Annotated in this window: 67 protein-coding genes and 1 pseudogene (2 of these 68 running past the window's edge); 17 read left to right on the top strand and 51 right to left on the bottom strand. The window is 34.0% G+C overall.

From position 1 onward, the window contains the following. A pseudogene (locus tag AC1DMU_RS06005) lies at window positions 1-349 on the bottom strand (DUF4085 family protein); it reaches 273 nt to the left of the window's first position. A gap of 219 nt (window positions 350-568) precedes the next feature. On the opposite strand from AC1DMU_RS06005, the gene AC1DMU_RS06000 reads away from it, so the two are divergent. Further along, window positions 569-1,165, top strand: coding sequence for a hypothetical protein (locus AC1DMU_RS06000; RefSeq protein WP_088063671.1), 597 nt, complete (start codon window positions 569-571; stop codon window positions 1,163-1,165). An 82-nt stretch (window positions 1,166-1,247) separates the two neighbouring features. Here AC1DMU_RS06000 and lpdA read toward each other — a convergent pair whose 3' ends face one another. From lpdA to AC1DMU_RS05975, 5 genes are all read right to left on the bottom strand, one after another. After that, window positions 1,248-2,627, bottom strand: coding sequence for a dihydrolipoyl dehydrogenase (gene lpdA / locus AC1DMU_RS05995; protein ID WP_088063672.1), 1,380 nt, complete (start codon window positions 2,625-2,627; stop codon window positions 1,248-1,250). 15 nt (window positions 2,628-2,642) lie between these two features. Beyond that, window positions 2,643-3,839: a dihydrolipoamide acetyltransferase family protein gene (locus AC1DMU_RS05990; protein ID WP_088063673.1), complete on the bottom strand. Its 1,197-nt coding sequence runs from the start codon at window positions 3,837-3,839 to the stop codon at window positions 2,643-2,645. A 27-nt stretch (window positions 3,840-3,866) separates the two neighbouring features. Next, a complete protein-coding gene (gene acoB / locus AC1DMU_RS05985) occupies window positions 3,867-4,901 on the bottom strand; it encodes an acetoin:2,6-dichlorophenolindophenol oxidoreductase subunit beta (protein WP_088063674.1) in 1,035 nt (344 codons plus the stop codon). 17 nt (window positions 4,902-4,918) lie between these two features. Continuing rightward, window positions 4,919-5,917 carry an acetoin:2,6-dichlorophenolindophenol oxidoreductase subunit alpha gene (gene acoA, locus AC1DMU_RS05980; RefSeq protein ID WP_088063675.1) on the bottom strand — a complete coding sequence of 333 codons (999 nt, stop codon included), beginning with the start codon at window positions 5,915-5,917 and terminating at the stop codon, window positions 4,919-4,921. Between the two features lie 169 nt (window positions 5,918-6,086). Beyond that, the gene (locus AC1DMU_RS05975) at window positions 6,087-6,566 is read right to left on the bottom strand and encodes a DinB family protein (protein ID WP_060486729.1); all 480 of its coding nucleotides are present in this window, start codon (window positions 6,564-6,566) and stop codon (window positions 6,087-6,089) included. 187 nt (window positions 6,567-6,753) lie between these two features. Between AC1DMU_RS05975 and AC1DMU_RS05970 the strand changes: the two genes are divergently transcribed. Continuing rightward, a complete protein-coding gene (locus AC1DMU_RS05970; protein WP_218824977.1) occupies window positions 6,754-7,599 on the top strand; it encodes an oxidoreductase in 846 nt (281 codons plus the stop codon). Between the two features lie 41 nt (window positions 7,600-7,640). Further along, window positions 7,641-8,159 (top strand): GrpB family protein, encoded by a 519-nt coding sequence (locus AC1DMU_RS05965; RefSeq protein ID WP_088063677.1) that lies wholly within the window; start codon window positions 7,641-7,643, stop codon window positions 8,157-8,159. Window positions 8,160-8,231: 72 nt separating this feature from the next. Here AC1DMU_RS05965 and AC1DMU_RS05960 read toward each other — a convergent pair whose 3' ends face one another. From AC1DMU_RS05960 to AC1DMU_RS05935, 6 genes are all read right to left on the bottom strand, one after another. Next, a complete protein-coding gene (locus AC1DMU_RS05960; protein ID WP_060486726.1) occupies window positions 8,232-8,612 on the bottom strand; it encodes a DUF4181 domain-containing protein in 381 nt (126 codons plus the stop codon). Between the two features lie 23 nt (window positions 8,613-8,635). Beyond that, window positions 8,636-9,076, bottom strand: a complete 441-nt coding sequence (locus AC1DMU_RS05955; protein ID WP_088063678.1) for an NUDIX domain-containing protein — start codon at window positions 9,074-9,076, stop codon at window positions 8,636-8,638. A 61-nt stretch (window positions 9,077-9,137) separates the two neighbouring features. After that, a complete protein-coding gene (locus tag AC1DMU_RS05950) occupies window positions 9,138-9,500 on the bottom strand; it encodes a DUF4181 domain-containing protein (RefSeq protein ID WP_000558206.1) in 363 nt (120 codons plus the stop codon). Between the two features lie 17 nt (window positions 9,501-9,517). Continuing rightward, the gene (locus AC1DMU_RS05945; RefSeq protein ID WP_137035753.1) at window positions 9,518-10,360 is read right to left on the bottom strand and encodes a PP2C family serine/threonine-protein phosphatase; all 843 of its coding nucleotides are present in this window, start codon (window positions 10,358-10,360) and stop codon (window positions 9,518-9,520) included. Beyond that, entirely contained in the window at window positions 10,338-10,889 is a 552-nt protein-coding gene (locus tag AC1DMU_RS05940) for an HIT family protein (RefSeq protein ID WP_142291774.1), read from the bottom strand. Before AC1DMU_RS05940 ends, AC1DMU_RS05945 begins: the two co-directional genes overlap by 23 nt. 40 nt (window positions 10,890-10,929) lie before the next feature. Beyond that, window positions 10,930-11,097, bottom strand: coding sequence for a septum formation initiator (locus AC1DMU_RS05935; RefSeq protein WP_142291755.1), 168 nt, complete (start codon window positions 11,095-11,097; stop codon window positions 10,930-10,932). Window positions 11,098-11,313: 216 nt separating this feature from the next. Between AC1DMU_RS05935 and AC1DMU_RS05930 the strand changes: the two genes are divergently transcribed. After that, window positions 11,314-11,550: a hypothetical protein gene (locus AC1DMU_RS05930; protein WP_137013974.1), complete on the top strand. Its 237-nt coding sequence runs from the start codon at window positions 11,314-11,316 to the stop codon at window positions 11,548-11,550. A 47-nt stretch (window positions 11,551-11,597) separates the two neighbouring features. On the opposite strand, the gene AC1DMU_RS05925 is transcribed toward AC1DMU_RS05930, so the two are convergent. Both AC1DMU_RS05925 and AC1DMU_RS05920 read right to left on the bottom strand, forming a co-directional pair. Continuing rightward, window positions 11,598-12,434: an ABC transporter permease gene (locus AC1DMU_RS05925; protein WP_000095064.1), complete on the bottom strand. Its 837-nt coding sequence runs from the start codon at window positions 12,432-12,434 to the stop codon at window positions 11,598-11,600. Then, entirely contained in the window at window positions 12,427-13,632 is a 1,206-nt protein-coding gene (locus AC1DMU_RS05920) for a quaternary amine ABC transporter ATP-binding protein (protein ID WP_000370614.1), read from the bottom strand. The genes AC1DMU_RS05925 and AC1DMU_RS05920 overlap by 8 nt, the downstream gene beginning before the upstream one ends. 171 nt (window positions 13,633-13,803) lie before the next feature. Here AC1DMU_RS05920 and AC1DMU_RS05915 point away from each other — a divergent pair, with 171 nt between their 5' ends. Next, window positions 13,804-14,661, top strand: coding sequence for a glycine betaine ABC transporter substrate-binding protein (locus AC1DMU_RS05915; RefSeq protein ID WP_048547352.1), 858 nt, complete (start codon window positions 13,804-13,806; stop codon window positions 14,659-14,661). A 44-nt stretch (window positions 14,662-14,705) separates the two neighbouring features. Here the strand turns inward: AC1DMU_RS05915 and clpP are convergent, their stop codons facing one another. Together clpP and AC1DMU_RS05905 are read right to left on the bottom strand one after the other, a co-directional pair. Further along, window positions 14,706-15,287, bottom strand: coding sequence for an ATP-dependent Clp endopeptidase proteolytic subunit ClpP (clpP, locus tag AC1DMU_RS05910; protein ID WP_000991621.1), 582 nt, complete (start codon window positions 15,285-15,287; stop codon window positions 14,706-14,708). Window positions 15,288-15,308: 21 nt separating this feature from the next. After that, window positions 15,309-15,995 carry an RNA polymerase subunit sigma-70 gene (locus AC1DMU_RS05905; protein ID WP_060486724.1) on the bottom strand — a complete coding sequence of 229 codons (687 nt, stop codon included), beginning with the start codon at window positions 15,993-15,995 and terminating at the stop codon, window positions 15,309-15,311. A gap of 143 nt (window positions 15,996-16,138) precedes the next feature. On the opposite strand from AC1DMU_RS05905, the gene AC1DMU_RS05900 reads away from it, so the two are divergent. From AC1DMU_RS05900 to AC1DMU_RS05890, 3 genes are all read left to right on the top strand, one after another. Continuing rightward, the gene (locus tag AC1DMU_RS05900) at window positions 16,139-16,459 is read left to right on the top strand and encodes a 2Fe-2S iron-sulfur cluster-binding protein (RefSeq protein WP_001125375.1); all 321 of its coding nucleotides are present in this window, start codon (window positions 16,139-16,141) and stop codon (window positions 16,457-16,459) included. Window positions 16,460-16,463: 4 nt separating this feature from the next. Continuing rightward, window positions 16,464-17,126: a ribose-5-phosphate isomerase RpiA gene (gene rpiA / locus AC1DMU_RS05895; protein ID WP_088063930.1), complete on the top strand. Its 663-nt coding sequence runs from the start codon at window positions 16,464-16,466 to the stop codon at window positions 17,124-17,126. A gap of 515 nt (window positions 17,127-17,641) precedes the next feature. Beyond that, window positions 17,642-18,076 carry a GNAT family N-acetyltransferase gene (locus AC1DMU_RS05890; RefSeq protein WP_088063681.1) on the top strand — a complete coding sequence of 145 codons (435 nt, stop codon included), beginning with the start codon at window positions 17,642-17,644 and terminating at the stop codon, window positions 18,074-18,076. Between the two features lie 117 nt (window positions 18,077-18,193). On the opposite strand, the gene AC1DMU_RS05885 is transcribed toward AC1DMU_RS05890, so the two are convergent. The 8 genes from AC1DMU_RS05885 to AC1DMU_RS05850 all read right to left on the bottom strand — a co-directional run bounded on the left by AC1DMU_RS05885 (window position 18,194) and on the right by AC1DMU_RS05850 (window position 24,386). After that, window positions 18,194-19,561 carry a lytic polysaccharide monooxygenase gene (locus AC1DMU_RS05885; RefSeq protein ID WP_088063682.1) on the bottom strand — a complete coding sequence of 456 codons (1,368 nt, stop codon included), beginning with the start codon at window positions 19,559-19,561 and terminating at the stop codon, window positions 18,194-18,196. Window positions 19,562-19,918: 357 nt separating this feature from the next. Beyond that, complete coding sequence (locus AC1DMU_RS05880; protein WP_088063683.1) at window positions 19,919-21,112, bottom strand: macrolide family glycosyltransferase; 1,194 nt, start codon at window positions 21,110-21,112, stop codon at window positions 19,919-19,921. Window positions 21,113-21,181: 69 nt separating this feature from the next. Then, the gene (locus AC1DMU_RS05875; RefSeq protein WP_087983915.1) at window positions 21,182-21,826 is read right to left on the bottom strand and encodes a formylglycine-generating enzyme family protein; all 645 of its coding nucleotides are present in this window, start codon (window positions 21,824-21,826) and stop codon (window positions 21,182-21,184) included. Between the two features lie 65 nt (window positions 21,827-21,891). After that, window positions 21,892-22,410, bottom strand: coding sequence for a DNA topology modulation protein (locus AC1DMU_RS05870; protein WP_088063684.1), 519 nt, complete (start codon window positions 22,408-22,410; stop codon window positions 21,892-21,894). A gap of 21 nt (window positions 22,411-22,431) precedes the next feature. After that, complete coding sequence (locus tag AC1DMU_RS05865) at window positions 22,432-22,818, bottom strand: ribosomal maturation YjgA family protein (RefSeq protein WP_088063685.1); 387 nt, start codon at window positions 22,816-22,818, stop codon at window positions 22,432-22,434. A gap of 65 nt (window positions 22,819-22,883) precedes the next feature. Then, the gene (locus tag AC1DMU_RS05860; protein ID WP_088063686.1) at window positions 22,884-23,591 is read right to left on the bottom strand and encodes a class I SAM-dependent methyltransferase; all 708 of its coding nucleotides are present in this window, start codon (window positions 23,589-23,591) and stop codon (window positions 22,884-22,886) included. Between the two features lie 21 nt (window positions 23,592-23,612). Continuing rightward, window positions 23,613-23,966 (bottom strand): MmcQ/YjbR family DNA-binding protein, encoded by a 354-nt coding sequence (locus AC1DMU_RS05855; RefSeq protein ID WP_088063687.1) that lies wholly within the window; start codon window positions 23,964-23,966, stop codon window positions 23,613-23,615. Window positions 23,967-23,981: 15 nt separating this feature from the next. After that, window positions 23,982-24,386, bottom strand: a complete 405-nt coding sequence (locus tag AC1DMU_RS05850) for a GNAT family N-acetyltransferase (protein ID WP_000288955.1) — start codon at window positions 24,384-24,386, stop codon at window positions 23,982-23,984. 307 nt (window positions 24,387-24,693) lie between these two features. On the opposite strand from AC1DMU_RS05850, the gene AC1DMU_RS05845 reads away from it, so the two are divergent. Together AC1DMU_RS05845 and AC1DMU_RS05840 are read left to right on the top strand one after the other, a co-directional pair. Further along, window positions 24,694-26,079 (top strand): S-layer homology domain-containing protein, encoded by a 1,386-nt coding sequence (locus AC1DMU_RS05845; RefSeq protein WP_088063688.1) that lies wholly within the window; start codon window positions 24,694-24,696, stop codon window positions 26,077-26,079. 2 nt (window positions 26,080-26,081) lie between these two features. Next, complete coding sequence (locus tag AC1DMU_RS05840; protein ID WP_088063689.1) at window positions 26,082-26,294, top strand: DUF3006 domain-containing protein; 213 nt, start codon at window positions 26,082-26,084, stop codon at window positions 26,292-26,294. Between the two features lie 66 nt (window positions 26,295-26,360). Here the strand turns inward: AC1DMU_RS05840 and AC1DMU_RS05835 are convergent, their stop codons facing one another. The 11 genes from AC1DMU_RS05835 to recQ form a co-directional block, all read right to left on the bottom strand. Further along, the gene (locus tag AC1DMU_RS05835; RefSeq protein ID WP_476941482.1) at window positions 26,361-27,167 is read right to left on the bottom strand and encodes a GH25 family lysozyme; all 807 of its coding nucleotides are present in this window, start codon (window positions 27,165-27,167) and stop codon (window positions 26,361-26,363) included. 280 nt (window positions 27,168-27,447) lie between these two features. Continuing rightward, entirely contained in the window at window positions 27,448-27,864 is a 417-nt protein-coding gene (locus AC1DMU_RS05830; protein WP_088063691.1) for a GNAT family N-acetyltransferase, read from the bottom strand. A 32-nt stretch (window positions 27,865-27,896) separates the two neighbouring features. Next, window positions 27,897-28,268, bottom strand: coding sequence for a hypothetical protein (locus AC1DMU_RS05825; protein WP_088063692.1), 372 nt, complete (start codon window positions 28,266-28,268; stop codon window positions 27,897-27,899). Window positions 28,269-28,431: 163 nt separating this feature from the next. Next, entirely contained in the window at window positions 28,432-28,944 is a 513-nt protein-coding gene (locus AC1DMU_RS05820; RefSeq protein ID WP_088063693.1) for a GNAT family N-acetyltransferase, read from the bottom strand. 29 nt (window positions 28,945-28,973) lie between these two features. Continuing rightward, on the bottom strand, window positions 28,974-29,975 hold the full coding sequence (locus AC1DMU_RS05815; RefSeq protein WP_088063694.1) for an HAAS signaling domain-containing protein: 1,002 nt from the start codon (window positions 29,973-29,975) through the stop codon (window positions 28,974-28,976). Continuing rightward, window positions 29,962-30,309: a PadR family transcriptional regulator gene (locus AC1DMU_RS05810; RefSeq protein ID WP_048547374.1), complete on the bottom strand. Its 348-nt coding sequence runs from the start codon at window positions 30,307-30,309 to the stop codon at window positions 29,962-29,964. The genes AC1DMU_RS05815 and AC1DMU_RS05810 overlap by 14 nt, the downstream gene beginning before the upstream one ends. 169 nt (window positions 30,310-30,478) lie before the next feature. After that, on the bottom strand, window positions 30,479-30,811 hold the full coding sequence (locus AC1DMU_RS05805; RefSeq protein WP_088063695.1) for a DUF952 domain-containing protein: 333 nt from the start codon (window positions 30,809-30,811) through the stop codon (window positions 30,479-30,481). 82 nt (window positions 30,812-30,893) lie between these two features. Continuing rightward, window positions 30,894-32,969 (bottom strand): HelD family protein, encoded by a 2,076-nt coding sequence (locus AC1DMU_RS05800; RefSeq protein WP_088063696.1) that lies wholly within the window; start codon window positions 32,967-32,969, stop codon window positions 30,894-30,896. A 116-nt stretch (window positions 32,970-33,085) separates the two neighbouring features. Then, complete coding sequence (locus tag AC1DMU_RS05795; RefSeq protein ID WP_088063697.1) at window positions 33,086-33,829, bottom strand: class I SAM-dependent methyltransferase; 744 nt, start codon at window positions 33,827-33,829, stop codon at window positions 33,086-33,088. Window positions 33,830-34,008: 179 nt separating this feature from the next. After that, entirely contained in the window at window positions 34,009-34,392 is a 384-nt protein-coding gene (locus AC1DMU_RS05790) for a gamma-glutamylcyclotransferase family protein (protein WP_088063698.1), read from the bottom strand. A 26-nt stretch (window positions 34,393-34,418) separates the two neighbouring features. Then, on the bottom strand, window positions 34,419-36,536 hold the full coding sequence (recQ, locus tag AC1DMU_RS05785; RefSeq protein WP_087983852.1) for a DNA helicase RecQ: 2,118 nt from the start codon (window positions 36,534-36,536) through the stop codon (window positions 34,419-34,421). 1,127 nt (window positions 36,537-37,663) lie between these two features. On the opposite strand from recQ, the gene AC1DMU_RS05780 reads away from it, so the two are divergent. The 3 genes from AC1DMU_RS05780 to AC1DMU_RS05770 all read left to right on the top strand — a co-directional run bounded on the left by AC1DMU_RS05780 (window position 37,664) and on the right by AC1DMU_RS05770 (window position 39,364). Continuing rightward, window positions 37,664-38,287: an acetylglutamate kinase gene (locus AC1DMU_RS05780; protein ID WP_142291756.1), complete on the top strand. Its 624-nt coding sequence runs from the start codon at window positions 37,664-37,666 to the stop codon at window positions 38,285-38,287. Window positions 38,288-38,416: 129 nt separating this feature from the next. Continuing rightward, entirely contained in the window at window positions 38,417-38,773 is a 357-nt protein-coding gene (locus AC1DMU_RS05775; RefSeq protein WP_000606238.1) for a hypothetical protein, read from the top strand. A gap of 138 nt (window positions 38,774-38,911) precedes the next feature. Continuing rightward, the gene (locus AC1DMU_RS05770; protein WP_000877594.1) at window positions 38,912-39,364 is read left to right on the top strand and encodes a hypothetical protein; all 453 of its coding nucleotides are present in this window, start codon (window positions 38,912-38,914) and stop codon (window positions 39,362-39,364) included. Between the two features lie 2 nt (window positions 39,365-39,366). Here the strand turns inward: AC1DMU_RS05770 and AC1DMU_RS05765 are convergent, their stop codons facing one another. After that, window positions 39,367-39,564, bottom strand: coding sequence for a hypothetical protein (locus tag AC1DMU_RS05765; protein ID WP_002007763.1), 198 nt, complete (start codon window positions 39,562-39,564; stop codon window positions 39,367-39,369). A 153-nt stretch (window positions 39,565-39,717) separates the two neighbouring features. Then, window positions 39,718-40,830 (bottom strand): RNA-guided endonuclease TnpB family protein, encoded by a 1,113-nt coding sequence (locus AC1DMU_RS05760; RefSeq protein ID WP_088063700.1) that lies wholly within the window; start codon window positions 40,828-40,830, stop codon window positions 39,718-39,720. A 152-nt stretch (window positions 40,831-40,982) separates the two neighbouring features. Between AC1DMU_RS05760 and AC1DMU_RS05755 the strand changes: the two genes are divergently transcribed. After that, window positions 40,983-41,303: a hypothetical protein gene (locus tag AC1DMU_RS05755; protein WP_252196011.1), complete on the top strand. Its 321-nt coding sequence runs from the start codon at window positions 40,983-40,985 to the stop codon at window positions 41,301-41,303. Window positions 41,304-41,370: 67 nt separating this feature from the next. On the opposite strand, the gene AC1DMU_RS05750 is transcribed toward AC1DMU_RS05755, so the two are convergent. Together AC1DMU_RS05750 and AC1DMU_RS05745 are read right to left on the bottom strand one after the other, a co-directional pair. Continuing rightward, entirely contained in the window at window positions 41,371-41,820 is a 450-nt protein-coding gene (locus AC1DMU_RS05750) for a DUF6884 domain-containing protein (protein ID WP_088063701.1), read from the bottom strand. 20 nt (window positions 41,821-41,840) lie between these two features. Then, complete coding sequence (locus tag AC1DMU_RS05745; protein WP_088063702.1) at window positions 41,841-43,046, bottom strand: peptide ABC transporter permease; 1,206 nt, start codon at window positions 43,044-43,046, stop codon at window positions 41,841-41,843. A 161-nt stretch (window positions 43,047-43,207) separates the two neighbouring features. Here AC1DMU_RS05745 and AC1DMU_RS05740 point away from each other — a divergent pair, with 161 nt between their 5' ends. Beyond that, complete coding sequence (locus tag AC1DMU_RS05740) at window positions 43,208-43,405, top strand: DUF4017 family protein (RefSeq protein WP_087983846.1); 198 nt, start codon at window positions 43,208-43,210, stop codon at window positions 43,403-43,405. A gap of 18 nt (window positions 43,406-43,423) precedes the next feature. On the opposite strand, the gene AC1DMU_RS05735 is transcribed toward AC1DMU_RS05740, so the two are convergent. From AC1DMU_RS05735 to AC1DMU_RS05715, 5 genes are all read right to left on the bottom strand, one after another. Continuing rightward, the gene (locus tag AC1DMU_RS05735; RefSeq protein ID WP_476941481.1) at window positions 43,424-45,070 is read right to left on the bottom strand and encodes a M3 family oligoendopeptidase; all 1,647 of its coding nucleotides are present in this window, start codon (window positions 45,068-45,070) and stop codon (window positions 43,424-43,426) included. Between the two features lie 108 nt (window positions 45,071-45,178). Continuing rightward, window positions 45,179-46,108: a manganese-dependent inorganic pyrophosphatase gene (gene ppaC, locus AC1DMU_RS05730; protein WP_000416840.1), complete on the bottom strand. Its 930-nt coding sequence runs from the start codon at window positions 46,106-46,108 to the stop codon at window positions 45,179-45,181. Between the two features lie 162 nt (window positions 46,109-46,270). Continuing rightward, entirely contained in the window at window positions 46,271-46,936 is a 666-nt protein-coding gene (locus AC1DMU_RS05725) for a lytic polysaccharide monooxygenase (RefSeq protein ID WP_048547409.1), read from the bottom strand. 247 nt (window positions 46,937-47,183) lie between these two features. After that, window positions 47,184-47,699: a DinB family protein gene (locus AC1DMU_RS05720; protein ID WP_088063704.1), complete on the bottom strand. Its 516-nt coding sequence runs from the start codon at window positions 47,697-47,699 to the stop codon at window positions 47,184-47,186. Window positions 47,700-47,954: 255 nt separating this feature from the next. Continuing rightward, window positions 47,955-48,458, bottom strand: coding sequence for a GNAT family N-acetyltransferase (locus AC1DMU_RS05715; RefSeq protein WP_088063705.1), 504 nt, complete (start codon window positions 48,456-48,458; stop codon window positions 47,955-47,957). A 107-nt stretch (window positions 48,459-48,565) separates the two neighbouring features. On the opposite strand from AC1DMU_RS05715, the gene AC1DMU_RS05710 reads away from it, so the two are divergent. Then, the gene (locus tag AC1DMU_RS05710; RefSeq protein ID WP_088063706.1) at window positions 48,566-48,862 is read left to right on the top strand and encodes a hypothetical protein; all 297 of its coding nucleotides are present in this window, start codon (window positions 48,566-48,568) and stop codon (window positions 48,860-48,862) included. A 146-nt stretch (window positions 48,863-49,008) separates the two neighbouring features. On the opposite strand, the gene AC1DMU_RS05705 is transcribed toward AC1DMU_RS05710, so the two are convergent. The 7 genes from AC1DMU_RS05705 to AC1DMU_RS05675 form a co-directional block, all read right to left on the bottom strand. Continuing rightward, window positions 49,009-49,446 (bottom strand): carboxymuconolactone decarboxylase family protein, encoded by a 438-nt coding sequence (locus AC1DMU_RS05705; RefSeq protein WP_142291757.1) that lies wholly within the window; start codon window positions 49,444-49,446, stop codon window positions 49,009-49,011. A 30-nt stretch (window positions 49,447-49,476) separates the two neighbouring features. After that, window positions 49,477-50,967 carry an alanine/glycine:cation symporter family protein gene (locus AC1DMU_RS05700; protein ID WP_088063708.1) on the bottom strand — a complete coding sequence of 497 codons (1,491 nt, stop codon included), beginning with the start codon at window positions 50,965-50,967 and terminating at the stop codon, window positions 49,477-49,479. A 130-nt stretch (window positions 50,968-51,097) separates the two neighbouring features. Then, window positions 51,098-52,582, bottom strand: a complete 1,485-nt coding sequence (locus AC1DMU_RS05695) for an aldehyde dehydrogenase family protein (RefSeq protein ID WP_088063709.1) — start codon at window positions 52,580-52,582, stop codon at window positions 51,098-51,100. 18 nt (window positions 52,583-52,600) lie between these two features. Then, window positions 52,601-53,497, bottom strand: coding sequence for a 4-hydroxy-tetrahydrodipicolinate synthase (gene dapA, locus AC1DMU_RS05690; RefSeq protein WP_088063710.1), 897 nt, complete (start codon window positions 53,495-53,497; stop codon window positions 52,601-52,603). A 17-nt stretch (window positions 53,498-53,514) separates the two neighbouring features. Next, window positions 53,515-54,456 carry a proline racemase family protein gene (locus AC1DMU_RS05685; RefSeq protein WP_088063711.1) on the bottom strand — a complete coding sequence of 314 codons (942 nt, stop codon included), beginning with the start codon at window positions 54,454-54,456 and terminating at the stop codon, window positions 53,515-53,517. Beyond that, window positions 54,453-55,490, bottom strand: coding sequence for a proline racemase family protein (locus tag AC1DMU_RS05680; protein WP_060487075.1), 1,038 nt, complete (start codon window positions 55,488-55,490; stop codon window positions 54,453-54,455). The genes AC1DMU_RS05685 and AC1DMU_RS05680 overlap by 4 nt, the downstream gene beginning before the upstream one ends. After that, window positions 55,487-56,662, bottom strand: a complete 1,176-nt coding sequence (locus AC1DMU_RS05675; RefSeq protein WP_088063712.1) for an NAD(P)/FAD-dependent oxidoreductase — start codon at window positions 56,660-56,662, stop codon at window positions 55,487-55,489. The genes AC1DMU_RS05680 and AC1DMU_RS05675 overlap by 4 nt, the downstream gene beginning before the upstream one ends. A 181-nt stretch (window positions 56,663-56,843) precedes the next feature. Here AC1DMU_RS05675 and AC1DMU_RS05670 point away from each other — a divergent pair, with 181 nt between their 5' ends. Beyond that, window positions 56,844-57,283, top strand: the start of a protein-coding gene (locus tag AC1DMU_RS05670; protein WP_088063713.1) for a sigma-54 interaction domain-containing protein. The gene runs 1,222 nt beyond the window's last position; only the first 440 of its 1,662 coding nucleotides appear in the window; the start codon lies at window positions 56,844-56,846; its stop codon lies beyond the right edge, outside the window.

The raw sequence follows: 57,283 nt of genomic DNA, 5'->3' as shown, positions 1-57,283 counted from the left end.
ATGTAGTGAGTAATCATGTAACTGAATAACATTTGTTGGGAGTTTTTTCTTAATCGAATGGAATTGCTCTAAGTAGAATCGATCTAAATGAGCCCTTCTTTTCTCACAATCCTCTATCCATTCTTTCATAAGTTTTTTCAATTCACTAGAAGGATATTCTGAATTAATTATGGTGTTATGAATAAATGGGTGTATGGATTCAGGAAGGAATTTTAATAAATCTGTTTTCCTTTATTTCCTCTATTAAACTTTGTATATCCATTTCTGACCATTCTTTTATAGACTCTATAAAACTTACAAATTCTATAATTTGCATTTCTTTATACCAATCTCCAGTGAAATTCTTCAATCGCACCACCCCTAAAACATTTTAACATCCCACAAAAGCAATACATCTATTTATTATATCATTCCAATAACTATTTTTTCTAAAGAAAAAATGCAAAACTATAAATATTCCGCCTTTTTTTCTAAAACTTCAGAATATTTACAATAGTTTATAATTAGAATACATTTTACTAGTACAAAGTTTCACCTGTACAAAATCTAAACAAAAAGGGATGGTTATATGTTGAAGAAATTAGTAGCAGGTACACTAGTAGCGGGATTTGCATTCACTGGAGGACTTGGAGTAGCAAGTGCTGAAGAAAAAGCTAACACAATTAAGTCTTTTGATTATTTAAAAGTGGATGAACAGGATGTTAATTCACTTACAAAATTAAGTGATCAGGACAAGAAAGATATCCAAATTACTATGGTATTACCAGAGCAAAATGAAAATGGAGATTGGTTAGCTTACGGTTTTACTAGCCGCGAAACATTAGATGCTTATATTGAAAAGGATAAAAAAGTACTTAAAAATAAAATTAATCCTTTAGGTAGCGGTGCTGGTAGTACTGATTTTTATGAACATAAAGATAAAGGTGGCCAATATATTTACTGGAGCAGCGGTTTTAAAAACTTACCTTCTAGCTGGAATGACAGAATTTCTTCTGTAAGTACAGCATCGCCTTCAGCAAGTTATTCAACGACACTTTGGGAGCATACTTCAACACAAGGCTATGGAAAAGGTGTTGTATTCAAACATGCTGATTGGTACGGTAAAACTGCTAATTTAGCTGCTGATTGGAACGATATTACTTCAGCGATTGACGTAAAAAAATAATAAGATATTCAATTTTCCCTGTAAAAATTCAAACCACTATTCTCTTATTCATTTAGAGAATAGTGGTTTATTAATTTTCTATTTAAGCATGTACAGCATGCCCTACAGCTTGTAATAACGCTTCATGAATCGCTTCAGATAAAGTTGGATGCGCTGCAATATAATCTCTCATAATATCAGCGGTAACTTCTGTATGAATCATTACAGTTCCTTGTCCGATTAGTTCGGTTGCACGAGGACCGATAATAGAAATCCCAACAATTTCTTGATATTTAGGTTCCACGATAACTTTTACTTTACCCGTTTGTTCTCCAATAATAAGCGCCTTTCCGTTCGCTGTAAAAGGAAATTCTCCTATAAGAATATCACCGTATTGTTCTCTTGCATCTTTTTCGTTTAAACCAACACTTGCGATTTCTGGGGATGTGTATATACATCGAGGTACTGCATGATAGTTAACTTTCACATCTTCTCCACTCATATGTAACGTTGCTGTCGTTCCTTCATGGAAAGCAACGTGAGCAAGTTGTATTCCACCAATCACATCACCTGCTGCGTAAATATGTGATACATTTGTTTGCATATGTTCATTCACAGAAATTCCTTTATTTGAAAATTGAACACCTGCTTTTTCTAAATCTAATTTTTGTACACGTGGTTTTCGGCCGACAGAAACGAGAACATATTCCGGATTGGCTTCTTGGATACTTCCTTCATATTCAAATGAAGCTTGCTTCTTATAATTATTTAATCCTTTTAAAGCAGCTCCTGTAAATATTTCTACGCCATCATTTTCTAGTTTATCTCTTAAAATATGTGCGATATCTTCATCTTCACCATGTAATAATTGCGGTGCCATTTCAACAATCGTAACTTTTGTTCCAAGACGACTATAAATACTTGCAAACTCGCAACCTATTACACCACCGCCAACGATTAATAATGATTTCGGTATATTTTCTAGGGACATTGCATGGCTACTATTTAAAATCCACTTCCCATCAAATGGAGCAAAAGGTAATTCAGTCGGTTCTGAACCTGTTGCTATAATGAACTGGTCTCCATCTACTACATCTACTTTATCACCGTGTGTAACTCGTACACGGTGATCCGTTTCAAATTTCGCTTTACCTTGTATAACTTTTATTTTATTTTTCTTCATTAAATATTGAATTCCTTGGACAAGCTGCGTTACGATCTGTGATTTCCTCGCCTGTATTTGCTTCCAATCAATTGATATACTTCCTTTGTTAAGCGTAACTCCGTAATTATTCGCTTTTCTCACAATGTCATGCACTTCCGCACTTTCTAACAATGATTTTGTAGGCATGCAACCAACATTTAAACAAGTCCCGCCAAGATCAGCTTCATCAATAAGAGTGACATCTTTCCCATTTTGAGCCGCGGTAATTGCCGCTACATAGCCAGCAGGTCCGCCTCCAATAACGACTAATTTACTCATTCTCTCACCTTCTCTTTATAAAAGAATTGTTACAGGTTCTTCTAAATAACGTTTAATTGTGCGTAAAAATGCAGCTGCTGGTGCGCCGTCTAATACACGATGATCGAATGTTAAACTTAAAGGTAACATACTTCCTTTTCTTAATTTTTTCCCTTTATATACAGGAACATGTTCAATTGCACCAACACCTAAAATACCAGTTTCAGGTGTATTTAATACTGGTGTGAAATATTCAATCCCAAAGCTACCTAAATTACTAATTGTAAAGGTTGTCCCTTGCATATCGTCACTACTTAAATTACCTTCTCTTGCTTTTTGTGCCACAATTTTAATTTCTTTAGATAACTCTACTAAAGATAAATTATTAGCAAAGCGAATAGACGGAACGACTAATCCTTTTTCTAACGCGACTGCCATGCCTAAATGAACATGTTCAAATTGATGAATTGCATCATCTATATAAGCGCTGTTCATTTCTTTATGCTCCGCAAGTGCTAATACAACAGCGCGAGAAACGAAATCCGTAATGGTTAGTTTATCGTATCGTTTTTGTACAACTTCCGCTATGTCTTTATGTAAAGCTACTAAATCTGTCACATCTACTTTCATCGTTAATGTTAATTGCGCACTATTTTGTAGGCTTGCATGCATACGGTTTGCGATTGCTTTCCTCATACCAGTCACAGGAATGACTTTACTTTCTTCTTGTTCAAGTACTTCTGGAATTGCAACTCTTTCCTCAAGTGCCTTTAAAACATCTACCTTTGTTATTCTTCCTCCAGGTCCTGTACCAATTAATGATCTAATATCAAGATTTTCAGTTTTTGCAATCTTTTTCGCAACCGGAGATATTTTGATTCTTTGCTTCGCTACTTCTTTCGCATATGGTTCTGGATGTTGTATATTTTTAGGTTCTGCATTAGGTGTTTTTTCTTCTACAACATTTGTATTTTCATAGACTTCTACTTTTTCGTTCGGCTTACCGATATAGCAAATTACAGTACCCGGCGGCACTCCCTCATCTTCACTTACAGCTATATCAAGGACAGTTCCATCCGCTGGTGCTTCTATTTCAGTTTCGATTTTTTCCGAGTTAATGCTAGCAATTAGTTCACCTTTTTCTACATTATCACCTGCTTTAATATTCCAGCTCGTAATAATACCTTCTTTCATCGCCATACCTAACTTTGGCATTACAACTTCAACAGCCATGTTTCTCTCTCCCTTCTCATCGTTTCATTACACATGTAATAAAGATTGGTCTCCGATCATTTCTGATACGGTTTCAATTACTTTTTCCGGCGTTGGTAAGTATAACTTTTCAAGTGGTGGAGAGAACGGAACTGGTGTATGTGGTGCTGTAATTCGTTTAATAGGTGCATCTAACAAATCGAATCCTTTATCCGCTACAATTGCTGCAATATCCGTTGCGATACTACATCTTGGATTTGCTTCGTCAATAACAATTAGGCGATTCGTTTTTTCAACAGATGCTAAAATCGTATTTTCATCCAATGGTGATAAAGAACGTGGATCAATTACTTCTACTTCAAGTCCCTTTTTCGATAATTGCTCAGCAGCTGCAAGTGCTGTATGAACTTGTTTTCCAATTGCGACGATTGTTACATCAGAACCTTCACGTTTAATATCTGCTTTCCCTAATGGAATTGTATAGTATTCTTCTGGTACTTCGCCTTTCATATTGTAAAGTGTTTTATCTTCAAAGAAGATAACTGGATCGTCATCTTCAATTGCTGCTAATAATAAACCTTTTGCGTCATACGGAGTAGAAGGAACGACAACTTTTATACCTGGAATGCTCGTAAATAACGCATATAAACTTTGTGAATGCTGTGCCGCTGCGCTAAAACCAGCACCATGCATCGTACGTACTGTAACTGGCACTTTTGCTTTACCACCGAACATGTAGCGGAACTTTGCGCCTTGGTTTAATACTTGATCAAGACAACTACCGATAAAATCATTAAACATTAATTCAGCAATCGGACGTAATCCTGTTGCAGCAGCTGCCATTACCGCTCCCATATAACCCGCTTCTGAAATAGGTGTATCTAAAATACGATTTCGACCAAATTCTTGTACAAGGCCTTTCGTAACACCAAGCACACCGCCCCATGCTTCATCGTCTTGCAAGTGATCAACTTGTGCACCGCCTGCAACATCTTCTCCGATTAAAATTACATTTTCATCACGACGCATTGATATTTTCATCGCTTCATTAATTGCAGTTGACATACTTACTGTTCTAGTCATTATTTTTCACCCTCCTCTTATTTGTAAGAAACGTATACATCTTTTAATAATTCTTCATCCTCTGGATATGGACTATTTTCACTAAATTCAATTGATCTTTGCACTGCTTCATCTACTGCCTTTTCCATATCGACAAGTTCAGATTCAGTTAATAGCGCTTTATGAATTAAATGCTTACGGAAATTCACAATCGCATCTTTTTCATTTAAATGTTCTTCTTTTTCTTCTGAAGTTTTATACGTTTGTGCTTCACCTTCGAAATGACCGTAATTGCGATATGTCATACATTCAATTATTGTTGGACCACCACCATTACGCGCACGTTCTACTGCTTCTTCCGCGGCTTTATATACTGCAAGTAAATCTTTTCCATCCACTTGAACACCTGGAATATTGTAAGCTTTTGCTCGATCTGCAATGGAATCACAACTTGACGCATATTCAAATGTTGTTGCTTCACCGTAACCGTTATTTTCGGCGATAAAAATAACTGGTAACTTCCAAATCGCTGCTAAGTTAACCCCTTCGTGAAATGTCCCTTCATTATTTGCTCCGTCACCGAAGAAGCAAACACTCACATCTTTCGTTCCTTTATATTTAGCTGTTAATGCTGAGCCGCAAGCAAGTGGAAAACCTCCGCCTACAATCCCATTTGCACCAAGCATTCCTTTATTTAAATCGGCAATATGCATGGAACCGCCTTTACCTTTACATAACCCTGTCACTTTCCCAAAAAGTTCAGCCATCATCCCGTTTAAATCACAGCCTTTTGCGATACAATGTCCATGTCCTCTATGCGTACTTGTAATACTGTCACGATCCGTTAAGTGGGCACATACACCAACTGCTACCGCTTCTTCACCTGCGTATAAATGAACGAAACCTGGCAGAACGCCTTGGGCGAATAATTCATGCACCTTATCTTCAAACTTACGAATCTCTAACATTTTTTCATACATCCAACGAGCTTGTTCTTTCGTAATTTCATTCCCTTTACTTTCAGTTGTTTTTAACATGTCCAGCCCTCCTATTTTCTTGTTCATCTTTTATATTGCAAGTACTGTGCCAAATTCTAATCATTGATTTCATCGGTTTTCTCTTTCCTTTAGAAATAAAAAAGTGGACAAAATGAGACATATGTCTCGTTTTGTCCACTTTTGTTCACTTAATGTTAGAATGATTATCTTATTCATTATCAAAACTCTTCTGTAACTTCCGGATGTAAATAATTTGACCAATATGATAAGCGTTATGAGTTGTTACATTTGCTAATATTTCCCACCACTTTGCAGAAACAGGAAATCCAACTACATCACTTTCAACCTTCTCTTCATTTATAAGCTTTTGCCATTGTAACAGTTTCTCTAGTAGTTTTTCTCTTAACTCATCGAAGGTTTGATTATTTGAAAGCATAAAACTTTTGTTATTATCACCAATAGCGGGCACGGCATCCACATTCGATTCTTTGTACCTAGTTTGCCACGTTGAATTCCAATACAGTAAATGTTGTACAATTTCAGCTATACTATTACTCTCTTCATTCGGTTTCCAGAAAGCTTCTCTCTCAGGTAGATCTTTCACTGCATCTGAAAATGGAATATACCAACTAGGATCGTTTGCATTCGCTAATAATTGATCTGCTAAAACATCTTTCACATGGGCCATTTTTTCCCCTCATTTCATTAACATATTCATACTCACTTCTCTATATACGCTGAGTCTTTATAATTCCCTTTTTTAAAAATCTCATAGAATATAGAATTAACGGGTATTGCTCTCAAAACGAATGTAAGAATAATAGATTTTCTTATCATAACTCGTTATGATAAAAGAAAAAGAAAGCTGGCGGAAAATGGATAAAAAAATCGCAGTTATAACCGGGGCTTCAAGTGGTTTCGGTCTTTTAACAACACTTGAGCTTGCGAAAAAAGACTATTTAGTCATAGCTACAATGCGAAACCTTAATAAACAAGAAGATTTAATATCTCAAGCTACTAAACTGAACTTACAACAAAACATAACAGTTCAACAATTAGATGTAACCGATCAAAACTCTATACATAACTTTCAATTATATATAAAAGAAATAAATAGAGTAGATCTTCTCATTAATAATGCAGGATATGCACATGGGGGCTTTGTAGAAGAAATTCCAGTAGAGGAATACCGTAAACAATTTGAAACGAACCTTTTTGGAGCTATATCAATTACTCAACTTGTATTACCTTATATGAGAGAACAAAAAAGTGGAAAAATCATAAATATAAGCAGCATTAGTGGTCAAGTTGGATTCCCTGGTCTATCTCCTTACGTTTCTTCAAAATATGCGTTAGAAGGCTGGAGTGAATCACTTCATTTAGAAGTAAAACCGTTCGGAATAGATGTTATATTAGTGGAACCAGGTTCTTATAACACAAACATATGGGAAGTGGGTAAACAACTAGCTACAAACCAATCTGAAACTACTTCTCCTTACAAAGAATATATGGATAAAATACAAAAACATATTAATAGCGGCAGCGATACATTTGGTAATCCGATAGATGTTTCTAATAAAATTGTAGAAATTGCTGAATCTAAGCGTACGAATTTACGATATCCAATTGGAAAAGGTGTAAAATTTATGATCTTTGCGAAGAGGATTCTTCCTTGGAGATTGTGGGAATACCTTGTATTGAGAACCTTTAAGAAAATGTAGTTAACTTTTTTGATAAACATTTTGAAAGAGGTGCTAATTAAATGTTAGGTTTACCGTATGGAAAAGTGTTTTTAGTTCCGTGGACTGAACAATGGGAAATTGAATTTATGAAAGAGAAACAATTCATTGAGGGACAAATTGGCGAACATATTTTAGCAGTACACCATATTGGTAGTACCTCTATTCCACATTTAAGTGCAAAGCCAATTATTGATATTGCAATCGAATTAGAAGATTATACGGACGGTTTAACATGTATTAAAAAGTTAGAACTGCTAAACTATAAATACAGAAAAGATGTACTACCTGAACGATATTATTTTAATAAAGGAGAACCACGAACTCATCAAATTCATATGTATGAACAAGGAAATACATATTTAATAGAACAATTACAATTCAGAGATTACTTAATAAACAATAAGACTTCTCGTATACAGTATGAACAGTTAAAGATTCAACTTTCACAAGCTAATCCTAATGATAAACATAAATATGCTGAGGATAAAACAAATTTCGTTACATCTATTATAGCTAAAATAAATGATAAATTTAAATAAGAAACCATTTACTACTCAATGGTTTCTTATTTATTAGTTAACTCTTGATTTGTACCATCAATAATCACCTTATTATGCAGCAGGTGGAACGAAATAAACTAGTATTGAGAGCATCAATATAAATGCAACCATTCCCGTTATCGAGAGTATATATTCTTTTGATTCTCTATCATACTTCCATTCCATCCATGCTCTTAAAGTCGATGATATCCCTAAATAAATGAACATGACATAAGCCATTTTAGAGTTTTCAAATTTAAACATATAATAACAACTACCTATTATATAAATAATAATAAGTCCTATTTCTATTTTTACATGTAAACTATTCACATGCTTATATCCGAAGAAGCCTCTTTTCTCCATATTTAATTTTATTCTTAAACACTGTTCTAAAAAGTAACCTCCTATAGCCAGTCCAATAATAATAATCAAGATTGTAGAAATACCCATTGTTATCCCCCCTTCTTATTACTTTATTTATTTTTAGAAATAGAGTGGACTATATTACGTTTATTCTCTTCTAAATAACTTACAATTCCTTCAGGATATGTGGACCTCTCCTTTAATTCATTTATATTTTTCCAAATTAATATAATATCCTCATATTCTTTATGTCTAATTTCATTTATTCCCCGGTCTTTAACAATTCCCCTATGTATCAATGTACAATGATGTCCTTTTTCGTTGTCCCACTCGAAAATATGTTCATTTACTACTGCCAATTCTTGAACATCAATCTTCAAATTGTATTCTTCTATTAATTCTCTTACTATTGCTTCTTTTGCTGTTTCACCAAATTCAATGTAACCTCCTGGAAAACGATAAAATGTTTCTCTTAAATCACATTGTACAAGTACGTTAGAATGATCTTCATTTAAAATCATTACTTCAGCACGTAATCGAGGACTTTTCATTTCTTCTCTCCCTATAATTGCTCATTTTGTGATATTGCCATAGTGTCTTAATCAATACGTATTAAATAAGGAAATATAGAATTATCCCCGTTATCAATAGTGATACAACTCCGCCTAAGGACATCAAAAACTCCCTTGATTCTCTATCATATTTCCATTCCATATATGATTCGAAACTATACAACGTAATTAAAAACAGAAAGGGTAGGAAGCCCATGTATAGAGGGTTCGAAAGAGAAGAACATATAATTATAACTACTATATACGAAAAAATAATAATCCTGTTTCCCCATTTATGCAGCTTATTTACATATTTATTATTCCATCCTTTTTGTTTCGGTATATTTAGCCTTTTTCTCACTATATTTTCTAAAACAAATAAGAATATGATCCATAAAACTAATACAATTACTTTCACATGCATTAGAGAGATCACCTCCTTTATCTTATCGTCTGGATTTTCTCCGGCTGATCACTCGGATACGTAGTACTCATTTTGTTCTCTACGTCCCAACTAATAATAGTCGCACTATCTCTCCCTAATTGCTGATGAACGTGTTCTAAAACATTATGAACATTTTCTTTTAGTTCTACATTACTTCCGTTCATATCATTATACAGATTCAATGGTGTTTCATAATGACGTTCCCCGCATTCTAATACCCCATCTGTGACTATTACAATTCGATTCTTTCCAGCACGTAATTCACGAATTCCTGTTGAATAGCAAGGGACTGGTAAATTAAATGTGTTTATATTTCCAATCCATTCGTAAAAATGACGTTGATTTAATGCATATTGTCCTAACTTATGTAACTCTTCATGAAATACATAAACTAAACAATCACCAATAGATAACCACCATATGTAGTTTTCTTTTCTTACACATATTAAGCACGCTGTTTCCCCTTTTACTCTTTTGCACTTTTCTTTAAATGAGAGGGATTGAAAGATTGTAAGTAGATGATTTTCAACAGATCGAAATACTGTATCAATCGATTCATTCATCATTACTTTTATATTTTCATATTCTTTTTGGATTGTATTTACTACTAAATCAACACTTTCCGCACTATTATGTCCATCTAAAATAGCTGCAAATTCCCAATCACCATTTGACCAAACTAACGCACCATCTTCGTTCTTTTTTGCTCCGGCGCTTATATTCCCACCGTATTTTCCAAGTACAACGTCACCATATTGTTTAACTGAAATTTCTCCTAAACACATTTCTGTATTTCCAACCCATGAATATTGTCTATTATTTGTTGTATGCATACTCATTTACCATATACTTTCGTATTCTTTCACATATTTTTTTGATTTTCTCTTCGTCACCATATGGCGCATCAGTCCATTTCGCTACTTCAGTTGGTGACCAAAATTCTTTGGGTGTATTTGGATAACGCGGTATGATGTGCATGTGCATATGTGGTACACCATTTCCTGAAACAAAAGTGTAAATATGCTCTGCACCTTCGCTTTCTTTTAACGCTTTACTTACTCTACTTGTTATAAGTCCGAACGTTTTCGCTTCCTCATCTGTTAGTTCAGCAAGACCAGGTATATGTCTTTTTATATCTATCATTACATAACCAAGGTATGTTTCTTCACTATCCCAGTGGACATGTCCAACATAAACGAGTTCATCTTCATAAATAGCTCCACCCGGAACTGTAATATTTCCTTTATGTTTCTCGCAAATAAAGCATTTTCGTTCTACTTGATTATTTGTTGACATATCCATCACCATCCTTTTTATTAATAATATCATAAAAAAAGGAAAAATAGGATTTATATTCCGAAAATTCATTCTTTCAATTCGGCAATTTTTGAAATAAATTTGCACCTTATTATTTCTTCAAAAACGCAATCCCAATTACGATTCCAATCACAATTCCGATTACTAAATTATTAGTAAAAAAGCTTTGAAATACACCGATTACAACCCCTATACCGACACCTATTGCCAAGGCATCATTCCTTTTATTATTTTTAGCCAAAATTGCATCTCCTCCCATCATTTCTCCCTAAATAACATACATTTACTTGAATGTATTAATATATTCACTATCTCACTTGAATATTTCCAAAAAATGCACTATAACTTCACATATAATATTTTCCATTTTCTGTACATACTCCTTTTATAATGAAAAATTTCAAGTAACCATTAAATATATATAGGCATTTACTATAAGAAATATCAGTAAGTCATTTAAGGAGGAACGATTCAAATGCATCCTCGTTGGAATCCAAATATAAATCAACAATATGTATATTCCCCCCATCCCGTAAGGAATACATTGCATCAAGATTCACAATATATGATGCAGCGTATTGCAAGTCTTGAAAGTCAATTAGCGAAACTAATCTCATTAATCGACGAAAATAATCAATTAATTAAATCCATGGAACAACAACAAAACCAAGTTTGCACACCAGCTGGCGGTTCTGTTATCGTTCGTATGTAATTTTTTGAACAAAAAACACACTTTGTATAATAAAGTGTGTTTTCCTTTCATCTTCTTTTTTGATGAAATCCTTGTGTAATGCGGTCTAATATAATCGCAATGACAACAATAGCTAGTCCGGCTTCGAATCCCATTCCAATATTAACTTGTGTTACAGAACGGTATACATCAACTCCAAGACCTGGCGCTCCTACAAGAGATGCTGTTACTACCATCGATAAAGAAAGCATTATACTTTGGTTCACACCAGCCATGATTGTTCCAGTTGCGAGTGGTAATTGTACTTTAAATAATTTTTGTGATGCGGTAGAGCCAAATGCATTCGCTGCTTCAATTAAATCTTCTGGAACTTGTCTAATTCCTAAGTCAGTAAAACGAATTGTCGGTGGCATTGCAAAGATTACGGATGCGATAATCCCAGGCACTACACCTACTCCGAAAAATGTAATTGCAGGAATAAGATATACGAAAGCCGGCATTGTTTGCATAAAGTCTAATGTCGGTTTTAAAAATTTTGAGAATCGTTCATTTTGAGAAGCTAAAATTCCGATTGGGATTCCTACAATAATTGAAATAATAACAGACGTAAGTACAAGTGCTAATGTTTGCATCGTCTGTGCCCAGTAGTTAATATTTAAAATAAATAATAAACCAATCAGTGTAAAAATAATTAAAGATACCTTTCTCGTTGTGTACCAAATGAGGAAACAAAGGATAATAATCATCAATATGGCCGGTATTATTGTTAAAAAATTAGTGAGTAAATCAACGAATCCACCGATAATATAAGAGAATCCTCGGAATAAGCCTTCAAGGTGCTCATATAAACTTGCAACAAATGAATCGACCCATTCCCCTAATGGAATACGTGGTATACTACTCATCGTCTTTCACCTCTTCCTCAATATTACCTGCAAGAGCTTGAATGACACTTTCGCGTTTAATAATTCCTCTAAGCCTTTTCTTCTCATCAATTACTGGTAACGGATATTTCATCTCCGCCATTTTCGCATACGTTTCTTCAAGTAAAGTATCTAAATACACATGCGGGATATCGGTAAGTAATAAATCAGCAATTGGCCACTGTTTTTGAACGGCTTTACTCGCATCATCTGCCGTTAATATCCCTAAAAACTCATACTTTTTGTTAACAACATACACAGTAGAAACGCCAGCGTTCCTCATAATTTGAAGTGCTACACGCGGTCCACGATCAATTAATAAAGTCTCCGGTCGTTTTAATATAGATTCCGCCGTAATTACTTTTCCTAAATTTACATCCGCTACGAATTTCTCTACAAATTCATTGGCAGGACTCATCATAATTTCTTCCGGTGTTCCAATTTGGACAATCTCTCCATCTTTCATTAATGCGATACGATCTCCAATTCGAAGAGCTTCATCTAAATCATGTGTAATAAAAATAATTGTTTTCTCCATTTTATCTTGTAATTCTAACAGCTCATCTTGCATTTCTTTTCGAATCAGTGGGTCTAATGCACTAAATGACTCATCCATTAACAATACATCTGGATTATTTGTTAATGCCCTTGCGATTCCAACACGTTGTTGCATACCGCCACTAAGTTGACTTGGATAATTATCTTTATGATGATCGAGTCCTACTAACTGTAGCGATTCTAACGCTTTATTCTCTCGTTCCTCTACTGGAACTCCTTGAATTTCTAACCCGTACGCAACATTTTGTATCACTGTACGATGTGGAAATAAAGCGAACTTTTGAAACACCATACTCATCTTCGTTCTTCTCACTCTTCGCAACTCTTCTTTTCCCATCGTTGCGATATCTTCACCATCTATGTATATATGCCCCGCTGTTGGTTTAATTAATTGGTTTAACATCCGAACTAACGTAGATTTCCCGCTACCAGACAAACCCATAATAACGAAAATCTCTCCAGTATATACTTCAAAGGTTGCCTTTTTTACACCAACGTTCATTCCTGTCTCTTTCAAAATTTCCGATTTGCTTTTTCCTTCTTTTAATAAAGACAGCGCTCTTTGCGGGTGTTTCCCAAATACTTTTGTTACGTTTTCAACACGCACCTTTGTATTATCCATGTCACTACTCCTTTTCTACCCATCTATTCATATAGTGTTGCGATTTTACAAAGAAATATTACATAAAAATGACATTCATAAGATTTCTTTAAAATTCGCGTTTCCGTTCATAATAAGAATGCTTACTTATACATTTATTTAAAAAGGCAAACATTTCTTAGGAGGGTTTCGATGAAAAAGAAAATATGGCTTATATGCCTTGCATTATTTATTACTATGATATTCTCTTCATGTAATGCAACAAATGCAAATTCGAAAGGAAAAATTAAACTTGGTGTAACAAGTTGGAAAGAAAACATTGCAACGGCAAACATGTGGAAAGTTTTATTAGAACAAAAAGGTTACAAAGTTGAGCTCATGTACTTAGAAAAAGCTGCAATTTGGACTGGCGTTGCTCGCGGTGATGTTGATGCTAATTTAGAAGTATGGCTACCTGTTACAGATAAACCGCTAAATGCTCGTTATAAAGATGATATAGTCTTAAAATCAAAATGGTATGAAGGTACTGGACTTGGCCTTGTCGTCCCTTCTTATATGAAAAACATTAACAGTATTGAGGATTTAAATGCTCATAAAGATGAACTAGATAACAAAATTGTCGGTATCGAACCCGGCAGTAGTCTTATGAATTTAACAAATAAAGCGATGAAGGAATATGATATTAAACTAAAACTTGTCCAATCTTCTGAAGCTGCGATGATGAGTGAATTAAAGAAAGCATATACGAAAAAGAAACCAATCGCTGTTACGCTTTGGAATCCGCATTGGGGCTTTTCAGAATTTGACTTAAAATATTTAAAAGACCCTAAGAAAGTATATGGTGAAAAAGATGATATTTATTACTCTGTTCGTAAAGGTTTCGAAAAAGATTATCCAGATATCGTGAAATACTTTGACAAATGGAAAATGAACGATGAACAACTTGGTACATTAATGGTCATGTTAAATAAAACGAAAGACCCTGAAGAAGCGGCGCGCAAATGGATTGAAAAGAATCAAGCGCTAGTTGATGAATGGGTAAAAGATTAATAAAACAGGCTAGAGGATATGCTATTCCTCTAGCCTGTTTTATCTTATTTTTTCGTAACAACATCATCTACAATCCCATATTCTTTCGCTTCTTCAGCAGTCATAAAATAATCTCTTTCTGTATCATGTGCTACTCTTTCAATCGATTGCCCCGTTTTTTCTGCAATCATTTTATTAATATCACGCTTTAACTTTAGTATTCTTTTCGCTGTTATTTCAATTTCTGTTGCCTGGCCTTGCGCACCACCAAGTGGCTGATGAATCATAATTTCACTGTTAGGGAGCGCAAACCGTTTTCCTTTTGCACCTGATAATAATAACAATGCACCAAATGATGCTGCAAATCCCATGCATAGCGTTTGTACATCTGGTTTAATGAGATTCATCGTATCTAATATGGCAAAACCCGCTGTTGTTGAACCACCTGGGCTATTGATGTATAAATATATATCTTTCTCTGCATCTTCCGCTTCTAAAAATAATAATTGAGCTACGACACTACTCGCTACTTGATCATTTATTTCTGAACCGATAATAATAATACGATCTTTTAATAACCTTGAATATATATCATAGGAACGTTCTCCTAATTTCGTTTGTTCTACTACATATGGAATTGCATTCATTTTAAATCCCTCCAATAATTGTTATGCAACGCAAAGCATACAACTGTAGGAAGAAGGGTTTTTCGCATAAAACAATAAGACTGGCTGTATAGATGGTAACTTAGTAAAATCTATTGTCGGAAGGAGTTTCGTTAATAATTCTGGTCTCTCCTCACGAATAGACGTTACTACAACTTCAATATCATCTGTGAATTCGACAATCTCTATCCCTTCTTCGCTTACAGTTTTCAGCCTATTTCTACTCCGAAATAAAGAGGCTTTTACCGCACCTTCTGATACGGAACATACTTTAGCAATATCAGCGATACTATATTGAAAAACATCTTTTAATAATAAAATTGTGGATTGTTGTACATTTAATGACGATAATACTTTCCCTACCATTTCATGCAAATCTGCAATGTTCTCTTGTGGGGCATCAAAAATAATTTGTTCCTTTATTTTTTCATGGACTGATTTTGATTTCATCTGGTCTATCCAGCGATTTCTAGCTATTTTATATACAAGCGTCATACAAATATCTTTATTACTATATTTTTGAAGAACTTTACAAACTGTTTCTTGAGCAAGATCTTCGCCGTCCCATTTGTTTTTCGTTAAAAATGTACAGTACCTTTTCAATTCTCCATATTGCTCAATTAAAAAGTTTATATTTGAATGATTCATATCGATATGATTCTTTAAAATATGAGTTACTTTTGTGCACAAAATAACCACTCCTTTTCAGCGCTTACTTAATTAACGATTAAACAAATAAAAAAGTTACGGGGCATATAAAAAAATTATGTTTATGTTCAATAATTCGCGGTCATAAATATGTTATGTACAATTTTACGTGAGGAGGAACAAATTTGCCAAAATTAACAATTGAAGGTGCGGGAACTTTTGATGTAAAAGAAGGCACAAAGTTAGTATTAGCGATCGAAGATAACGGTGTACACATTCTCCATCGCTGCGGTGGGAAAGCACGCTGCACAACTTGTAGAGTAGAAATTATAGCAGGTGAGTTTTGTGAAGCAAGTTCTAATGAAAAAAATGCAATTACGGAAAAAGGAATTGAAGATCACTTACGTTTATCATGCCAAATGCACGTACATAAAGATATAGTCGTTCGTCCTATACTTACAGTGGAAAATTCAGGTCTAGATGCAGGCCCACGTCCAGCAGAATAATATGCTGAATTTAAAACAGCTCGCTGGTGAATATGCTGCAAACTTTGTAAAATATGGGATGAAAGTTGGACTTGGCACAGGTTCTACTGTATATTGGACGATACAAAAATTAGGTGAGCGTGTAAAAGAAGGCTTAGCATTTCAAGCTGTACCAACGTCAAAAGAAACGGAAGTATTAGCTAAACAACTAAATATCTCTCTAATTTCGTTAAACGACGTACAAAGCCTTGATCTTACAATTGATGGAGCGGATGAAATTGATGCTAATTTACAACTTATAAAAGGTGGTGGTGGCGCATTACTTCGCGAGAAAATTGTTGCCACTTCCTCCAAAGAACTAATTATTATTGCTGACGAATCGAAACTTGTAACACATTTAGGTACTTTCCCAGTACCTGTTGAAATTATACCTTTTTCATGGAAACAAACCGAAAGGAAAATTCAATCTTTAGGTTGTCAAACAACGTTACGTTTAAAAAATAACGAAACGTTTATTACCGATAACAAAAACATGATTATCGATTGTATATTCCCTCATAACATATCTAATCCAGCCAATTTACACACTCAATTAAAAATGATTACAGGTGTAGTTGAAACAGGGTTGTTTGTTAATATGACTAGCAAGGCGATTATTGGAACTGAAAACGGAATAGAGGAATTATAAATCCGCTTTATTCCGTGTAGTTAAAAAGGATGAGGTGCTTCCTCATCCTTTTTTTCATGTCATTAGTAACGAATCTAATTGTATGAATTACAAACATTATAATAAAAATTACTGTAACAATTAACGGAAAGTAAAAATCATTAGATGTTGTTTTACGGCTATATATAATGAACCAAAATATAGGTATACCAGGTAACATTACTACACCACTAACAAAATTGAGGGTAATTTTATTTATTTTGCTTTTTAACAGAATATGAATAATGAAATTAGAAAGGAAAATAAGAAATAATGTAGTTATTAATAATGACATTATACAGCCTCTCCTTTTCCATATTGATTGCAGGCGTTAGTTCATAATATATTCTTTTTGACGTCAGAAACTCAAAATCATTTATTTTATGAAAAATTTAACTTCCATCTTTTTTATTGTTCAAGCACAAAAAATAAAATAATGTTGAAGTATGATATACTATGAAAACAAAAGAACATCACTCTAGAAAGGGCTGAACAATTTGCACTCCAAAATCATAACAGAACTTACAGATTTAGAAACTGCCTTTCATATTCGAAAAGAAGTATTTGTAAAAGAACAAAATGTCCCTCTTGAAGATGAATTCGATACATTCGATAAAATTGGTGAGAAATGCAAACATATTTTAGTTTATTATAACGATCTTCCTGTAGGTACAGGTCGTATACGATTTGTTGACGGTGCAGGAAAATTAGAACGCATCTGTATTTTAAAAGGCTATCGTAAATACGGATTAGGAAAAGTAATAATCAAAGCGCTAGAAGAAATTGCTCGTGACAAAGAAGCTACAAAAGTAAAACTACACGGTCAAACACAAGCTGAAGGATTTTATAAAAAATTAGATTATCAAACTTCTTCTGATGTATTTATTGAAGATGGTATTCCGCACGTTATTATGACGAAAGTACTATCATAATAAAAAGGGTAGTATATGAATTTATATACTACCCTTTTTTATAAATAGAAAAGTGAATTCTCAAGATTTTCTTTTGCATCAAAGCCCATCATCTCTTAGTTCATATCTAGGTAAAGCTTACACTGTTTTCCATAATGATAAGGCATAAATCCAGTTTGGATCCCCATTTCCTTGATAACTCTGGACAGCTTCATATACTTTTCCCTCGTGTAGAACTCTATCTCCCTTTTCATATGCTTTCTTTGCATTCCACTCTTCATATGAAGCGCTTTCAGTTTTTGTAGTAATTGTGAATATATCACTCTGTACAGATTCATTTCCAGCTACATCAACAGCTTTCACTACATATTTATAAGTAGTATTAGGAAGTAAATTTTTATCCATATAAGAAGTCGTATTGGATGTTGCAATTTTTTTCAATGATCCTTCTGTTTCTCTATAAATATCGTAATGGTCTACACCAATATTATCGTCAGAGGGACTCCACATTAGATCCACACTTGACGCTGTCGTTCCCATACTATGTAATCCTTTTGGTTGTGTTGGTACTTCTGTATCAGGCGCCTCAACTGTTGTTTTTACTGTAAGCGCTGCACTTTCTTTCGATACATTTCCAGCTGAGTCAATTGCTTTTACAGTATAAGAGTATTCTGTACTTGGTTGTAATTTTTTATCAATAAAATGAGTTCCTGGTACTGTATCAATCATCTCTCCGTTACGGAAGATTTGATACCCTTTTACCCCTACATTATCCGTAGAAGCGTTCCACGTTAGTTCTATACTATTCGCTGTTACGTTTTGTGTCTGAATTCCATTTGGACTACTTGGAGCTTCTATGTCCGGTTTCACATCATTAATAAGATTAACATCAATTACATTATAAAATGCATTTGCTGTATCAGCTACATCCCATACTGCTAAAATCACATGATATCCACTACGATCAGTAGGCACATTGATTTTGTGAGTTAAATGATTTGAGGCTGCAGAACCATCATGTTGTACAGTTCCAATTGGTTCTAAATCTGCTCTTGTGAGCGCTTTATTTGGGTTCCATTCTTTTTTTGTAATATAGTAATGCCATTTACTTGTTAAGTGAGGCGCTGTATATTTCCAAGTAAAAGTATTTTCCCCGCCTGTGATTGTATTTTTAAACCAACGATCAGCTGTTTGTTGATCTAAAACACCACCAAATTTACCACCCGCAGAAGCGATTTGGCCATCAACTGGGCCAGCTTGCGGGAACCCTTTTGGAGCTTCCAAACTTTGTGGTTCATACATAACACTTCCACAGTTTGCATTTAGTGCACCATAGGTTGGACTACATAAAGCAGATCGGCTGCTAGGCTTTTCAACAAAACCGTGCGCGTATGCGTTTTGAGGAATAAGTGTCGTGCCAATAATTCCAGCTGTTAATGCAACAGCTCCTAGACTTTTTTTGTTCATTTTCATGTTTTGTAGTTGTTTTAATAATCGATTATTCATGTTCCTGTCCCCTTCTTGTTATACTTTGTAGTGTAATGTGGGCTTCGATGTAAAAGAATAACAAGAGACAATTTTGTATCGATGTATGTGTTAATTATGCATACACCGCAGTGAAAATATATTTCATTTCTTGTGAAATATTTCACTTGATGAATATATCATGACATAAAAATCATCAAAGTATGTGCAGAAGTTGTGCAGAAATGATGAAAGCATTAGTAACACGTAAAACTATGGTCCGAATTTATAAAACAGAATATTTAACCTTTCAAAACAACGAATTCTCCGCTTCATATAAAAGAAGAGTGTCTATACCATTTCATATAGACACTCTTCTCATGTATAATCTTACATTTATTACTGACCTATAAATGTAAAAATCTCATCAGCAGCTTTCTTATAGCCACCAGATTTTCGGAAAGACTCCTTCAAATTCAATGCAGCTTCTTTATATGATGGATTATTTAATACAAATTCTACACTTTCACGTAGTTGTTCCACAGTTAATTCATTTATAGATAACTTAATCCCAGCTCCTAGATTCTCTACTTGCTTTGCGATTACTGGCTGATCTGCACTTTGCGGAATTACAATGAGTGGAACCCCGTTATTTAATCCTTCATGTGTACTGTTCATTCCGCCATGTGTAATAAACAACTTTGTATATGCAAGTAGTTTAGTTTGTGGTACATAGTTTTTTACAATGAAGTTTTTAGGAATGTTACCTAAATCACTTATTTTTGTTTTATTACCAATAGACATAACAATAGTATGATCACTATTCTCGAACGCCTTCATACAAAGTTTATAAAAATCAAGCGATTCATTAAAAACAGTGCCTAGTGAAATGTAAATCGGGCTTTTTTCTTCAATTGTAGTAAAATCAAACTCTTCATCTTTTACTTGTGCAGGGATGGATGGACCTACAAATTTAAATGTTTCATTAAACATATCTCCAAAAGGTTGGAACTCTTTTATTGTATACAAAATAGTAAGTGGCGCTGCATTACAGAAAACTTCATATGGTGAGTTTATTTCAACATTATATTTTTCCGCAATCCCCTTAGTTAATCTTTCAAAATCATTATGTATCCTATCCTGAACTTCCATTGGGATACTTTTAGACAAGTAATCCAACATTTGTTCAAATGATTTTTCATTCTGTGCAAAAGATGTACAAGAATTTATTGCTGGAAGATTTAGAATTTGAGCAATTAAACGGCCACAGCCAAACATTGAATCATGAATGATGTAATCAAACTGTTCCCCTTCAATTTGTTCAAGAACATTTGGTATAATAACATCTGCCGTATGTAAAAGACCATTTATTCTCTCTGGTAAATAATTTCGACCACCGGAAAGAAAAGCATTTATAAATTTTTGATCGTCAATTGTTCGTACAGTAGCACCCGTCTTCTCAATACGCTCTCTAAAAGATTCTATTGAAAAATAAACTACCTCTTCCCCGCGTGAGACTAATTCTTCTACAACTTGCAATGTAGGATTTATATGTCCTTCTGATCCAGTATTAATGAATAAAACACGTGCCACTTAAAACACTCCTTCATTAAAATCTTTTCTATGTTGTCATTAGTATTACAGGTATTTTGTCTTATTCTTCTAAATGGACCTAGCAAGCCTAAATCCAAGGTCATCTATATGAAATGTAGGATGGCTACGGCGACGACAAGTCGCACCGCAACCTCTAGCTGCTTCAGCCCAGCTACCGCCGCGGAAAATTCGGTATGATCCGTACACTTGTTCATCATATAAATCATAGCACCATTCCCAAACGTTTCCTAACATATCGTAAAGTCCCCATGCATTCGGTTCTTTTTTTCCGACCTCATGAATATGTCCACTAGAATTTTCATTGTACCAAGCAATCTCTTTCAGTTCTCCATATATGTATCCGGTAGTTCCTGCCTTACACGCATATTGCCACTCTGCTTCAAAAGGTAATCGGTACCCATTTGAATCTAAATTACAACTAACAATTTGACCACCATCATTAATAGAATAACATTCTTTTAATCCCGCTTTTTTTGAAAGTAAATTACAAAATATAATGGCATCATTCCATGAAATATTTACAACTGGTTTGTTACTATTTTCATTACCATTTAGTGCACGATTCATAATAGCATAATATAATTCCACTGTTACAACATACTTTGCAAGAAGAAACGGTTTAACTTGAACTTGCCATTGTTTTTTTATTCGATCATCTCTTAATTCTACTTTTCCTGCTGGAATTTTCACCATATTAGAATCAACCGGGCTAATGAATCTATTCAATCCTATCCCCCCATGTTACTTCTTTTTATAGTCTAACTATCTATGGTATCGTATTTCTCTAAAAATAGTCTTACTTCATTTGAAGATTTTAAAATAATAACCTCTTTTTCCTTACTCAATTGATTTAGCCTTTTTAAAATTGAGGGTCGTTTCGTTTTAGGATATTGCCATATCCATTTAAAAAATTGCAAATCAAACCTTTCTTCACATCCAGCACCCATATCCGGTCTTGTTTTATTCCGATATTGTACAACCCTTTTAAAAGCACGATAAACACATATTGTTCTATGAATATCAAGAAAGATAATTGTATCAGCAGCGTTAATTCTTATGTCCATTGTCCCGCCATAATTCCCATCAATAATCCACTCATCTTCTTTAACTAATTCATTTTGAACCTTTCTTTGCTCCTCTTTCGGTACACCTTCCCAATTCGGTTTCCAAAATAACGCATCAAGATGATGTACTTTAATATTTAATTTATTACCTAACTGCCTTGCTAATGTAGATTTTCCTGAACCACCAGAACCTATTAATATTATTTTTTTCATACATACCCCTTTTTAAATCTATTATTTCTTCTGTAACATAAACTCACAAAACATTCCAATCCCAACACCAATTGTATAAGCAACTAAATCACTCCACAAAAATCCGTAACCTAATACGAGGCCACCTAAAGTCGTTGCACGAATGCTATCTATCCATTCAGCATGATACAATTGGCTTACTTCAATCCCGTAGCAAAATAACAAACTAATAAAAGTCAATTTCTTCGTTTCTATTTTAGGAAATAAAAAACCGAACCCTGTAAAAATCATGAGTGCCCATAAAGCATCGCCTAAGTACGCGTTTAATAGATGAGGTAACGCAAAAGCTAACTTTCTTGAGCTAAGACCTAAAATAATTATAACTATAGTAAATAGCGCATATAATAATCTATTTCGTTTCTTATTCATCTCAAAATCTCCTAATATGTAATTAAAAACTGTAAATAGGTAGTAAAATATAATTATTTTACTACCTATTTTTTAATGGCTTTCATAATAAGAAAATGTGGATTTGTATTTAGATAATGATATGATGTTTCATTTACTTCTCTCATTTTTTCAACCGGCCTCGGTTCCACCATTTTATCTAACACAAAATAATTTGTTGTTTCATTAATTATGTCTTGGAGTGATCTTCTAAAAAAGCTAACTTCTATTGTAATATTTGGTTTAACCCAAGTATCTACTAATAATTGTTTTTCGAAATAATTTTCACTAGTAAACTTTGTAAAATCCATAAAAGGATGATGAATGGAGTATATAAATTCGCCACCTGGCTTCAATACTCGATGAAACTCCTGAAATACTTTATCCCAATTTTCTAAGTAATGAAGCGTTAACGAACTTACAATAACATCAAAAGTATTATCTTCAAATGGTAATACTTCTTGCAAATCATGACAAAGAAACGTTGCTTTATTACCCGTACTTTCCTTTGCAGCTTTTACCATTTCAGAACTTACGTCAATTGCAGTAACATTTGCTCCCCTTTCTACAAATTGAGTAGTATACCATCCAGCTGCACATCCAGCATCTAATATACTCTTCCCTTCTAAACTCTTTGGAATCATCTCCATCATCGCTGGTCTTTCATAATAACTGTTATATGGATTTGCCAAGTCTAGATTTTCTTTATATGTACTCGCTAATTTATCATATGTATCTTTGATCGTGTCTTTCATTACTTCCACCCCTTATACATATTAATCTAATAACTCTTGCTGCTTTTTCTTTGAAAATGATTGTAGAACTAAATCATATGACCAATCAATCATCTTATTAATTTGCTCTTGCTCTACATCTTTATGTATATACACTGTATTCCAGTGTTTTTTATTCATATGATACCCGGGAATGATTGCTTCTGGATACTCTTCTCTTAATCTTAATGCAAGTTCTGGATCACATTTTAATGTAATCGCAGCTTTTTCTCCTTCTTCATGGTTTATTATCGCAAATATTTTATTATTAAGCCTCATACATGTTGCATTCCAACCATCAGGAGAATCTTCAGTCGCTTTTCTTTTTGATAAACAATATGTTCTTGTTGCATTCATTTTCCTTGGCACCTCTTATTCTTTCACTATTTGATTACGATGCATTACAATTTGTTTCGTCGCTTGAAATTGGTGTTCACCATAAAACTTTATTAATTTCTCTCCACAAAATAGACTAACAATATGAACATGAGATATTTCTTGAAGTAACATTGTAAGCATCTTCTCCCCAATCCCTTTATTTCTTACAATCTCATGCACAACAACATCTTCTATGTACGCTCGAAAAACACCATCAGAAACAACTCTAGCAAATCCGATTAATTCATTTTCTTCCCATACTCCAATTGCTATACTATGCTTTAACATTTTTTGAATATCGATTTCTTTTCTTTCTGGCCACCAACCGACAGAGTCATAAAGTTTTTTTATTTTGCCTACGCAGATTGGTTGTTCATGTTGCAATTTATACGTGTACATTTTCTTTCTCCCATCAAATTACTCATTATATTTATTTTGTCTTACTTTACTTCTTTCAATATAAAACTATAGAATCCAACCTGTTACAAAAAAACTTCATAAAATAAATTTATAATATCAATTTTACAATTGCAATCGTTACTCTCATCATTTCATATTACGTATATCAAATATGCAGAATAAGAGAAAACTAATGAATATAATACCAAAAGCATTTCTCATATTATTTTTAACTATTAAAACTTGAATTTCTTGCAAGAAATGGTAAAGTTAATTAGGTAAAAAATACACAAAGTGAGGCGATTTTTTGAAAAAGTTTAGTTTATTACTAACAGCATTTGTCATAATTTTATCATTATTCATCCCTAATTTTACAAGTGCTAAATCTTTCCCTGATGTCCAATCTAATCATTGGGCAATTAAAGAAATTAACTATTTATCGGATAAAGGTATCATTAAAGGTACGCCAGAAGGAACTTTTAAACCGAGTGATGATGTAACTCGTGGACAAATGGCCTTAATGCTAGATTTATCCTTAAAATTAGAAAAACCATCTAGCTATAATCATATTTTTTCCGATGTAGCCAAAGGTATCTATTACTATGATTCTGTACATAAGTTAGCACATAATAACATTGTACAACGTGAAACAAACTATTTCCCTGACCGCTCATTAACTCGTGCAGAAATGGCAGTAGTTTTAGTTAAAACTTTTAATTTGAAGCCTACAGGTGCAGACGTCAATTTCCCTGATGTTCCATCTAATCACTGGGGTTACAATTATGTCAAAATTTTAGCACAAAATAATATTACTACTGGATTGCCTGATGGTACATTTGGTCCAGGTGTAAAAGTAACTCGTGAGCAATTCGCTGCATTTTTGGCTCGTGTATTAGAACCAAATTTCCGTCCAGCTCTTCCTAAGCCTAAAGGTAACTTAGAGGTACATTATATTGATGTCGGACAAGGTGATGCTACTTTTATTAAATCTCCAAGTGGAGAAACGATCCTTATTGACGCTGGTAACAATGGCAAAGGTAAAGTAGTAGCGAATTATTTAAAAGGATTAGGATTCCAAACTATTGATTATATGATTGCCACTCATCCTGATGCTGATCATGTAGGCGGATTAGATGAAGTGCTTTATGCTATGAATGTAAAAAACATTTACGCCCCTAAAGTAAGTCATACGACACAAACGTTCAAAGACTTCCTAACTGCTGTAGCTAACAAAGGATTAACAATTAAAGAAGCGAATTCTGGAGTAACTTTACCAATCAACGGTTTAAACTCACAATTTTTAGCTCCCGTGAAAGAATACGATAACGATCTAAATGAGTGGAGTGCGGTATTAAAAGTAACACACGGTAGCAAATCTTTCTTATTTACTGGTGATGCTGAATCTAAAAGTGAAAAAGATATGGTTCTAGCACATGGTTCTAACCTAAAATCTGACGTATTAAAACCTGGTCATCATGGAAGTAAGACATCTTCTTCTCAGCCATTTTTAGATGCAGTGAAACCAAGTATCGCTGTAATTAGTGCAGGTGCAGGTAACCGTTATGGCCATCCTACACAGGAAACTTTAGCAAAGTTACATTCAATGTCTGTTAATGTATATAGAACTGATTTAAATGGAACTGTAATTATAAATAGTGATGGTTCTAACATTTCTGTAAGAACGGAGAGATAATTATGAAAAGAGGTATTATTGACCGTTTTGAAGGCGAACTAGCAATTATTGAATTGAATAACGTAACAATTGATGTTCCTAAATCCAAACTCCCTTCTACTGCAAAAGAAGGTGATATTCTTATAATCGAGGATCATACGTATACAATTGATAAAGACGAAACAGATAAAAGAAGACGTGAAATCCAAGATTTAATGAATAAGCTATTTGAATAGCAAAAAAAGAGCCATCCTGTTGGAGGGCTCTTTTTTGCTATTCAAATAGTAACTAGTAAATTTTTATTATTTAACTTCATACCACCAACCTTTTCGATCGAGCCAGCCTTTCATAGCATTTAATTGCGTATCACTAGTTGGTTCAGTAACAAAATACGTTAAACCATCCGATTGTAAAATGAAGGTAGCATTCATTTTTAAAGAAGTTAACGCTCCCATAACATCTGGAGTTTCATCAGGTGAAAAGGCTCCAGATTGAATGATATTTTGTTTAGAAACTTGTCCTTGTATATTTTCTTTTTTCGGTACTGATTCAGTAAACCAGGAAAGTGGTTTATTACCTATTAATTGATTTAAATCACATTTGCCGATACCTGGTACATTACCTGTCTCCGTGTATTGCCAAATATCACAAGGATATGCTGGTTTATTGCCGCCATATCGAGGAATCCATACAAAATCACTTTTTACGTTCGCCATTCCGAAAGGCTCATATACATGATGCCCAACATATAAGCCAACTTTCTTAGCACCTAATCGGCGTAACTCGTCGATAAAAGCTTGTGTACCAGCTCTCATATCATCCATTGTTTTCACTTCTACGTCAGCAGCCCAAACTGTAGCACTCTTATCACCGCGATTCCAAAAATCTTGTGCTTCCTTCTTCGCATCAGCAATTGAAATAAAGCGACAGAATCCATAGTTACCAAATGGAATATTTCTAGTTTTCATTGCTTGGACATAGTTTTTATATAAAGGATCTACATAATTTGATCCATCTTGTACCCTAGCGATTACGAAATCTAGTTGTGGAGCTGCTACATCCCAGTTAATGTTACCGTTCCATTTTGAAATATCTACAATATAACCCATTGCTTAACACCTCCTTTATTAGTATTATATTCAGAGCTCGTCTTATTGCTCTTCCTCTCCTAAAAATTCAATAGTATTTGCTAGTACATATATACTACAAGTGTCTTCAACAAAGACAGTAACTCATTTCCATTAAAAAAGAAAATTATAGCTATACGAATCGTACTATTTGTCCCCATAATTACATCCGGTTGAGTAGTTGCTTTAAAATTAAAATAGCATCACCTTGTTTGGTGATGCTTTTAAAATCAATTTTTCTTCTAGAGCACGAATCCAATCACTATAACCGCTTCTCTAAAAAGTGTTGACTATATCCTTTAGGATGATCTTCAACAACACCATATTCTCGGTAGCCGTGCTTTTTATAAAAATCTGGCGCTTGAAAACTAAATGAATCTAATAATATTAATCTACACCCTTTTTCCTTCGCGATGTCTTCGATTTTATGTAACAGTTGACTGCCATAACCATCATGACGAACTGTTTCATCAACCCATAAAAAATCTATATGAAGATGATAAAAATACATCGTTCCTGTTACCCCACCAAATATTTTTCCATCCTCATCTTTTACTACGAAACTTACTTGCTCCATCGGCTGTTTTGCTTCATCTTTTAAAATCGACATGTTATATTGAATTACTTTATTTTTTATGTATTCTCCTTCAGTTCGAGTACCACTTTCTATATGTTTCATATATTTCTTCCTTTCAACTTAGTAAGCTACCTTTAATTTTTACTTTTTTTCTTTAAAATAGTAATAAACACGAATCCACCATAAGTAATAAAGCATGAAAAGCCAATTATCCCTGGTACAGAGACATAGCCTATTCTTATATAACTTATAACAGCAAAAATAACTATAGACAATAAAATAGATGGCCAAAATATAAGTGCTGTTTTTCTTCGTCTCTGTTTCGATGTACTTTCTTTCTCTTTAGAAATACGTGTGCCAAAAAGCAATACTATACAAATGAGGATTGCTGCAAAGTAAATCGTATCTAATGACAGATTATGATCATAAATCGCAATTCCAACTTCAATAGCGATAATCGTTAAAATTAATATGATGATTGTTGAAGTTTTTAAGTTTCGTTTCAATTTTCATACCTCTTTTTATATTGTTTTATCACATTCTTAAATTTCGATATAGAATATTAAAAACCTTTTTTGTTACATGATATTTATGCATACAATAAAAAAGATAGCATGAAATTTCCCCATGCTACCTTTCTAAAATACTTAATTCGCATAACGCAAACATTTACTCTTCCGTAGGCTTTTTAGGACCATTAAGCTTCAATTGATAAAAAGTTAAATCTAACCACCTATTAAACTTATAACCAGCCTTCTTAATTGTCCCCGCATGAACAAATCCATAGTTTTCATGTAAGGCAATGCTTTTCTCATTTTCTGCATCAATTCCAGCAATTAAGGTCATATATTCCCTTTCTTTTGCAACTGTGATCAATGCTTGCATTAATGAAGTTCCTATCCCATTTTTTCTATATTCCTTATGAACGTACACAGAATGCTCAATTGAATATTTATAGGCAGGCCAAGCTCTAAACGGGCCAAATGTCGCAAATCCTACTATTTTATTATCTAATTCACATACTAAAATCGGATAGCCGTTAGCCTTTTTTTGTTCATACCAATCTATTCTATTTTCAAGGGTTACAGGTTTATACGTATAGACGGCTGTTGTATTCAATATAGCATCATTATAAATATCTAAAATGTATGTTACATCTTGTTTCCTTGCTTCCCTTATCATCACTTTCTTCCTTTCCTCTAATTTCACTCCTATATACGAATACGAGCTTTTCGGAAACCATCAAATATATTTAGCGCAGCAGACAAAATGTAAATGATAATACCTCCACCAATTAACCACTTTTTAACTTCCTCTGGAGAAGTAGTAAACACATTTGCCACATACGCAATAAATCCTTCATTAAATAAATGCGGATTTACTACAATTACAATGAATACTATTGTTCCAACTATTTGAAGAATAGCATTCCCAATTGCCAGCTTTTTCGTCCATTGTCCTTGTACTAACTTATAAAGAGATATACCTATTTCAAACACAATCACAATTACAACGATTGGCCAATACTGAAGTAACACATCTTGATTAAAAGTTGCCGCGACAAACTTCAATCCGCTTTCTGTACCATGATATACACCTACAAGATGGTTCGCATAAAAATAAAGTGTTGCCCATATTGCCGTCCACATTAACCCGCCAAATACTTCGAACTTTGAGATCGACTTTTTCTTTGGAACATACGAAGTATTTTTCAAATCATCAGGCGTCCACTTTTTTAAACTTGTCGTCAACGGTTGAGTGCCTTTGTCTTTATCTGTTCTTTCTAAAATTGCAAATACAAGTGTCAACCAGAAAAATACATGGAGGCCTACTTCGATAATTTCCCCAATTCCTTTACCTATCAGATTTAAAATAACATTTAATACCGCTTGCTCACCATCATATCCTACAAAATTTTCTGCAACCATTGCAATGAGTGCGATAACAGCTGCAATCGGTATGATCATTTTTAATAATGTCGTATATACATCAAAATAACGTGGTCCAATTAAATACATCGGCCTATCTAAGTACCCATTTGCCAATGAAACTGGACTCCCCAATTTTTCAAGAACTCTTTTTTCATCATCTTCATTATAATCATCCGGTAACATATCCTCGATTGTTGACCGTAGTTCAAGAATAATATCTTCACGATTTTTTTCAGGTAATCTCTTCGCTACTTCCTCGACGTAAATATCAATCAAATTCATTCTTGTCCTCCTCCTTTAATAATTTATAAAGTTCTTTCGAATCCTTTATCCATTCCTTTTTCAACTGCAAAAATATCTCTAATCCGTATTCACTTAAAATATAATACTTACGCGGTCTACTCTCCGTTTTATCCCAACTACTCGTCACTAGCTCCTGCTTTTCTAATCGGCGAAGTAGTGGATATAACGTACTTTGATCGATTGTAATCCCTGATTGCTCCAATAATTGGACAAGTGAATACCCATACTGCGGTGTTCTTAACTGGCTTAAAACCGCTAATGTTAATGTACCTCTTCTTAGTTCAGTAATTAACGAATTTAATAAAGCATCCATTCACTCACCTCATTTTCATTACTATATGTCATACAGTATGTGTTTTATACTATGTATCGTACAGTATTAATGTGATAAAAACAATACGTATTTACAAAAAATAGAAAATAAAAAAGCACAAACTATATATTTTGTGCTTTTCTGGCTAATTTAAATGCTTATAACAATTTTAATTTTGTACCTCTTGTAATATAAACTCTCCTTTTTCTTTAATAAATGGGGTAATATTTACAACTGATTCAATATGAATTACTCCGTATACATGCGGATATTCTTGACCGTTAAAAGCAAGTTCATATTTTATTTCTGCTTTTATTAAGGATGGATCAATTGTAAGTAATAAAACATCTTCTTCATGACTAAAATATTTTTCAGCAACTTCTAAAGCTTGTTTTAAAAATGAACAATGAATAAATCCTTCTTCTTTTAGTGAAGTTTCATTAATTTCTCCATTTATCTTTGCGATTTCCCAATTTCTTTTTGTTATTACTTTTGTGATCATTGTTATTTTCTCTCCATGTCTTTATATAGAAAAACAAGAGGTTCTTCTTTTTGTTACTAGAAACGCCTCTTGTTTTTCATATTTATTGTATTCCTTTAATTAAAGGCGATGCTTCCCCGCTATGGAAAATCCATAAATCATGAAGTGACCTTGTACATCCGACATATAGTAACTTCGCATCATGTTTCATATTTTTATAATGTTCTTCATCAACATCGATTAATAGAACCGCATCAAATTCTAGCCCTTTTGCCAAGTATACAGGTACTACTGAAATACCACCTTCATATTTACTTTGATCTGCTTCAATGACGTTTACGGCCAATCCTGCTTTTGTTAATTTCTCATATATATCGCGGCATTCATCTTCTGTTCTTCCTATTACCGCAATTGTTTTCACATCTTCGTTTTGTAGATATTTTAACGTCTTCATAATCTCATTAAATTGATCTTCTGCATGGATTACCTTAACATTTTCACCACTGCGAAAAACTGGTGTTGCGAGCCCAACTGGAATCTCTGCGTTTTTAATTATTTCGTTCGCAAATTCTATAATTTCTTTTGTAGAACGATAACTTCTCGTCAGTTCATAATAACCTGTTTCTTGGAATACTTCCTTAAAAGCACCCCAATCTTCAATCCCTTGATAATCATAAATTGCTTGAGATAAATCACCTAATATAGTGAAAGAATTACCTAGTGTAATTTCTTTTAATACATACACTTGGAATGGTGAGAAATCTTGCGCTTCATCAATAACGACGTGATGGAATTTCTGTCCGATTTCAATACCTGTTATGCGGTGATGTAAGTAAATTAAAGCTGGTAAATCTTCTACATACACTTCTTTTTTACGACAACTCTTTTCAGTTTCTTTCACAAGTTCTTCAGGCAATACTTCGAGTATTTCTTTACTTTTCAATATTGAACTATAAAGTGAAAGTGGGCTCATTTTCGGCCAAAACTTCATATATGTGTTCAATCTCTTTGTCGCTTCTTTTTTTAATAATTTCTTCTCGTTTGTTTCTCCATACTTTTTCAGTTCAATTTCAATCCAGCGCTTCATTCGGCCGACTAATCTTTCTCTTCTTTTCTTTAATGGATAATGTTTATATTCAACTTGCATCCATTTTTTTATGTCTTCTACTGGAATAATAGCTTTGTCCCATGCCTCAAAATCACTTGTTGGTATTAATTCTTTTTCAAATTGAACCATTCTCTCTTCAATAAAGGACTTAAATTCCAGCGTGCCTTTCAATTTACCGAGCATAACCTTTACTTCATCACGATTAATAGAAAAGGCTTCTTTCAACTTTTCTTCTGTTTGCTTTAGTTTCACAGAATCATCTAACGTACGTAATGCCCAATCTGGAAATGTTGTTTGACTAATATTCCCTACACCTAATTCAGGAAGCACACTCGAAATATAGTCTAAAAACAGACTATTCGGAGCGAATACAATCATTCTCTCAGCTTCTAATTGTTCACGATATTCATAAATTAAAAAAGCAAGGCGATGTAAAGCGATCGTTGTTTTTCCGCTTCCTGCAACCCCTTGAATTAATAATGGTAAGTTTCTTTCCGCACGAATAATATCGTTTTGCTCCGATTGTATTGTCGAAACAATATCCTTTAGTTTATTATCTTTATTCTCACCTAATCGATATAGAAGAAAATCATCGGCATGTGAGACATCTTCATTTCCTTTTACATATGTATCAACAACACGTTCTAGTTCTCTTTTTCGAATAGAGATGTTTCGCTTTAAATACACATCACCTTCTACTAATCCGTCTGGCGATTGATAAAATGCTAATTCATCTCCACCGGTAAATGAATAAAACATACTTGCAACAGGTGCCCGCCAATCTATTACAATTGGTTTCATTGTGTCTTTATGTGAAACACCTACTTTACCGATGTAGATCGGCATAACATCTTCCTTGCCATCCTCTTGAAAATCTAATCTTCCAAAGTACGGTTCTTGTACACCGATACGTAAATTTTGCCTATTAGATTCTCTCATACTTTCTAGAATTTGTTCTTTAAAATCATCTCCATAATAAACCGGAATGTTTTCGAGCTGTTCTAATTGATCATCCATCGTACGTAATGTATCTTTCATCCTTTGTAACTCTTCTTCAAAAATGTTGTTCATTTGATGATTCCCTCCTGTCCGTTCTAATTTTTCAGTCGAAATACAATTGTATTAAAAATCCATTTATAAAGTCAATAGTTTTAGTAAGAATTTTCTAAAATAAAGAAGAGTAGAGATTAATCCCTACTCTTCTTTATTTTAATTCGGTACGCCAAACATTCATTTAAAGTTGTTAATTCTTTATATTTCTCTTTTTCAAAATCATATGCTCCGCCTGGGAAGAATCCTACAATACTTAAACCAGCTTCAGCACATAGATTACTAATCTCATCTACCGTATAACATCGTAAAGACTGTGTAACTATATCATTTTGATTATTAGGATGCCACCAATGATCTAACATTCTTTCATTTATACGATCATATTCGTATTTTCGCATAGCTGAGCTTAAAGACATTTCTTGTCCACTTACCTTTTTCCAATAAAGTGGTTGATAAATATCAATAAGTGCACATCCATCATCCTTCATCCAGTTTTTAATCCGTTTTAATAGAATCAATTGCTCATCATCTGATCCTACACCAAATCCGTCTAAATAACTAACAATATCAAACTTTTCTTCAAAATTAATTTTATAAAAATCAGCGCAATGAATATCTATATCATTAGTAGAATGTTCTTTTGCAAACATAACTAACTCTGGTACAAGCTCAACAGTAGTCATTTTTACTTGTAACTTAGACATCGCCCTTGCAAATCCACCATTTCCTGCTCCTAGTTCTAACATTGACTGAAATGGATGTCCAATTTGTTCTTGAACTTCTTTCGCAACCTGTTCTAACCAGCTTTCTGTATTAATATCGTAATTGGATAGTTCGAATTGTTTTTCGTAAAATTCTCTCACATCTAATTCATTCATTATTATTCTCCTCCTGCAATAGATTTTTCTTCTACAGGTGAGAAACTAAATTTCTGACACCCATGAAAAAAGGTTATTATTCTCTATATTTACAATTTTATCAAAATAATAAGAATATTTAAAGTAACAATATAAAAAGCAGATAATGATTAATCCCACTATCTGCTCTATGGCTGCTATTATTTTTCTTGTTGATACTCTACCCAATCACCAGAAATGATAACTTTCTTTAGCATCTCTTTATCTTGAGCGACATACACAAATGCACGTATTATTCTATCTCCTAAATAAATCGTTTCGGTGATTCGGTCATATAAATCACTTTCTGTATTACCTGTATATTCTTCAAGTTCATCTAATTTTTGCAGAACAACCTCATTTACTTCATAAACTTCTCCGTATACTTTGTCCTCATTTGAACAAATCATTGCCGGATACCCCTCGTTTGTATCAAATAATTTACCATACGTCCATGCTCCGTCTGCGATGCATATTGCACCTTGCATAAAATGAGCATTCGTTTGCTCTTTTCTTAATGTGCCATACACGAAAACGTGATGCATATATCCCCTATCCCCTTTATATATCTCTACTTTCTAAATTGTAAATATGCACGAATCATAAAGTAACTCACTTCATTTGGAAGTTGTTCCTTAATTGATTTCAGACCACCTTCTGCATTTTGCACGGCAGTTTCAATCAGTGATTCATATTCTGCAGGAACAAAACTGTTCCAGTCTATTTCCATTCCATCTTCAAAAGAGCGAATTAAATGATTTTCAATTGTTTGTCTTGATAAACCACGTTCTTTCGCAATTTCATCTAGATCAATGCCTTGTTTATACATTTCATACGTTTCTAAATGAGAATTTGCTGAAGCTTTCCCTGACTTTTTCCGCTCTGTCACCACTTCTGTTTTAACTGTTTCAGCATAGTTTGGATTGTCCTTAATAAAGTGCTGAACTGCTTGTAAGAAGTGAGAACCATACTTCACAAGTTTATGTTCGCCGATCCCTTTCACAGTTAAAAGTTCAGAGTCACTTTGTGGCATTTTTGCACACATATCCTTCAACGTTTGATCAGAGAAAATAACGAATGGAGGTACACCTTCTCCTTGCGCAATTTCTTTACGTACTTCGCGAAGTACTTCAAATAAAGGATGATCTTGAACAATTTGTCTTGTCTCTACTCGTTCTTTACGTAAAACATTCTCTTTACCTAATAATACTTCTTTCCCTTTTTCCGTAACTTTTAATGTCGGATACGTACCATGTTCTACTGCAATTAACTCATCTGAAATTAGAAACTCAATAAATTCACTAACTTCTTTTACACTACGATTTGATAGTAACCCGTATGTTGGTAAAGTATGAAAATTGAATTCAATAACTTTCTTATTTTTCGAACCAGTTAAAACTTGTGCAATCATTTGTTTTCCAAATCGTTGGTTCGTTCTAATCATGCAAGATAGAACCATTTGTGATTCTCTCGTCACATCGATACTTTCCCGGTCGTCCGTACAATTTCCGCAGCGGCCACAATCTTCTTTCGGTTCTTCTCCAAAGTATTGCAAAATAAATGATTGTAAACATTGTTCTGTATGACAATAATCAGTCATATTTTGCAGTTTTTCAAGTTCATTTGAAAATCGAGATTCACCTGTCGATTGATCAATTAAAAAGCGCTGTACTTGCACATCCTGAGAAGAATATAGCAATATACACGCACTATCTAATCCGTCACGTCCAGCACGTCCTGCTTCTTGGTAATAACTTTCCATGTTTTTTGGCAGTTGATAATGGATAACGTAACGAATATTCGATTTATCAATCCCCATCCCGAATGCAGATGTCGCTACCATTACACTCACTTCATCACGTAAAAAGAGTTCTTGCTGCTCATTTCGATCGGTATCACTCATACCAGCATGGTATTTTGATACCGAAACTCCCGCTTTCATTAAATCTTCATACAACTGATCAACTACTTTTCTAGTAGCTGCATATATAATCCCAGATTCCTTTTGATTTTGACGAATATAATCCGCTAAATATGCATTACGATCTTGTCCTTTAATAACAGAAAATGATAAGTTCTCGCGCTCAAACGTTGTCATAATCGTATTTTCTTGATTAATTCCAAGCGTGTTGCAAATATCTTCACGAACTTGTGGTGTTGCCGTCGCAGTTAAAGCTAATACAAGCGGCTTTTCTGGAAGATAATCTAATATGCGATGTATATGTAAATAACTTGGACGGAAATCATGTCCCCACTGCGAAATACAGTGCGCCTCATCAATTGCAATCATCGGGATTTTCATATCGATAAGTTGGTCAACAAACTCCATTGAATCAAGACGCTCAGGCGCTACATAAAGTAACTTATAATGTCCTTGTTTCGCTAATTGAATGCGTTGATTCGCTTCTGTAATTGAAATAGAACTATTAATATAAGTAGCTGAAATACCGTTTTGTACTAATGTATCTACTTGGTCTTTCATAAGTGAAATCAAAGGTGAAATAACTAATGTCGTTCCTTCGAATACTAATGCGGGAATTTGATAACAAATTGACTTACCACCACCCGTAGGCATAATACAAACCGTATCTTTCCCATCTAATACATTTTTAATTGTTTCATCTTGTCCTCTTCGGAATGACGAATAACCGAAATAAGACGCTAAAAGTTCTTGTGCTTTTGTAAACAAAAAAGAGTCACCTGCTTTTCTATATCTTTCATCTATTCCTATTATATCATCACTTATGCGTCATGAAAGTGATGAATACATGACTAACAGCTTGCTTTTTCATTTTTTATGCTTTTCTACGTTTTAAAGGTTGTTTAGCAACGGTGTTTTAATGGCTATTTATGTTTATAAATTTTAAAACATAAATAAAGCACATATAAAATGAATTACAAAATAAATATACATTTTATTACCCTTCCTTGAATACTACTAATCTTATACATATGAATTCAGGAGGTTACTATATGAAGCAGCAGAATATTAGTTCCATCAAGCAGAAAACAGTACCGAACCAACTCCAATTTTCGAATCATGATGCGTGGAAATATGAATCGTATTATAAATACCAGCCATTATTTTCTTATAGAAAGCTTTTCCATTTTTTTCTCAACTTTTTAAACGTTAATGTGTATGTGATATATTATCCATAATAATTTTCTCAATATATATCTTATAGACTTACTATAATACAGCTGTTATCATATGAAATATTCTGTTGGATAAACCCCTTAAGTTGACCTGCTTATAAAAGCAGGTCTTTTTTGATTATTATACATTTCAGTACACTTTTAGATACACTTGTATATCTTTTCTCTATTTTATAACCATACTCCACTCACAACAAATGATAATAGTAACGAGATGTAAAATATAAGTTCTTAACATTTATTGAAGTAATTCTTTTTTTCTCAATACACAAAACGAATTTCACTTATTACTATAAAAGTACTCCAGATGAGTTTTTGCTCATCAACATTATCTAGTTAACGGGATCTGCTGCGGGAAGCTGATCCCATTGACTTTATTAAAGACCCACTTTCATTTGGACACATTTACCAGGTTTTTTAAATAGAATTTTATGATAACATTACTTAGTCGAGTCCGACATCTCGGCAATACCCTTTTGAGGCTCTGCAACTTCCCTTGCAGAGCCTTGTTTATTTTTATATTCATTTTATTTGTATATACCACAATAAAATTCTGCATCTTTTTCCATATCAATTTCTGAAATTAATTTAGGACACGTAACTAAAAATAAATTCCCATCATACTTTGAGTTATACATGTTCAAAGGAGTGTTACCGTTTATGTATTCTTATTGGCAATCGTATTACTCCCCCTATCATAACCCTTATGTACACTTTGATACATCTGTACGTAATTACCGAATTAGTAAAAACGAGAACTTTTTAAAAGGTTATATGCGTTCTTTATGGGAACAACATGTCGCTTGGACGAGATTAGCTATTATTAGTATTGTCTTTAATTTACCAGACGTAAACGTTACAGTTGGGCGACTTCTTCAAAATGCAACACATATGGGACTGTCACTTGAACCATTCTATGGTGAAGATGCTGTAAAAAAATATAGTGCACTAATTAAAGATCACTTAGTCATTGCAGCGGATCTAGTTAAAGCCGCAAAAGCAGGTGATCAAAATGCAGCTGCCGCTATACAGAAAAAATGGTACGCTAATGGTGATGAAATTGTGGCGTTTCTTACTAGCATCAACCCATATATAGAAAAAGAAGAATTCAGAAAAATGTTTTATGAACATTTAGCACTTACGAAAGCAGAAGCGCTTGCCTTCCTAAATAAAGATTTTGAAGCAAGCGTAAAACTATACGATAAAATTGAAAAAGAAGCATTAGAAATGGCTGATATGCTAACAAATGCAATCGTAAAACAATTCCCACAAGTGTTTCAATAATAATAAGCCGATTTGAAAAAACAAATCGGCTTATAAAACTTTCTATCAATGAAATTTCACCTCTCCTCTTTACATTTAACGTATATCGATATATTTTATTAATATCCGTTTTTTATAGGAGGAAATCTTTTGATTAACGCCATTGGTCTCGTATTTATCCTCACAAATAAACACGAGAAAAAGAAGAAAGTTTATCTGAATGAAAAATTCGCATTAATAGACATTATTGATTCTAAAGAAGTAATTGATGATGAAGGGAACTCACTAGTAGAACTAACATGTAAATACAGTATTTATCTAGATGAAAAATATTACTGTAAATCTCTCGATGATTATACTGGACAAGTATTTCCGTTCTTGAGCGCTAAAATAGGAAAAGGTCTTCTCAGAAACTTAAATTACTATTTCTCTTACGTTGATGCCTATGATAAAAAACCACCCGTTAAAGAAATTAGGCCACTTATGAAACAAGTAACGAACAGATAGCAAAAAATACTAAAAAAAGAAAGCATCTAACTTCGGATGCTTTCTTTTTTGAATCCAGAACTCATTAACTTCTATCCTTCTTCTAAAAGTATGTATCTAGGCATACTTTTAATTAAAAACATTGGAGGATTAAACTAAATGAAATACTCAGAAACGATTGTTAGTAAACGGCTTCGAACACTTAAAATATCTAGTATATTTATTATGCTAGTTTTAATTGGATGGCTTGGATATACAAAATTACTTTATGAAAACGGATTTCTTCAAGAAAAGAAACTTTCAGTTGAAGTAATGAATACTAGTATTACAGGTGAAATTGAACAAAGTTTCCATGTAAACTTACAAGGTTACCGTAAAACAGACGTTGATACTATTATAGATGCAAGTAAAACCGATCCGAGCGAACTATCTTTAATTGAGATTATCAATACATCTTGTTCACGAGATTGCATAGGTGAACCATTGGCATATGTAAACTCAAACGATGGATATATCTTTTATAAGGAGTCTACCGGAACTAATGTTGCTTTAAAAATCAAAAAACAAGACTCGTGGGAAATCGTAAAAAAATCTGTTCAAGACGGAATATAACATTAGAAAGTTAAAGAGTACGTAACGTACTCTTTTTTATTATTAATACTCTTCATGTTTACAATGACATTTCGGTTTCTCTTTACAATTACATTTTTCACAATCACACTTCGGTTTTTCCTTACAGCAACACTGATCACAATCGCAGTTTGGTTTCTCTTTGCAACGACATTCGTGACAATTCCTGCATTTACATCCACATCTTCCGAACAGTGAACTACCCACCACTTAGTACCTCTTACGAGCTTACTTGAAGTAGGGCTTCTCGGTTCATCGCTACTTTTGATAGCTAACGAATTTGTCCTAGAACAGCCGAGCTAACTCCCTTGTTCCAAAGGTTATTTTGTCACTATTTATGCCAACACTAATAAGCGGATGGCTTCTTTTTTGATATTGATCGCTGCGTTATAGTCACGACTGATTGTGAGTCCACACGAACACGCATAGGTGCGTTCACATAATGGCATTTCTTTTTTATTTCCACAATTACTACACATCTTTGTAGAAGGAAACCATTTATCTATTTTTACAAGCTGTTTTCCTTGTTCTTGTAGCTTATATGCTAAAAATGTCGTGAACATCCTCCAACCGTTGTCCGCTACACTCTTACCAAATCTAAGTGCTCGTGACATTCCTTTCATATGTAAGTCTTCGATTGCTACAACGTCAAAACTCGTAGCTAATTCTTTAGACTTATGATGAAGAAAATTTTTACGTTGATTGGCGACCTTTTCATGCAATTTCGCTACACGAATGCGTTGTTTATTCCAGCGCTCTGAACCTTTCACACGTCTTGCTAATACTCGTTGTGCCTTCGCTAATTTCTCTAACATCTGACGATAAAAGCGAGGATAATTGGCTTTCTCATCTTCGCTACTCACATACAATTCAGCCATTGCGAAGTCTAATCCAACTACAGTTTGTACTTCTTTTTGTACAATCTCTTTTTCATATTCAGTCAAGATGGACACATAGTATTTACCAGTAGGTGTCATCGAAATCGTACACGATTTGATGATATGTTTTGGCGGGATTTCTCTATGTTGCTTCAGTTTCACCATTTTCAACTTTGGTAATTTGATATAACCATGAAATAACATAATATTTCCGTTTACTCGATTCGTTGTATAGGAGTTTCTACTCTTTTTACTTTTGAATGTAGGAAAATCACTTTGACCACTAAAAAAATTCTTATACGCAGTTTGCAAGTTTAATTGCGCGTTGGCCAATGCTAAGGAATCGACTTCTTTCAACCATTCATACTGCGCCTTGTATTTCGCAGGAGTAGGGAATTTTTGTTTCTTCAGTTCTTCCTTGTTCTCTTTATATTTTTCATATACTTCTATTCGTTCAGCCAGCATTTTGTTATACACAAAACGTACACACCCGAAGGTTTTTCGTATGAGATGTGCTTGTTCTTCTGTCGGATACAGACGAAATTTATACGCCTTATTCTGCTTTGGCATATCCATTCACCTCATTTTCCGCTTCATATTCCATAAGCTATGACGGTGATCACACAACCTGAACACTACAAGATTATTATCTACTTTCATTGTTATACCAAAATCCCCCTCTTATTGAAGTAAATCAAGAGCAAGACCATAATGGTTATAAAATGATTGTTAAAAAAATTGAAATTGCTGATAAAGAAACACGAGTATATTTCGCGGCTAAAAATGACGCAACTGCAGCGTTTAATTTCTACGATTTTAACTCCAAATTAATCGTAAATGGTCAACAACTAGAATACCAAGACAACTATGAAGCAAAATACCCTAAAATCCCACAAGGTATGATGCCTGGCGTAACTAGTGATGCTGTTTTAACATTCCCTAAACTCCCAATTGAGCAAGGTGAATTACAATTAATACTAGAAGGCTCGAGTGAAAATTATGATATAACTCTTGAACCATTCAACTATAAAATTAAGTTGTAAATAATAAAATCGACTCTTTTTTGAGTCGATTTTATTATTTACCATTGAAACACCAATTACTTTTCTACTATAGTTCCTTCCCTTCCCCAACAGCCCCTTTCAACCTCTGCAACATATATCCAATTCCTTTACATCCTTCTAACGGATACGTAATAATTTCTTCTGGATACAGTTGTGTCACTACTTTCTTATGCTTCTTCCCTGCAAGTAAAACTATTTCATCAAACTGAAGCAAGTCTTTTTCAATCATCTGTTGTTTTAATTGCTCCATACTAATAATTTCATCGCTCTTTGAATCGAAAGCAAGATCATAGTTTTCTAATACAATATCATTTGGTCTTAAAAATCCATGCTTCGCCGATAAGATAACCCAATTCTCGAAAAACATAGTTGCATACGCCTGACATGCTTTTCCGAACGGGCTAATATATACATCCTTTGCCTCCATCGGTCCGTAATCTGGATACTTATCCCAAATTTTCTTTTTTCCGCATGGAATTATGCATAACCTTTTCATCGTTATTTCTTACCTCACTTCTAACTTTTTAAATATAAAAATATAGAATTCCCTACTTCTTCATACTCAGCTTCTATATCTCCAATCCCCACTACGTTCCAACCATTATTTGTTTCTATTGGCTTTTCATTCATTATAATATGAACTTGTGTCATATTTTTAAAATCTTCTTCAAAAGATGCTAAAACAGGTTGATCTATCATATATGTTTTATTATGTATACTCACACTTAAAAAGGTTTTATGTAATGCTTTATTTCCGTTTAAATTTACATTCATTGGATTAAACATGTTTAATTTCATATTACCTACAATATACAGATGATACCCTTTTTCTTTATAGAATTGTTTAAAATCCTTGTCTCTTTCGTTTTGAACAAAATGAAGGATTTGCTTCGTTTCTTTACTTATTGCAATTTCATTATTAAAACTCAAATCCACATTTATATTTTGTTTTAAAAAGGCATATAACGATTTATCACTATTAAAGAAGCTCGTTTTCCAGTTAGGAAGGATTTCATCTAATAATAAACATAAAAGCATTCCTGAGCTATAGCAGCTCTTCCTAATGTTATAATTAGCTTCATATGCATCTAAAATAAATCCGCTATATTTTCGTAATGTTTCGCTTTCATCCTTTTCACATATTGCATTGTAAGCGTTCATTTCTACATACCAAGCAGGCCCCTCTATACTTTCAACCATACACTCATATGTTATAAACTCTTCTTTCATAAAACTAGTTCTTTGCTCTCTTAGTTCAATAAATTGCTTAATATAATTATATTTCTCAGCTTGTGACTTACAATGCACAGCATCATATAAACACATTCGTTCATTATTTCGCAATTGTATATTTTCTTCTAATATAGGATATAGAAATCCTAGAGATTCATTTGGAAATCTACTTTCTTTATTCAAATATTGATAGCAATGAAAAAGTTCATGCACCACAATCGCAAGTAAACTTTCATAATCTTTATGCCTATTCATATTCACGATGGCAGTTGGATAATCTTTTAATAAGATACATGTATCAGCCTTAAATTGGTCATCTCGCTTTAAAACGGCATACTCACCATCATCTTTCAAAAATAATGGATGATGAAATACATACACATGCTCATCATTATATAATGCAAATGCAGCCCTATTAAAACCAGGCCAAAGCGTATTCAATAATTCTATACTTACATCTTTCTTTATTCGATTTAATATATTGTTCATTATATGTAACACCCCTATATCATTCTACATACACCTATTCTATTCCACTTAATAACAACCCTTTTATTTACATAAATGTTAGAAAAACATATATCTTTTCTCAAACCATAATGTATTATACAAATATACATGTGATGATTTTATGAAAAGGAGGTGAACAAATGAAAAATATAATCCCTGCGCTAGTACTCTATATTATCGTTTGCGTAATCGCTATGATTGCTCCAGCATCTGAAGGCTATAATCATGTTGGCTGGAAATTGTTTGTTGGGCAAGCATATGCTATACCTATTTTCCTCATTACTGCAATTATTACATTTTATATAAACAAGAAAAAATCTACGAACAAACAGTTATAAGGATAGCAAATGCTATCCTTATTTTAATTCATTTATTAGATCAAAAATTACACTTGCAGTACTTTCTATCCTTTCTTCCGAAAAGTCAAACGTAACACCTGTTTTTTCATATATTTCTTGTATAGGTAAATTCCAATCTGCATTCGCTCCCTCTTTAAAGAAAGCAATCGCTTTTTTTGGATCCTCTCGATAAATTTGAAACAATTGCATTGCTCCTATTTGCGCAATTGCGTATTCAATTTGATAAAAAGGAAACTGAACATAATGAAATGACTCTAACCAGCTTGCACCGATTTCATCTTCTAATCCTGCAATATTGACTGATGAATATTGATACCTTTTACATACTTCAGCGTATTTCTTATCACGTTCTTCTGGTGTATGGTTTGGATTTGTATAGAGCCAGTGCTGGAATACATCTCCTGCAATTGACGCCATTAATAAAGACAAAGCACGATATAATTGTACGCGCTGCACTTCTTTATATTCATCCTCTTGCTTATAAAAGATATTGAGCTTATCCATTACTAGCAACTCAAGACCTATGGAATAAAGCTCAGCTACCTCTTCACGAAGATATCTTTCTTGCATGCTACTATCATTGTTAAATTGTTTATAAAAATGAAATGCATGCCCCACTTCATGTATTAGCGCGTTAATTGCATAAAATGATGGACTAAAATTAGAATACACAAAAACCTCTTTACTATGAGGAAAGGTAAAACAAGCAGCTCCCGGTGCTTTATTTTCATGTTCTTCTACGTCAATTAATCCCGTTTTTCGTATATGAATAAATTTCTCATAAAAATATAAATCTGTCTTCCGAAATATTTCTTCCACCCCATTCAATAAATCAATAGCATTTTGGAATGGAGCTTTTGGTAATTTACATGGAGTAAGGTCCCAAGGGCGATATTTTTTTACACCGAGATTGTTTTTAGAAAGAATCCCCAACTGTTCCCATATTGGTACAACATACTTTTCTATAGATTCATGAAGCTTATAACACTCTTTAATACTATAATCTCTATTTTTTTGTTTAAAAGCATACTCACTATAATTATTAAATCCTGCATTTAAAGCGATCTCATTCCGCAATTGTATGAGTTCATTCATAATACAATCTATTTCTATTTTCACTATACATCTTGCTTCACATAAAGCGTACCAAGCTTTTTCGCGAATAGCTCTATTGGGGTTATCTAGTTTTGCTTTTACGTATGCATACGTCTTTTGCTCTCCTTCCCAATTAATAAATATGTTAGACATTATTTCTCTATATTTCGTAATAAGCTTTTGCTCTTTAATGGAAAGAGCAATGTTCTTGTCATTAAACATTTTACTTTTTATCAATCTTGCTTTTTTCATAAAACCGTATTTCTGCTCATTTAATAAGTCGGAAAACGGAGACTTTCTAAATTTCTGGTCAAATTTCGCATTGTATCTTTTTAAAAGTGGTTGAATTGTATTTTGATTATACATATGTAAATTACGTTTATTTCTGTCATTTGTATCTCTATACGTGCCAATTAAACTACTTGTTATCTCCTCTTCTATTTCAGCGGTTACACGCAGTTCATCCAAAAGCCAACTCTCTAATTCTGAAACAGAAGTAATATTTCGCTCTAAAAGTGACTGTAATTTACTCTCCAAATCATTAAGCATACACAATCCTCCTGTTTTAAAATTTTAATTTTCTGTTTTTTAGAGATAGAAAAGGACAAGTAGCCAATCCGACTACTTGTCCTTGCTGTGTATCTGTACTCAATAAAATTAAGCTTGGAATGCTTCTGTTAATACTGGTACGATTTGTTTTTTACGAGATACAACACCTTTTAAAGTAGCAGTGTTGTTTTCTAGAGATACGTTGTATGCTTTCTCAACAACGTTTGCTGCTTTACCGATCGCAAGACCGACAGAATCGTTAGTTAAGATATCAGTTACAACGAATAAGAATAGGTCTAAACCTTTTTCTTCTACTACTGCAGAGATAACTTTTTCAAGTTCCGCTTGGTGTACAAGAACGTCGTTTGTATCAACAGCGTTTACTTGTGCGATTTCAACTTTCGCATTACCCATTTGGAATTCTTTAGCGTCAAGAGAGATTAATTGCTCCATTGTTTTTCCGCTTAAGTCAGCACCAGCTTTTAACATTTCTAAGCCGTAGTTATCAGCATCTACACCAGCGATTTCCGCTAATTCACGAGCTGCTGCTACGTCTTGCTCTGTGCAAGTTGGAGATTTGAATAGTAAAGAATCTGAAATGATTGCAGATAACATTAAACCTGCAACTTCTTTACGAATTGTAACGCCATTTTCTTTGTACATTTTGTTTAAGATTGTAGCTGTACAACCAACTGGCTCACAACGATAATAAATAGGATCGCTTGTTTCAAAGTTAGCAATACGGTGATGGTCAATAACTTCTAACACACGAACAGACTCGATATCGTTAGCACTTTGTTGACGCTCGTTATGATCAACTAAAATAACGTTGTCCACTTCGCTTGCAACTGTCTCAACAAAACGCGGTCCTTCTACTTTAAAATGGTCTAACGCAAATTGAGTTTCACCGCTGATTTCGCCTAAACGTACAGGCTCAGCATTCATTCCTAATTCTTTTTTCAATTCTGCATAAGCAATTGCAGAACAAATTGCATCTGTATCTGGGTTTTTATGCCCGAAAACTAGTACTTTTTCCATGTTTTCCACCTCTTCATGAAAAGGATATCTTAAAGAAGCAAATATGACAATATTTAAAGCATAATTTTTTATAAATAATTGCACTTTCTTCTATATTTTTCATCGTTTTTCGTAAAAAAAGATCATCTAAAATGAATTAGATGATCAAAATGTATATTTTATTTAAAATAAGCTAGGAGCTTGCACTACATGATTTAGCGGAAAATTTGATGCTAAACCGTTATTTACAAGGTTAACATCTATAACTTGATAAAATGCATTCCCAGTATCTGCAATTTCCCAAACAGCTAAAATAAGGTGATATCCATTTCTATCAGTAGGTACATTCGCTTCATGAGTTACTGAAGTTCCTGGTCTTGTTCCCCCATCATTTTTCACATAGAATGGCACTAAATCTAAATCAGACCTTGTTAACGGCTTATTTGGATTCCAATCTTTTTTCGTAATATAGTATTTCCATTCTTTCGTACTATGAGGTGCGGTTAGTTTCCACTTGAATGTATTCGTCCCGCCGTTTAACGTAACTTTCTTCCACCTATCAACTGATTGAACGTCTAAAGCAGGAAAATGGCCTGCTCCTGCGATTTGTCCATCAGAAGGTCCTAATTGCGGGAATCCACCTATTCCTTCTACACTTTGCGGCTCGTATTGAATCGGTCCGCAATTTACATTTACCCCTTGCTTACATAAATAAGAACGGCTCGCTGGTGATTCAACATATCCATGAGCTGAAGCTTTTTCTGAAAAACCGAAAGTTAACAATCCCGTAAGTAATATACCACCACTTAATATAACTTTCTTCACCTTCTGTAAACCTTTCGTTCTCATCCCGTCATCCCCTTTCCCATAATAAAGCGAAAATAACTATAGTCGGCTAGTCATCTTCTCTACATCCATTATAAGTCAAGGAGTATAACGAAAAGAACCCTCTAAAAACTTTCTCAAATTCATTTAGTACATTATATAAATTTTATTGATACATTCAAATAACACCGCTAGAGAAATATAGACGGTGTTAAATATACTCAATTAAACTATTCGTTTATAAATAAATTACGAAATTGGCAAAGTTAGTCTAGTTATCAAATAGCCCTCTCCCTCTCAGATTTGCGGAAACTGGCTCCTTTCCGATTTCACGTGCCCATATAGATAACTGGCCGATATGATGGATTTCGTGGACAATGACATGACGTATTAACTCTCCGTGTGTACATTCAATGACTCGGCGCCTAATTGGTGCGTCTCTTGAGCTAATCGGCTCTTCATTGAAGTCAGCTTTTGAAAGTTTCCGAGAATCCATTTCATTTGTCCAAGAGGTCACAAATGGCTTCACTTTCCCGTGGTATTGAGCTGAAAGATTTTTCACTTTTTGTAAGCTGGCATACTCTTCAAACAATGGCTCCTCAGGCACTGATTCACCACGCAACCCTAAGATCCACATATATTCCACATCTACTATATGAAATAGGGTATGTAGTATACTGCCGAATCCACCGACCCGTTTCTTTACCAGTTCTTCGGCCGATATGTCTTCGCACCATGTAAACCAATCATCACGAACTTGCCAGTTATATTGAAACAGTTTCAACATCACAGCAACCTCCATCTTTTAGATTAACATTTAATATTCACCAAAAGACTTCAAAATTCCTATTTAAGTAATACCTCTTATACAACTGTTAAAACCTTATACAAATTGGCCCTCAAATTGAACATTCAATATGAAGTTAATGAATGAAAAGAAACCCCCTATTATACAGGGGGTTATCAATCTTTTTACAAATCAATACTCAGACCTAATAACAGATTTTCCGTTTAAAAATATCCCTCTTTTCAAATAAAAATACTAAATCATTTTATAATAAATAACCGTTGCATCTAAATTACCATTTGGAGATATTGCGTATTCTGGTATTTTTCCAACTTCTTTATAGTCTAATGATTTATACAATCTATTAGAAGGGTCTCCTTCTCTCGTATCTAGCACTATAAGAGACCTATTTTCTTGCTTTGCTCTTTCCTCTGCTTTTTGCATAAGCGAACGTCCAATACCGTTACGTCTAAAGTTCGGGTGAGTCATTAACTTGCAAATTTCAGCTCTATGAATCCCATTAGGCTTTGTAACTAAATGTAATTGAATACTCCCTGCCACTTCATTATTTATTTTAGCAACATACAAGATCACTTCTGGTGCTAAAACAGTTTCCCAATACTTTGTTGATTCTATTTGTTCCAGTGGAGGTAAAAAACCAATTGACGCCCCATCATCTACAACCGTTTTCAAAAGTTTAGAAAGCTCTTCCATATCATCATTTATTTGCTTAATCTCTTCAATTACTAAATTTTGCATTACTAATCCCCCTTTTGTTTCATTGTACCAAGTTTTAAGGAAGGAATAACAGGTTACTAAAAGGAAATATATATTTAGATAAAACATACTTATATAATGTATGGCAAGTGGAGGGATTAACCATTAGTAAAACAGGTTTTGACTTAATAAAACATGAGGACAACTTTAATCTTGGCTATGAAGATATCGAAGAGATATCTATGAGCTGTAAATTCTCTAACTGCACTCATACAAATGAACCACATTGCGCAATTAAAAAAGCTATTTCCGATGGATTTCTTACAGAAGAAATAATGAATTGTTATTATCGAGATAAGAATGAATTCGAATATGTATGTAAACAAAAGAACAAAACAAAAGCTATTGATTATATGAAACAATTGAAACTTTTTAGAAAATCTTAATACTAAATAAATAGTTGTTATTTCTCATTCCGACTAAATTTAAAATTCTTACTTTAATACATCACATACCAGATAATTTTTATACTCAAATTTAATCTCACGTAAAAGAACGTTTTAAACATAAAGTTTAAAACGTTCTTTTACATTCAATGCTTCTGATTTTTCAGTTCACTTAAACACTCTTGTACTAATGTTACCGCTTGACTCATTGCAGCTCCGCCAGCAAATGCTGCTGATACACCACATGCTTCCAGAATCTCTTTATCTGAACATCCTTGATCAAGACAACCTTTTGTATGATAAATGGTACAATATTCATCTTGCGTTGCTAGACTAATTCCTAATGCGATAAGTTGTTTTTCCCTTTTTGTTAAAGCGCCCTCTTGAAAACAAGCTTGCGTGAATGCATTATATGTTTCTGCAATTTCAGGATTTTGGTTTGTAAAACTACCGATACCTTCTTTATAATGATGTAGAACGTCATTTACTGAACTATGTTGTTCGTGTTCCATCTTATTATTACCCCCATTCAAATTATGTGTACCTATTGTAGTATGTGATGAAAAGAAGGTAATATACCTCATATAATAGAATGAATATTCAGTTTATTATAACTAAAATTTCAGACTATCATCCTCTACCGTTTGTTCTTTATAGTTTTTCCTTTCAATTTCTTTACTTCTTTCTTCCCAAAACGTTAAACCTTCAATTCCCACATTTTTAGGATCAAATACTGGATCTTTCCCTTCCTTTTTCTGTACTTCATAATCTTTTAACACTTTTAATGCGATTTTACTTAATAGTAGAATCGCAATTAAGTTTAACCATGCCATGCTACCGATTCCTAAATCTCCAAGATTCCATAAAAGCGACGCTGATTCTACGCTACCGATGTAAACCATAATTAAAAATCCAATTTTTAAAACTGGTTTTAACCAGCTATGTTTAAGCTCACGATCTAAATAAGTAAGTGTTGTTTCAGCGATATAGTAGTATGCGAGTAAAGTTGTAAATGCGAAGAAAAATATTGCGATTGAAATAAATAATGGACCAAACCCTGTCATAACAGTTTCAACTGCTTGTTGTGTATAGATTGGACCTGCATCAACATTCCCTATATTCTTTACTATAGCGCTTTTCCCTTCAGGTATAACATTATACATACCTGTTATTAAAATCATAAGAGCTGTCGCTGTACATACAACAATTGTATCGATATATACAGAAAACGCTTGAACTAACCCTTGTTTTGCAGGATGGGATACTTCAGCAGCAGCGGAGCTATACGTCGCTTCTCCAACACCAGCAACATTTGAAAATACAGCACGCTTTACGCCCCATGCGATCGCTGCACCGACGATTCCTCCAAACATTTCATTTACACCAAAAGCACTAGAGAAAATTAAAGCGAACATACTTGGAATTTCTGTTACATTCGCAATTAATACGATACATGTAACAATTACATAACCTATTGCCATAAATGGAACAAGCATTTGCGAAACGCCCGCAATTCTCTTTACGCCACCAAAAATGATTGATGCTAATAATATAACTAATAATATTCCAGTTATATATTTGCTAATGCCATTAGAGTTTTCAAATCCAACTGCGATACTACTAGACTGAATACCTGGTAATAAAACGCCATATGAAAGTGTTACAACAACCGCTACAATGACTGCAAACCATTTCATTTTCAGGCCTTTTTCAATGAAATATGGTGTACCACCTCGGTATTCATTCCCAACTTTACTTTTATACACTTGAGATAATGTTGATTCAACAAATGCACTCGCTGCTCCTAAAAGAGCCATTACCCACATCCAAAACACAGCTCCTGGTCCACCAAAAGCGATAGCTGTCGCGACCCCTGCGATATTACCTATTCCAACCCTACCTGATAAGGCTAAACAAAATGCTTGAAAGGATGAAATTCCCGTCTCCGAGCTCTTCCCTTCAAATAATAGTTTAATCATCTCTTTAAAATAACGAATTTGCAGAAAACGAGTGGCAATTGTAAAATACACACCTGCCCCTAATGCAAAAACAACTAACCCAATACTCCATACTTGCCCTACTAACCACTCTACTAATTGCTCCATCCAAATCCCCCTTAACATTCTTTTGAAAACTATTTTATATATAAGAAAACGGACAACTATTATTAAACCTTACAGTTGTCCGTATCTCTCATTATTTCATCCCTCTATTTATTAACAGTTAGATTCTCTATTACTTTATATTTACCCAAACGCTTTTCACTTCTGTATAGTTATCAAGCGCATATGAACCTAACTCACGACCGATTCCAGATTGTTTAAAGCCACCAAATGGTGCAGCTGCATTTTCTAAGTTATAATCATTAATCCATACTGTTCCTGCCTTTAATTTATTGGCAACTTGATGTCCTGTTTTAATATTTTGTGTCCATACGCCCGCAGCGAGTCCGTATGAAGAGCGATTTGCTCTTTCGATAACCTCTTCTGTTGAATCAAATGGAAGTACAACGACAACGGGTCCAAAAATTTCTTCCTTCACAATTGTCATATCATCAGTAACATTTGTGAAAACTGTTGGCTGTACAAAATATCCTTTTTCAAATGCCCGTTCACCACCAGCAGCAGCAGTAGCACCTTCTGCTTTTCCTTGTTCAATGTAATGTAGCACACGTTCTTGTTGCTTTTTAGATACGAGTGGCCCCATTTCCGTTTCCTTCTCCATACCTGCTCCAAGTTTTACGTTGTTCGCCATTTTTACTAATTCAGCTACGACTGTTTCGTAATGTTTTCGGTGAACGAATACGCGAGATCCAGCACTACAATTTTGGCCGTGATTATACATAATACCTTGGAATGCGCCGTTAATCGCTTCTTCTAAATCAGCGTCTTCTAAAATGATATTTGGTGATTTACCACCAAGTTCTAACGTTACATGTTTAATTGTTTCTGCAGATTGACGCATAATATATTTCCCTGTAACTGTTGAACCTGTGAAGGCTACTTTATCAATATCATGATGGTTTACGATTGCAGCTCCTGCTTCAGGGCCAAAACCTGGAACAAAGTTTACAACACCGTTTGGAAAACCTGCTTCTTTAAAGAGCTTCGCTGTATATAATAACGATAAAGGCGTTTGCTCTGCTGGTTTTAATACGATTGTACAACCTGTTGCTAGTGCAGCTCCCATTTTCCAAGAAGACATAACGAGTGGAAAATTCCAAGGAATAATTTGACCTACAACGCCAACAGGTTCATGGCGTGTGTAATTTAAGTAATCTTTTGAAATCGGAATTGTTTGCCCGATAATTTTCGTAGCCCATCCCGCATAATAACGATAATTTTCTACAGTCGCTGCAATATCATCATCCAGTGCTACTTGATATGGTTTTCCATTATCTAAAGCTTCTAACTGCGCTAATTCTTCTCCATGCTCTTCAATTAAGTCTGCTAATTTATAAATAAGGTGCGCTCTTTCAGCGGTAGTCATTTCTACCCAAGGTCCTGATTCAAATGCAGATCTTGCAGCTTTTACCGCTACATCAATATCCTCTTCTCGCGCTTCGCATACGACAGCTAAAACATCTTCTGTTGCTGGATTGTATGTCTCAAATGTCTTCCCGCTAATGGAAGGTACAAATTCACCATTAATAAACAATTTAATTTCTTCATTTAAAAACGCTTTCACGTTTGGTCTCAGCTCAATGTTTGTCGTTAACATATATGCTCTCCTCCTTATTTAAACAGCTGCATGAGCTGCAATTTTTGAAATAATCGTTTGAAGTTTTTGATCTTCTTCTTCAGTTAATCCGAGTCTCGGATAACGAGAAGGTCCCCCTGCTTGCCCGTGTAATTCCATTGAGCGTTTAACGATTTGTACATATTTTCCTGATCCTTCAAGAAACTTGCAAAGAGGTAAAATAGCATCGTTTATTTCCCAAGCTTTTTCTAATTCACCATTTTGGAAATGCTCATACATTTTCGTAACAAGTCCCGGCACGATATTTCCTGCTACTGAAACCCATCCCGTTGCACCTACTAAATAAGATTCCATAACTAAATCTTCAGATCCACAGAAGACTTGAAAAGCACCTTCGCCTTGTCGTACTAAATCTCTTGCTTTACGAATATCTCCGCTAGATTCTTTAATATGTGTAACATTTTCACATTCTTTTCCAATACGTAGCATGAGCTCTGTACTCATATCAACACCAGATGTAAACGGATTATTGTATAACATAATTGGTATATTTACAGCGTTTGAGATTTCTTTAAAATGAAAATAAATTTCCTCTTCTTTCGGCTTACAATAGTACGAGTTAATAATTAATGCGCAATCCGCTCCGTGTGCTTCTGCATGTTTCGTATATTCAATCGTTTCTTTCGTCGTTTCTGCTGCAGTTCCTACAATAACTGGAATACGGCCATCAACTTCTTTTAATACTGTTTCTACCATTTTAAATCGTTCTTCTTTTGATAAACTAACAAACTCACCTGTACTTCCATTAATAATAATGCCAGCTACCTTTTGATCGATAAAATAGTTTACGTTTTGTTTTACACCGTTCCAATTAATTTCTTGAAACTCATCCATCGGTGTGATCAATACTGGAAATGCCCCTTTAATTTTTTTCATATTTATCTCTCCCTTTACTATTTTAATAAAAATCCTGTCGGAAACGGATCTGTAGAGTCTAATAGAAACGTCTGCATCCCTGTAATAAATCCTCTACTTTCAAAGCGAAAAATGTATCCTTGTTCTTCTTTCTTCACTTGTTCCACTGTTATAAAGCTATTAAATATACTTTCATTTTTAAAAGGTTTATCCGCTATATAATCATTTTTAAATAATGTATGAACATAAGATACAATAGTAGAAACAAAACCAGGCGAACGTACGATAAAGTTATCTTCATGAAATGTAATCGACTTTATATGGTTCTTTTCTGTTTGCATAGATTCTACTAAAATAAGTCTTTTTATTAATGACTGTTTTTGTATAGCTTGAAGTGTAACTTCACTCCATTTTTTTAATTTAGAGATATTTTCAATACTGATTTCTGGTGAATATGCATCCTTTTCTACAACTGCATATACTTTATCTGCCTGAATGAGAGAGTAACTTATATTACCAACTTGTAAATTTTTCTCAATCATATAACATAGTTTACTTTCAAACGAAACAGATACAACTTCATCATTCTCTACATACGCATGGATTGAAAATATACCAGATAGCGTTTCAATTTTGTATTGGTTCGTCTCTCTCTTTTTTAAATACCCGCTTTCTAGTAACATCGTTATGACTGCGACAATCCCCCCATAATGAAGCGGAATGGATCCTTCATGATTAAAAAATAATACAGCTGCATCGACTTCCATATGAATAGAAGGAACGACAATACATCCATTTAATCCGATAAAACCACGTGGTTCATTTAATACAAGCTTCATTTCTTCTGCTAATTCACCTGAAAATTGTTCGTTTAATTGCTCTAAACTGTAGTAGTATTTGCATGGTACATCTTTCATTACACGAAATGCTTCACCATTTACATGTACGTCTACTGCTGTATACATTTTTTGAATGTTCATTTTACATCCTCCGTTTCATGTTCCATCGGCGGAATTAGCAAAAAGCCTTCTTTAAGTGGGTCCTTTTCATTATAAAAAAATCTATGCATCCCCATAAGCCAAGCTGAACCTGTAATTTTCGTTACGACAGCTTCAATATTTTCTACAGATGTTGTATTTATGACGCACCCTTTAAATAAAGAGCCAACGATACTCTCATGAATAAACTCTTCATCCACTTCAATTTTTTGATTTGCGTATAATACAGCTAACTTCGCTGATGTTCCTGTACCACATGGAGAACGATCAATTCCTCCTGGCGGAACGACAACTGTATTTTTCACATGAGCACTTTCATGAGTAGGATCTGTATAAAATTCAATATGGGTTAACCCTCTAATAAATGAATACTGCGGATGAATGATTTCAAATTCCTCATTAATGATATTTCTAATATGAATTGCCTTATCGATGATTGTAGATGCATGTTCCGGTACTAACTCTAAACCTACTGACTTCGCATCAATAATGGCATAGAAATTTCCTCCATACGCAATATCTGCTTCTACAGTTCCAATCCCTTCAACTTGTACAGTAATATGTTTCAATAAAAAAGCTGGTATGTTACAGAAAGAGACTTCTTTCGCTTTTCCATCTTGAACAAAGATATCCACTTCAACTAAGCCGGCTGGCGTGTCTAACTTTAACGAAGTAATCGGTTCAACTACAGGAATTAAACCTGATTCAATTAAAGCTGTACATACACCAATTGTATCGTGACCACACATCGGTAAATATCCACCTGTCTCTATGTATATAACACCAATATCTGCTTCAGGATGACACGGATCTGTTAATAGTGCTCCTGACATTACATCATGACCACGCGGTTCATTCATTAACAATTTGCGAATCCAGTCATACTCCTTTTTCATATGTAACATCTTCTCTGCCATCGTCTCTCCAATTAACTTTGGAAGTCCGCTTATCAATGTCCTCGTCGGATTCCCGCCCGTATGTGTATCAATCGTCGTAAAGACTCTTTGTGACCTCATCCATTTAACACCCTTTCTGTAAAACGACTCAAACGAAGTGGTTCAATAGGAATGATTGTTTCTTTTTCATTTAATAACTCTTCAATTACTTTTCCAGTAACCGCTGCAAGGCTAATGCCATCCCCTTCATGCCCCGCTGCGATAAAGTAGTTCGGGATATGTTGCACGCGTGAAATGATTGGCAAATGATCTTCTGTCCACGGGCGTAATCCAGCATATGAACGAATCACCATCATATCCGCCATTTTCGGATAAAAACGAATTGCTCTGTTTGCAATACATTTAATAACCTCGTTGTTTATCTTCGTATGAAAACCTACAAACTCTCTACTACTACCAATTAAAAAATTTTGGCTTTCTGTCGGCTCAAACACAAGAGCTACCCCATATTTCTCAGTTAAAGCATCCACTTTTCGTTTTCCGCCAAATTTAGAAATTAAATAGCCAAATTCCATTACTTTACGGCAACCAACGTGTTGTTGCCTTGAAGCTACAATAATATGCCCTTTTCTCGGTTCAATTGGGATATTTACATCCAACATTTCTCCGATTTTCGGAGCCCACACACCGGCTGCGTTTACCACTTGTTTCGCAGTAAACGTCCCGTTAGTCGTTTCTACAATAAAGGAACCGTCTATATCTCTTTTCATTTCTTTTACTTCCGTATGATTAAAAGCTTTCGTACCAAATTTCTTCGATTCTGTAAGAAGTGAAAAAGCAAGGAGATATGGATTTACAGTCGAATCCGTTGCGCATTCTAACCCGCCTAATAACTCTTCTGCAAAAAATGGCGATTCTTCTCTTATATCTTGTCTATCAAGCATTCGAAACGGTAAACCAGCTTCCTTTTGACGATTCACCCATTGCTGGGCTGCTTCCATTTCTTCGTCCGACTCACATACGAGAATACTTCCTGGTGCTCTATATTCAAATGAGTGCTCTAACTCTTCACTTAAATCAGTTACTAACTTTTGACTTACTAACGACATTTGACTATCAAACCCTGGGTCTTTATCAATAGCCAAAATATTCCCGTCACACCGTGAAGACGTCCCACTGACAAATTCTCCTTTTTCAATGATTGTTACGTCTCTTCCGTATTTTGAAGTGTAATAAGCGATTGAACATCCTATAATTCCACCACCTATTATTAAAACGTCACAGTGCCTCACGTAGCACCCCTCCCTTCTTTTTAATCCCTCACTTTCTTTTATGCAATTGACGTGCCAACTCTACATATATACACTTTTTACAAATAATATTTTTATTTGTAAAAATATTTTGAATTTATCATAAATAGGTGTATTATTTTTTTATCACTGTCAAAATTTTTATACATAATAGGAGGACAATATGGCATTCTCATTTCCCACAATACAAGAATTTCTAAAAACTTTATTAATTGATCACACAAACAATTTGCAACATATTGAGCAAGTTAACGAAAAGTTTTATTACAGCCCTTCTACTACAGAAAAATACAACTGTGCAGTTATAGATGAAGATGATTCATTCAACACTTTAATTGACGCGTTTTCTCATGAAATGACCGTTATCGTAATAAACGAAAATAAAGAGCCTATATGCTGTATAACGGCTCAGCAAATCATTCCGTTTCTTGTTAAGTCTTACAATGAACTACAATCTTTCTATAACACCGTAATACAAACAACTGATTCTTCTGTTACAGTTATCGATGATAAAGAATGTGTTCGTACTTGGACAGATGGCGCCGAAAAGATTTTTTCAGTCAACCATACTGAAATTATTGGACAACCTATCACTCGCTTTTT

The sequence above is a fragment of the Bacillus sp. 01N45 genome, from assembly GCF_056399205.1.
Note: the sequence above shows the minus strand (reverse complement) of the source record. Positions and strands in the feature narration are given on the sequence as shown.

Bases quoted from the DNA above. Each gene is read 5' to 3' on its own strand.
- AC1DMU_RS06000 (WP_088063671.1), top strand. From the start codon at position 569: ATGTTGAAGAAATTAGTAGCAGGTACACTAGTAGCGGGATTTGCATTC.
- lpdA (WP_088063672.1), bottom strand. From the start codon at position 2,627: ATGAGTAAATTAGTCGTTATTGGAGGCGGACCTGCTGGCTATGTAGCG.
- AC1DMU_RS05990 (WP_088063673.1), bottom strand. From the start codon at position 3,839: ATGGCTGTTGAAGTTGTAATGCCAAAGTTAGGTATGGCGATGAAAGAA.
- acoB (WP_088063674.1), bottom strand. From the start codon at position 4,901: ATGACTAGAACAGTAAGTATGTCAACTGCAATTAATGAAGCGATGAAA.
- acoA (WP_088063675.1), bottom strand. From the start codon at position 5,917: ATGTTAAAAACAACTGAAAGTAAAGGGAATGAAATTACGAAAGAACAA.
- AC1DMU_RS05975 (WP_060486729.1), bottom strand. From the start codon at position 6,566: ATGGCCCATGTGAAAGATGTTTTAGCAGATCAATTATTAGCGAATGCA.
- AC1DMU_RS05970 (WP_218824977.1), top strand. From the start codon at position 6,754: ATGGATAAAAAAATCGCAGTTATAACCGGGGCTTCAAGTGGTTTCGGT.
- AC1DMU_RS05965 (WP_088063677.1), top strand. From the start codon at position 7,641: ATGTTAGGTTTACCGTATGGAAAAGTGTTTTTAGTTCCGTGGACTGAA.
- AC1DMU_RS05960 (WP_060486726.1), bottom strand. From the start codon at position 8,612: ATGGGTATTTCTACAATCTTGATTATTATTATTGGACTGGCTATAGGA.
- AC1DMU_RS05955 (WP_088063678.1), bottom strand. From the start codon at position 9,076: ATGAAAAGTCCTCGATTACGTGCTGAAGTAATGATTTTAAATGAAGAT.
- AC1DMU_RS05950 (WP_000558206.1), bottom strand. From the start codon at position 9,500: ATGCATGTGAAAGTAATTGTATTAGTTTTATGGATCATATTCTTATTT.
- AC1DMU_RS05945 (WP_137035753.1), bottom strand. From the start codon at position 10,360: ATGAGTATGCATACAACAAATAATAGACAATATTCATGGGTTGGAAAT.
- AC1DMU_RS05940 (WP_142291774.1), bottom strand. From the start codon at position 10,889: ATGAATTTTCGGAATATAAATCCTATTTTTCCTTTTTTTATGATATTA.
- AC1DMU_RS05935 (WP_142291755.1), bottom strand. From the start codon at position 11,097: ATGGGAGGAGATGCAATTTTGGCTAAAAATAATAAAAGGAATGATGCC.
- AC1DMU_RS05930 (WP_137013974.1), top strand. From the start codon at position 11,314: ATGCATCCTCGTTGGAATCCAAATATAAATCAACAATATGTATATTCC.
- AC1DMU_RS05925 (WP_000095064.1), bottom strand. From the start codon at position 12,434: ATGAGTAGTATACCACGTATTCCATTAGGGGAATGGGTCGATTCATTT.
- AC1DMU_RS05920 (WP_000370614.1), bottom strand. From the start codon at position 13,632: ATGGATAATACAAAGGTGCGTGTTGAAAACGTAACAAAAGTATTTGGG.
- AC1DMU_RS05915 (WP_048547352.1), top strand. From the start codon at position 13,804: ATGAAAAAGAAAATATGGCTTATATGCCTTGCATTATTTATTACTATG.
- clpP (WP_000991621.1), bottom strand. From the start codon at position 15,287: ATGAATGCAATTCCATATGTAGTAGAACAAACGAAATTAGGAGAACGT.
- AC1DMU_RS05885 (WP_088063682.1), bottom strand. From the start codon at position 19,561: ATGAATAATCGATTATTAAAACAACTACAAAACATGAAAATGAACAAA.
- AC1DMU_RS05875 (WP_087983915.1), bottom strand. From the start codon at position 21,826: ATGGTGAAAATTCCAGCAGGAAAAGTAGAATTAAGAGATGATCGAATA.
- AC1DMU_RS05870 (WP_088063684.1), bottom strand. From the start codon at position 22,410: ATGAAAAAAATAATATTAATAGGTTCTGGTGGTTCAGGAAAATCTACA.
- AC1DMU_RS05865 (WP_088063685.1), bottom strand. From the start codon at position 22,818: ATGAATAAGAAACGAAATAGATTATTATATGCGCTATTTACTATAGTT.
- AC1DMU_RS05860 (WP_088063686.1), bottom strand. From the start codon at position 23,591: ATGAAAGACACGATCAAAGATACATATGATAAATTAGCGAGTACATAT.
- AC1DMU_RS05855 (WP_088063687.1), bottom strand. From the start codon at position 23,966: ATGAATGCAACAAGAACATATTGTTTATCAAAAAGAAAAGCGACTGAA.
- AC1DMU_RS05850 (WP_000288955.1), bottom strand. From the start codon at position 24,386: ATGTACACGTATAAATTGCAACATGAACAACCAATCTGCGTAGGCAAA.
- AC1DMU_RS05840 (WP_088063689.1), top strand. From the start codon at position 26,082: ATGAAAAGAGGTATTATTGACCGTTTTGAAGGCGAACTAGCAATTATT.
- AC1DMU_RS05835 (WP_476941482.1), bottom strand. From the start codon at position 27,167: ATGGGTTATATTGTAGATATTTCAAAATGGAACGGTAACATTAACTGG.
- AC1DMU_RS05830 (WP_088063691.1), bottom strand. From the start codon at position 27,864: ATGAAACATATAGAAAGTGGTACTCGAACTGAAGGAGAATACATAAAA.
- AC1DMU_RS05820 (WP_088063693.1), bottom strand. From the start codon at position 28,944: ATGATAAGGGAAGCAAGGAAACAAGATGTAACATACATTTTAGATATT.
- AC1DMU_RS05815 (WP_088063694.1), bottom strand. From the start codon at position 29,975: ATGAATTTGATTGATATTTACGTCGAGGAAGTAGCGAAGAGATTACCT.
- AC1DMU_RS05810 (WP_048547374.1), bottom strand. From the start codon at position 30,309: ATGGATGCTTTATTAAATTCGTTAATTACTGAACTAAGAAGAGGTACA.
- AC1DMU_RS05805 (WP_088063695.1), bottom strand. From the start codon at position 30,811: ATGATCACAAAAGTAATAACAAAAAGAAATTGGGAAATCGCAAAGATA.
- AC1DMU_RS05800 (WP_088063696.1), bottom strand. From the start codon at position 32,969: ATGAACAACATTTTTGAAGAAGAGTTACAAAGGATGAAAGATACATTA.
- AC1DMU_RS05795 (WP_088063697.1), bottom strand. From the start codon at position 33,829: ATGAATGAATTAGATGTGAGAGAATTTTACGAAAAACAATTCGAACTA.
- AC1DMU_RS05790 (WP_088063698.1), bottom strand. From the start codon at position 34,392: ATGCATCACGTTTTCGTGTATGGCACATTAAGAAAAGAGCAAACGAAT.
- AC1DMU_RS05780 (WP_142291756.1), top strand. From the start codon at position 37,664: ATGTATTCTTATTGGCAATCGTATTACTCCCCCTATCATAACCCTTAT.
- AC1DMU_RS05770 (WP_000877594.1), top strand. From the start codon at position 38,912: ATGAAATACTCAGAAACGATTGTTAGTAAACGGCTTCGAACACTTAAA.
- AC1DMU_RS05760 (WP_088063700.1), bottom strand. From the start codon at position 40,830: ATGCCAAAGCAGAATAAGGCGTATAAATTTCGTCTGTATCCGACAGAA.
- AC1DMU_RS05755 (WP_252196011.1), top strand. From the start codon at position 40,983: ATGATTGTTAAAAAAATTGAAATTGCTGATAAAGAAACACGAGTATAT.
- AC1DMU_RS05750 (WP_088063701.1), bottom strand. From the start codon at position 41,820: ATGAAAAGGTTATGCATAATTCCATGCGGAAAAAAGAAAATTTGGGAT.
- AC1DMU_RS05745 (WP_088063702.1), bottom strand. From the start codon at position 43,046: ATGAACAATATATTAAATCGAATAAAGAAAGATGTAAGTATAGAATTA.
- AC1DMU_RS05740 (WP_087983846.1), top strand. From the start codon at position 43,208: ATGAAAAATATAATCCCTGCGCTAGTACTCTATATTATCGTTTGCGTA.
- AC1DMU_RS05735 (WP_476941481.1), bottom strand. From the start codon at position 45,070: ATGCTTAATGATTTGGAGAGTAAATTACAGTCACTTTTAGAGCGAAAT.
- ppaC (WP_000416840.1), bottom strand. From the start codon at position 46,108: ATGGAAAAAGTACTAGTTTTCGGGCATAAAAACCCAGATACAGATGCA.
- AC1DMU_RS05725 (WP_048547409.1), bottom strand. From the start codon at position 46,936: ATGAGAACGAAAGGTTTACAGAAGGTGAAGAAAGTTATATTAAGTGGT.
- AC1DMU_RS05720 (WP_088063704.1), bottom strand. From the start codon at position 47,699: ATGTTGAAACTGTTTCAATATAACTGGCAAGTTCGTGATGATTGGTTT.
- AC1DMU_RS05715 (WP_088063705.1), bottom strand. From the start codon at position 48,458: ATGCAAAATTTAGTAATTGAAGAGATTAAGCAAATAAATGATGATATG.
- AC1DMU_RS05705 (WP_142291757.1), bottom strand. From the start codon at position 49,446: ATGAGGTATATTACCTTCTTTTCATCACATACTACAATAGGTACACAT.
- AC1DMU_RS05700 (WP_088063708.1), bottom strand. From the start codon at position 50,967: ATGGAGCAATTAGTAGAGTGGTTAGTAGGGCAAGTATGGAGTATTGGG.
- AC1DMU_RS05695 (WP_088063709.1), bottom strand. From the start codon at position 52,582: ATGTTAACGACAAACATTGAGCTGAGACCAAACGTGAAAGCGTTTTTA.
- dapA (WP_088063710.1), bottom strand. From the start codon at position 53,497: ATGAAAAAAATTAAAGGGGCATTTCCAGTATTGATCACACCGATGGAT.
- AC1DMU_RS05685 (WP_088063711.1), bottom strand. From the start codon at position 54,456: ATGAACATTCAAAAAATGTATACAGCAGTAGACGTACATGTAAATGGT.
- AC1DMU_RS05680 (WP_060487075.1), bottom strand. From the start codon at position 55,490: ATGAGGTCACAAAGAGTCTTTACGACGATTGATACACATACGGGCGGG.